Annotated in this window: 48 protein-coding genes and 12 pseudogenes; 20 read left to right on the top strand and 40 right to left on the bottom strand. The window is 42.2% G+C overall.

Features of this window, described 5'->3' with window-relative positions; translation table 11 throughout:
* Positions 1–909: 909 nt before the first annotated feature.
* The 3 pseudogenes from H5300_RS09890 to H5300_RS27900 all read right to left on the bottom strand — a co-directional run.
* Positions 910–1,652: pseudogene (locus H5300_RS09890) on the bottom strand (transposase); the annotation flags it as partial.
* Between the two features lie 19 nt (positions 1,653–1,671).
* Positions 1,672–2,649 (bottom strand): annotated as a pseudogene (locus H5300_RS09885) (ISAs1 family transposase).
* 89 nt (positions 2,650–2,738) lie between these two features.
* A pseudogene (locus tag H5300_RS27900) lies at positions 2,739–3,002 on the bottom strand (IS110 family transposase); the annotation flags it as partial.
* A 135-nt stretch (positions 3,003–3,137) separates the two neighbouring features.
* On the opposite strand from H5300_RS27900, the pseudogene H5300_RS09880 reads away from it, so the two are divergent.
* Positions 3,138–3,323, top strand: a pseudogene (locus H5300_RS09880) (helix-turn-helix domain-containing protein); the annotation flags it as partial.
* A 241-nt stretch (positions 3,324–3,564) separates the two neighbouring features.
* On the opposite strand, the gene H5300_RS09875 reads toward H5300_RS09880, so the two are convergent.
* The 4 genes from H5300_RS09875 to H5300_RS09860 all read right to left on the bottom strand — a co-directional run bounded on the left by H5300_RS09875 (position 3,565) and on the right by H5300_RS09860 (position 5,692).
* Positions 3,565–3,732, bottom strand: a complete 168-nt coding sequence (locus H5300_RS09875) for an AlpA family transcriptional regulator (RefSeq protein ID WP_017081606.1) — start codon at positions 3,730–3,732, stop codon at positions 3,565–3,567.
* A gap of 128 nt (positions 3,733–3,860) precedes the next feature.
* Positions 3,861–4,295 (bottom strand): inovirus-type Gp2 protein, encoded by a 435-nt coding sequence (locus tag H5300_RS27895; RefSeq protein ID WP_310736119.1) that lies wholly within the window; start codon positions 4,293–4,295, stop codon positions 3,861–3,863.
* Between the two features lie 237 nt (positions 4,296–4,532).
* Positions 4,533–4,802, bottom strand: a complete 270-nt coding sequence (locus H5300_RS09865) for an AlpA family transcriptional regulator (RefSeq protein WP_182795881.1) — start codon at positions 4,800–4,802, stop codon at positions 4,533–4,535.
* Between the two features lie 164 nt (positions 4,803–4,966).
* Complete coding sequence (locus H5300_RS09860; protein WP_182795880.1) at positions 4,967–5,692, bottom strand: hypothetical protein; 726 nt, start codon at positions 5,690–5,692, stop codon at positions 4,967–4,969.
* Between the two features lie 153 nt (positions 5,693–5,845).
* Here H5300_RS09860 and radC point away from each other — a divergent pair, with 153 nt between their 5' ends.
* The 5 genes from radC (at position 5,846) to H5300_RS09835 (ending at position 8,821) form a co-directional block, all read left to right on the top strand.
* Positions 5,846–6,322: a DNA repair protein RadC gene (gene radC, locus H5300_RS09855; protein WP_182795879.1), complete on the top strand. Its 477-nt coding sequence runs from the start codon at positions 5,846–5,848 to the stop codon at positions 6,320–6,322.
* On the top strand, positions 6,319–6,753 hold the full coding sequence (locus H5300_RS09850; protein WP_182795878.1) for a DUF2787 family protein: 435 nt from the start codon (positions 6,319–6,321) through the stop codon (positions 6,751–6,753). Before radC ends, H5300_RS09850 begins: the two co-directional genes overlap by 4 nt.
* A gap of 98 nt (positions 6,754–6,851) precedes the next feature.
* Complete coding sequence (locus H5300_RS09845) at positions 6,852–7,298, top strand: DUF2787 domain-containing protein (protein WP_182795877.1); 447 nt, start codon at positions 6,852–6,854, stop codon at positions 7,296–7,298.
* Positions 7,299–7,380: 82 nt separating this feature from the next.
* Complete coding sequence (locus tag H5300_RS09840; RefSeq protein ID WP_259397667.1) at positions 7,381–8,154, top strand: hypothetical protein; 774 nt, start codon at positions 7,381–7,383, stop codon at positions 8,152–8,154.
* Between the two features lie 379 nt (positions 8,155–8,533).
* A complete protein-coding gene (locus H5300_RS09835; RefSeq protein WP_182795875.1) occupies positions 8,534–8,821 on the top strand; it encodes a hypothetical protein in 288 nt (95 codons plus the stop codon).
* Between the two features lie 45 nt (positions 8,822–8,866).
* On the opposite strand, the gene H5300_RS09830 is transcribed toward H5300_RS09835, so the two are convergent.
* Together H5300_RS09830 and H5300_RS09825 are read right to left on the bottom strand one after the other, a co-directional pair.
* Positions 8,867–9,127, bottom strand: coding sequence for an AlpA family transcriptional regulator (locus tag H5300_RS09830; RefSeq protein WP_182795874.1), 261 nt, complete (start codon positions 9,125–9,127; stop codon positions 8,867–8,869).
* Positions 9,128–9,816: 689 nt separating this feature from the next.
* Complete coding sequence (locus H5300_RS09825) at positions 9,817–11,301, bottom strand: hypothetical protein (RefSeq protein ID WP_182795873.1); 1,485 nt, start codon at positions 11,299–11,301, stop codon at positions 9,817–9,819.
* Positions 11,302–11,735: 434 nt separating this feature from the next.
* Here H5300_RS09825 and H5300_RS09820 point away from each other — a divergent pair, with 434 nt between their 5' ends.
* A complete protein-coding gene (locus H5300_RS09820) occupies positions 11,736–12,374 on the top strand; it encodes a hypothetical protein (RefSeq protein WP_182795872.1) in 639 nt (212 codons plus the stop codon).
* Between the two features lie 18 nt (positions 12,375–12,392).
* On the opposite strand, the pseudogene H5300_RS09815 reads toward H5300_RS09820, so the two are convergent.
* Positions 12,393–13,076, bottom strand: a pseudogene (locus tag H5300_RS09815) (site-specific integrase); the annotation flags it as partial.
* A 266-nt stretch (positions 13,077–13,342) separates the two neighbouring features.
* Here H5300_RS09815 and H5300_RS09810 point away from each other — a divergent pair.
* Entirely contained in the window at positions 13,343–13,972 is a 630-nt protein-coding gene (locus H5300_RS09810; protein WP_182795871.1) for a hypothetical protein, read from the top strand.
* A gap of 232 nt (positions 13,973–14,204) precedes the next feature.
* Here H5300_RS09810 and H5300_RS09805 read toward each other — a convergent pair whose 3' ends face one another.
* Positions 14,205–14,876 carry a GntR family transcriptional regulator gene (locus tag H5300_RS09805; protein ID WP_182795870.1) on the bottom strand — a complete coding sequence of 224 codons (672 nt, stop codon included), beginning with the start codon at positions 14,874–14,876 and terminating at the stop codon, positions 14,205–14,207.
* 624 nt (positions 14,877–15,500) lie between these two features.
* Here H5300_RS09805 and H5300_RS09800 point away from each other — a divergent pair.
* Positions 15,501–15,698 carry a hypothetical protein gene (locus H5300_RS09800; protein ID WP_182795869.1) on the top strand — a complete coding sequence of 66 codons (198 nt, stop codon included), beginning with the start codon at positions 15,501–15,503 and terminating at the stop codon, positions 15,696–15,698.
* Between the two features lie 648 nt (positions 15,699–16,346).
* On the opposite strand, the gene H5300_RS09795 is transcribed toward H5300_RS09800, so the two are convergent.
* The 5 genes from H5300_RS09795 to H5300_RS09775 form a co-directional block, all read right to left on the bottom strand.
* Positions 16,347–16,613, bottom strand: a complete 267-nt coding sequence (locus tag H5300_RS09795) for a DUF2850 domain-containing protein (RefSeq protein ID WP_182795868.1) — start codon at positions 16,611–16,613, stop codon at positions 16,347–16,349.
* Between the two features lie 101 nt (positions 16,614–16,714).
* On the bottom strand, positions 16,715–17,665 hold the full coding sequence (locus tag H5300_RS09790; protein ID WP_182795867.1) for a hypothetical protein: 951 nt from the start codon (positions 17,663–17,665) through the stop codon (positions 16,715–16,717).
* Between the two features lie 312 nt (positions 17,666–17,977).
* Positions 17,978–19,180 carry a tyrosine-type recombinase/integrase gene (locus H5300_RS09785; protein WP_182795866.1) on the bottom strand — a complete coding sequence of 401 codons (1,203 nt, stop codon included), beginning with the start codon at positions 19,178–19,180 and terminating at the stop codon, positions 17,978–17,980.
* A 216-nt stretch (positions 19,181–19,396) separates the two neighbouring features.
* Positions 19,397–21,043, bottom strand: coding sequence for a chaperonin GroEL (groL, locus tag H5300_RS09780; RefSeq protein WP_182795865.1), 1,647 nt, complete (start codon positions 21,041–21,043; stop codon positions 19,397–19,399).
* A gap of 51 nt (positions 21,044–21,094) precedes the next feature.
* Complete coding sequence (locus H5300_RS09775) at positions 21,095–21,385, bottom strand: co-chaperone GroES (protein WP_004733324.1); 291 nt, start codon at positions 21,383–21,385, stop codon at positions 21,095–21,097.
* Between the two features lie 433 nt (positions 21,386–21,818).
* Between H5300_RS09775 and H5300_RS09770 the strand changes: the two genes are divergently transcribed.
* Positions 21,819–23,162, top strand: a complete 1,344-nt coding sequence (locus H5300_RS09770; protein ID WP_182795864.1) for an MATE family efflux transporter — start codon at positions 21,819–21,821, stop codon at positions 23,160–23,162.
* A gap of 83 nt (positions 23,163–23,245) precedes the next feature.
* Here H5300_RS09770 and H5300_RS09765 read toward each other — a convergent pair whose 3' ends face one another.
* Positions 23,246–23,542 (bottom strand): HigA family addiction module antitoxin, encoded by a 297-nt coding sequence (locus H5300_RS09765; protein WP_017067998.1) that lies wholly within the window; start codon positions 23,540–23,542, stop codon positions 23,246–23,248.
* Positions 23,542–23,818 (bottom strand): annotated as a pseudogene (locus tag H5300_RS09760) (type II toxin-antitoxin system RelE/ParE family toxin). Before H5300_RS09760 ends, H5300_RS09765 begins: the two are co-directional and overlap by 1 nt.
* Before the next feature lie 70 nt (positions 23,819–23,888).
* Between H5300_RS09760 and H5300_RS09755 the strand changes: the two are divergent.
* The gene (locus tag H5300_RS09755; RefSeq protein ID WP_182795863.1) at positions 23,889–24,389 is read left to right on the top strand and encodes a methylated-DNA--[protein]-cysteine S-methyltransferase; all 501 of its coding nucleotides are present in this window, start codon (positions 23,889–23,891) and stop codon (positions 24,387–24,389) included.
* Between the two features lie 54 nt (positions 24,390–24,443).
* On the opposite strand, the gene H5300_RS09750 is transcribed toward H5300_RS09755, so the two are convergent.
* From H5300_RS09750 to H5300_RS09700, 10 genes and pseudogenes are all read right to left on the bottom strand, one after another.
* On the bottom strand, positions 24,444–24,713 hold the full coding sequence (locus H5300_RS09750; protein ID WP_016768960.1) for a Txe/YoeB family addiction module toxin: 270 nt from the start codon (positions 24,711–24,713) through the stop codon (positions 24,444–24,446).
* A complete protein-coding gene (locus H5300_RS09745; RefSeq protein ID WP_005483180.1) occupies positions 24,706–24,960 on the bottom strand; it encodes a type II toxin-antitoxin system Phd/YefM family antitoxin in 255 nt (84 codons plus the stop codon). The genes H5300_RS09750 and H5300_RS09745 overlap by 8 nt, the downstream gene beginning before the upstream one ends.
* A 130-nt stretch (positions 24,961–25,090) precedes the next feature.
* A complete protein-coding gene (locus H5300_RS09740; protein ID WP_182795862.1) occupies positions 25,091–25,414 on the bottom strand; it encodes a nucleotidyltransferase family protein in 324 nt (107 codons plus the stop codon).
* Positions 25,404–25,844: an HI0074 family nucleotidyltransferase substrate-binding subunit gene (locus tag H5300_RS09735; protein WP_182795861.1), complete on the bottom strand. Its 441-nt coding sequence runs from the start codon at positions 25,842–25,844 to the stop codon at positions 25,404–25,406. Before H5300_RS09735 ends, H5300_RS09740 begins: the two co-directional genes overlap by 11 nt.
* 329 nt (positions 25,845–26,173) lie before the next feature.
* Complete coding sequence (gpmM, locus tag H5300_RS09730; protein WP_182795860.1) at positions 26,174–27,706, bottom strand: 2,3-bisphosphoglycerate-independent phosphoglycerate mutase; 1,533 nt, start codon at positions 27,704–27,706, stop codon at positions 26,174–26,176.
* 653 nt (positions 27,707–28,359) lie between these two features.
* Complete coding sequence (locus H5300_RS09725) at positions 28,360–30,909, bottom strand: S8 family serine peptidase (protein ID WP_182795859.1); 2,550 nt, start codon at positions 30,907–30,909, stop codon at positions 28,360–28,362.
* Positions 30,910–30,972: 63 nt separating this feature from the next.
* Positions 30,973–33,036 carry a hypothetical protein gene (locus tag H5300_RS09720; protein ID WP_182795858.1) on the bottom strand — a complete coding sequence of 688 codons (2,064 nt, stop codon included), beginning with the start codon at positions 33,034–33,036 and terminating at the stop codon, positions 30,973–30,975.
* Positions 33,037–33,054: 18 nt separating this feature from the next.
* Positions 33,055–36,264 carry a hypothetical protein gene (locus H5300_RS09715; protein ID WP_182795857.1) on the bottom strand — a complete coding sequence of 1,070 codons (3,210 nt, stop codon included), beginning with the start codon at positions 36,262–36,264 and terminating at the stop codon, positions 33,055–33,057.
* Positions 36,265–36,756: 492 nt separating this feature from the next.
* Positions 36,757–37,092 (bottom strand): hypothetical protein, encoded by a 336-nt coding sequence (locus H5300_RS09710; RefSeq protein ID WP_259397666.1) that lies wholly within the window; start codon positions 37,090–37,092, stop codon positions 36,757–36,759.
* 512 nt (positions 37,093–37,604) lie between these two features.
* A pseudogene (locus tag H5300_RS09700) lies at positions 37,605–37,694 on the bottom strand (type II toxin-antitoxin system prevent-host-death family antitoxin); the annotation flags it as partial.
* 294 nt (positions 37,695–37,988) lie between these two features.
* Between H5300_RS09700 and abiEi the strand changes: the two are divergent.
* The 8 genes and pseudogenes from abiEi (at position 37,989) to H5300_RS09660 (ending at position 43,590) form a co-directional block, all read left to right on the top strand.
* The gene (gene abiEi, locus H5300_RS09695; protein WP_310736118.1) at positions 37,989–38,513 is read left to right on the top strand and encodes a type IV toxin-antitoxin system AbiEi family antitoxin; all 525 of its coding nucleotides are present in this window, start codon (positions 37,989–37,991) and stop codon (positions 38,511–38,513) included.
* A gap of 14 nt (positions 38,514–38,527) precedes the next feature.
* Positions 38,528–39,418 (top strand): nucleotidyl transferase AbiEii/AbiGii toxin family protein, encoded by an 891-nt coding sequence (locus tag H5300_RS09690; protein WP_182795856.1) that lies wholly within the window; start codon positions 38,528–38,530, stop codon positions 39,416–39,418.
* Between the two features lie 964 nt (positions 39,419–40,382).
* The gene (locus H5300_RS09685; RefSeq protein WP_182795855.1) at positions 40,383–40,835 is read left to right on the top strand and encodes an excisionase family DNA-binding protein; all 453 of its coding nucleotides are present in this window, start codon (positions 40,383–40,385) and stop codon (positions 40,833–40,835) included.
* Positions 40,835–41,182 (top strand): PIN domain-containing protein, encoded by a 348-nt coding sequence (locus tag H5300_RS09680; RefSeq protein WP_259397665.1) that lies wholly within the window; start codon positions 40,835–40,837, stop codon positions 41,180–41,182. The genes H5300_RS09685 and H5300_RS09680 overlap by 1 nt, the downstream gene beginning before the upstream one ends.
* 538 nt (positions 41,183–41,720) lie before the next feature.
* Positions 41,721–41,891: an acetyltransferase gene (locus tag H5300_RS09675; protein WP_113796389.1), complete on the top strand. Its 171-nt coding sequence runs from the start codon at positions 41,721–41,723 to the stop codon at positions 41,889–41,891.
* A pseudogene (locus tag H5300_RS09670) lies at positions 41,891–42,292 on the top strand (type II toxin-antitoxin system death-on-curing family toxin). Before H5300_RS09675 ends, H5300_RS09670 begins: the two are co-directional and overlap by 1 nt.
* Before the next feature lie 520 nt (positions 42,293–42,812).
* Positions 42,813–43,084, top strand: a pseudogene (locus tag H5300_RS09665) (DUF4160 domain-containing protein).
* Positions 43,078–43,590 (top strand): DUF2442 domain-containing protein, encoded by a 513-nt coding sequence (locus tag H5300_RS09660; RefSeq protein WP_108167897.1) that lies wholly within the window; start codon positions 43,078–43,080, stop codon positions 43,588–43,590. Before H5300_RS09665 ends, H5300_RS09660 begins: the two are co-directional and overlap by 7 nt.
* Positions 43,591–43,692: 102 nt before the next feature.
* Here the strand turns inward: H5300_RS09660 and H5300_RS28470 are convergent.
* The 3 genes and pseudogenes from H5300_RS28470 to H5300_RS09645 all read right to left on the bottom strand — a co-directional run.
* A pseudogene (locus H5300_RS28470) lies at positions 43,693–43,857 on the bottom strand (type II toxin-antitoxin system YafO family toxin); the annotation flags it as partial.
* Between the two features lie 125 nt (positions 43,858–43,982).
* Entirely contained in the window at positions 43,983–44,276 is a 294-nt protein-coding gene (locus tag H5300_RS09650; RefSeq protein ID WP_102458569.1) for a hypothetical protein, read from the bottom strand.
* Between the two features lie 108 nt (positions 44,277–44,384).
* Positions 44,385–44,756, bottom strand: a complete 372-nt coding sequence (locus H5300_RS09645; protein ID WP_220503468.1) for a hypothetical protein — start codon at positions 44,754–44,756, stop codon at positions 44,385–44,387.
* Between the two features lie 550 nt (positions 44,757–45,306).
* On the opposite strand from H5300_RS09645, the gene H5300_RS09640 reads away from it, so the two are divergent.
* Positions 45,307–45,609 (top strand): hypothetical protein, encoded by a 303-nt coding sequence (locus H5300_RS09640; protein WP_310736117.1) that lies wholly within the window; start codon positions 45,307–45,309, stop codon positions 45,607–45,609.
* Positions 45,610–45,841: 232 nt separating this feature from the next.
* On the opposite strand, the gene H5300_RS09635 is transcribed toward H5300_RS09640, so the two are convergent.
* From H5300_RS09635 to H5300_RS09605, 9 genes and pseudogenes are all read right to left on the bottom strand, one after another.
* Positions 45,842–47,197, bottom strand: coding sequence for a Fic family protein (locus H5300_RS09635; protein ID WP_182795853.1), 1,356 nt, complete (start codon positions 47,195–47,197; stop codon positions 45,842–45,844).
* Between the two features lie 251 nt (positions 47,198–47,448).
* A pseudogene (locus H5300_RS09630) lies at positions 47,449–47,649 on the bottom strand (transposase); the annotation flags it as partial.
* 173 nt (positions 47,650–47,822) lie between these two features.
* Positions 47,823–48,062: a hypothetical protein gene (locus H5300_RS09625; RefSeq protein ID WP_182795852.1), complete on the bottom strand. Its 240-nt coding sequence runs from the start codon at positions 48,060–48,062 to the stop codon at positions 47,823–47,825.
* 282 nt (positions 48,063–48,344) lie between these two features.
* Complete coding sequence (locus tag H5300_RS27890; RefSeq protein ID WP_259397664.1) at positions 48,345–48,470, bottom strand: hypothetical protein; 126 nt, start codon at positions 48,468–48,470, stop codon at positions 48,345–48,347.
* Between the two features lie 171 nt (positions 48,471–48,641).
* Entirely contained in the window at positions 48,642–49,877 is a 1,236-nt protein-coding gene (locus tag H5300_RS09620; RefSeq protein WP_182795851.1) for a type II toxin-antitoxin system HipA family toxin, read from the bottom strand.
* Positions 49,870–49,974 (bottom strand): annotated as a pseudogene (locus tag H5300_RS28325) (transcriptional regulator); the annotation flags it as partial. The gene H5300_RS09620 and the pseudogene H5300_RS28325, both read right to left, overlap by 8 nt.
* 292 nt (positions 49,975–50,266) lie before the next feature.
* Positions 50,267–50,524, bottom strand: coding sequence for a helix-turn-helix domain-containing protein (locus H5300_RS09615; RefSeq protein WP_259397663.1), 258 nt, complete (start codon positions 50,522–50,524; stop codon positions 50,267–50,269).
* A gap of 275 nt (positions 50,525–50,799) precedes the next feature.
* Positions 50,800–51,258, bottom strand: coding sequence for a hypothetical protein (locus tag H5300_RS09610; protein ID WP_182795849.1), 459 nt, complete (start codon positions 51,256–51,258; stop codon positions 50,800–50,802).
* The coding region (locus H5300_RS09605) for a hypothetical protein (RefSeq protein ID WP_182795848.1) at positions 51,255–52,907 on the bottom strand (1,653 nt) is incomplete at its 5' end. The genes H5300_RS09610 and H5300_RS09605, both read right to left, overlap by 4 nt.

Here is a 52,907-nt window from a genome sequence, read left to right as displayed (position 1 = left end):
ACCTAGTTGGTTATTACAACCAGTATCGTCCACATCAATATAACGGTGGATTAACACCAAATGAGTCAGAACGACAGTTCTGGTTCCCTTATAAAACTGTGGCCAGTTTTACTTGACCACTTCAAACGATGATCTAATATTGCTTTGCAAGCACTCACCTCGTTCAAACCATCAGAACCCAACCGCATCAATACATTCCACTCGTTTTGTGAAACTTCAAATGCACCAACAGCCAATAAAATTTTATTTACATGGGTCCGACTAACCATAAACAATGCTCCTCAAGCCTTCCATATGGCATGAAAACAATAGCCTCCCTCCCCCTCCAAAGCCTCTCAAGCGCTCTGAACGAAGATTTGGGGAAATCTTAAAAGATACGTTATATAAGTATTAGACGCTTTAAGAATGATTTACAAGATAAAAATCAGAGTGTTCATTTGAAGCAAGAGCCGAACAAGACGTTTATCTGCGGTGACATTGTCCATAAGCCATTAATGCCCAATGTTATCGAAACAAGCCTAAATATCACCCTCAAAAACCCATTTCGCAGATCTCTTCAACGCCAAACATTTTAAATATTCATCATGCTGACTACCCAGCACTCGCCCGATTAGTGTGGTTATCAGGACAATTTTCTTCTCACGGTTCGGATCTCGAACGGGATATTCCCGCTCTTCGTTATATTGTCTGAGCCGCTTATGTAGGCTCTCCGCTGTCAACAACAAAATGGGCTATCGATCAATTAATGCGTGCTTATGTACGAGTTCTGACAGGGTAGCGAACCCAGACTCTGTGATATTTACGCGGACCGGTAAACAATTCTACTTTACGAGCTTGATGCTCTTTGCGGCTCACTGTTTTTGCTGGTTGATTTTCATCTTCGATTTAGCATTTTATTGTTTGAATACATTAACAATCTAATATTATTTTTGCCTTGTACTCAGTGCCTTGGGTTAGCATTGCAAAAGCGGTTCTTACCGTTTTATTAGCTAAAGCCACGGCAGCACATTTAATGCCTCGTCTAGCGACTAAGTCCTGTATCCATTTTTCTTTGTAAGTTCTAGCATCTCGTCTGTTAATGTACCTGACACTTGCTGCGGCACCAGTAATTAACTGGCTCCGTATCGTTGTGTTTTTGACGTGTTTACCAATCGAACCTATCTTGTTTTTACCTCCACTAGAATGCTGTAGAGGGGGCAACCCTATACAGGCGGAAGCATCTTTTCCTTTAGCAAAGCTACCTAATTCGGCACAGCCCAGAGCAATATATAGATTGATAGCATTTATTGGCCCGACACTTTCTAGCTTCAGTAGTTTTTTATATTCGGGGTGAACTTCAATTGATGCAAGCATTCATCATAGCTCACAAGTAACTCTGAGACCGTTAAGTACAGCTTCTAGGCCTCATCTAGTGCTTTCCTAAATTCATCTGAGAAGCCGTTGCTGACATCTTCAAGGGTTGATTATATTGCGGCGCGCAAGCCACCATTACGACTACTTGAGTTGATATTAAACTCAGCTAACAAGGCAACAAGTTGATTACCGATCGCTGTTTTTTGCTTACTACAAAGCTCTCTTAGGCGCGTTGTGGACTGAAGCTGTTACTGCTCAATTGATTTTCCTGAAATGAAATTAACATCGGGTAGCAAAGCAGGGCGAGCGCATGAGTGTCTAGTTTTTCACCACCTGACTAAAGCCAGCACTTAATACTGCCTCTAGCATGGACGTATTCATCATACATCGCTTTTGCTTACCAACAATGCTTAGCTTGGTTGACTCTTCTCAGAGCATGTTCAAGCTCATATGACGTAGGCATGATAGGTTCTCTGCACCGTGATCTTTATATATCTGGCATGCATCTTCATCCATCGTCACATCAAGTACTTAGTGCATTGACTCTATGCCCCAATGTTCTCTGACTGCCATAGCAGCTTGCTCTGCACTAAGCTCTTTGGAGCTGATATAATAACGGTACTCTAGGTCGACAGATTTATCTTTCTCAAGGCGAAAGTTTTCAACCATCACAATGCTCTTCAAGCCTTTCCAGCGTGAGAAATTACCTTCAAGTTTTGTACTGTCAAAAACATAGCATTGACGAGGCTCTATACGGCCATGTCCTTGCTCAAGAGAGGTGTCATCGCCACATTGGCTCGCTAGAAGAGAATGCCTTTTCTATTGCTTGTCTGAGTTTTCCTTGGTTGCTCTTTACTTCAAGCAGGTAGTCTCCGCCTTGATCTACAATGGCTTTAGCAATCTTGGTTTGACAGGCCATAGCATCAATGGTTACTAGGGCCCCCTTGATATCGAGCATCTTTATCAGCTCAGGAATCGCTGTAATTTCATTGCTTTTTTGTTCGTTTTTTAGCTATCCCAGTACGAGCTTGTGGGACGACGCATAAGCACTAATCCTATGAATGGTGCTCGCCCTGTCTTCACTTTTGTAAGAGCCGCAAAGTGTTTTGTCATCAATCGCAATCGCTTGACCTTCGGTAAGACTATGTATTCAAGAATATCAAACCAGCCTTTCGCGCCTGCAATTACCGCACATAACGAGCCCCAAAGGACATCAAACTGGCAATATGTGACCTTTGCACTTTGGCGTTGGTCGATAATCGTTTGAAAATGTTCTTTGAAGTGGTCAATGTGCATGATGCTCTCCCTAAAAAGGGAGTATATGATCACAGCTAAATGTGATCGTCAAACCGATCGTGCTTTTGATTAAAAAACGTTCACGACCTCACCCTGGGTAGCAAATTCGCCTGAACGATTGCTAAAGCCTCATTTTTGTCAGTTTTCTGGGATTGCCTAACTGAAGCTACAAGTTTGGCAGAAACAAGCTTTGCATCGTGACCGTTACGTAAGGCTTGTTGTTTCCAGTAACTTGATGTTGAACACGCTTCAAATACCACTGTCATCGGTTTTGAGTTAACAAAAAATAAGGTAAATTCGTGAGGTGTCATTTCGTCATTAGAACGCACGGTACGGTTTGTAGTTTTACCGATTAACGCGTAAAGCCTCGCCCGATCCGAGGGCGGGGATACAAGCGCATACCGCGAAGCGGTATCTTCACAGACGTTGATTATTTCTGTAAAGTCTATCACATGAAAAGAGCGTATAAAGAATGATTCTACCCAAATGAGCAGCAAACCGAACTACTAGCAAAGTCGTTCGGTTGTTGTCGTTTCGTTTGGAATAACTCGCTCAAATACCGCACCGATGCGTTCTATGAGCGTGGTGAATCTATTGCTCACTCAGTGTTAGAGAAACGCTTAGTGCCTTTGAAAGCGGAATTCGAATGGCTGAAAGAGGTCTCCAGCGTGTGATGAGTACAAGTTTACGGTACATCAAAGGTTAGGTGCGGGGAGTCTAATTATCTACTTTATTCAGCTTCTTCTGGTAGTACAGGAGGTTCATTCATGAAGTGATGAACAACGCTTCATACGATTTCAGGTCACACGGGCATAAACGTATTGGTGCTGTTCACACCGCCACTCGCTTTTTTGTTTATCGTTTCCTCTCTAAAAAGCATAAAGCCAGCAGCTTTCGCTACTGGCTCGGTCATTGTTATGCTCGATTCTCAATCCACTCATCCAATTCATGCTCAACCCATGCGGAGGCTCGCTCACCGAGCGATACATTGTGAGGAAACTCCCCGTTAGCCATCATCTTGTAGATGGTCGACTTACTTAACTGCACTCTTTCTATCACTTCTTTTAAACGAACTAATCTCATGAAATTTTGCCTCTATGGTTATCACTCATGAGATAGAGTTGAAGTGTAAAAATTTCCCTAACCTGATATCGGTTGGCAGACTTGTAGGCCTTCCCGTAATTGGCCTCCGCTCCTGTTAGTAACATCAATCATGCTTGCGCTGGTGGACTCGCGGATGATGGTTGTCTTTTCTTTGACCTTTTTTCTCTCGGTACTCTCGGCTTCCTTCCTTTCTTTTTTGATTTACTGACAAATAAACCTATCGTGCTTTCTGCGTCAACGTCATGATTTATGGTGATTTTGGCTTGCCTGCTTAGTGCGTAAAACAAGTTATGGTGTTGGTAGTCAAAATCCTCATTCTCTTTATTGAGTTCAAGCAGAGGTTGAGTGAGAAATGAGCAAAAGTCACTAATATCGTCTTGAGTCGTTTGTGTGGTCTTTGCCCACGTTCGCGTAATGTCTTTCGTCAGTTTTTTTCTGATTTGGTATTCATTTGCCATCGGTTGATAGGGAGTTGCATCTAAAAACATCGTAAAGCGGTAACAGGTAGCACCAGAGTCCAACTCTTCCTTTTTCCAAATCACACTTATCTTGTCATGCTGTCTATAATGACAGAATCGATAAAACCACTGATTGAATAACGCCTTGGCTTGATAGTTGTGCTTTCTGGGTATACCCAATCGAAACCGAAATACATAACTGTGACTAAAACGACTTAAGACGCTTCGATAAGCAAAGTAGAATTTTTCTATCAGTGGCAACGAAAGCCCCCATCCACCGTATCGATTTGGTACTCACGGAAACATTCACTCTCAATCACATTATCTTCCATAACGTTTCTCCTGTTTTGCTTTCAACTCTGCCTGCTTGATTAACTTCTCATCTCGCTCTTGAATCTTTTCCAGTATCCAATTTTGAATATCTTGATATCGCCAACCAATGGCTCTTACGCCTAGCGACACGGATTGAGGGAAAGTACCTTCCTCCATAAAGCTGTAAATAGACGCTCTGGAAAGACCGCTGATATGGATCGCTTCTTTAAGTCTTATCAAGCGATTCGAGTGTTCAGTGTTTGAATGGTTTGGGTTCATGATTATCGCCTTTGTTGGTATCACTCAAACAAAGACGCAGGTCTGTATTTTTTATCTCAACAAGTCTCAGTCGATCTCATACTGAATTTATTCCCATCGACTCATAAACCGATGGAAACTGTCACAGAGAGCAGCCCTTCCTTAACCTTGGGGTAAGCACAGACCTATTTAGTTACGTCAACTGAACGACCAATGGGCTGTCTCTTGTTGTGCTTACGAGGGTAGAACCCTTCGAGGTGATGGAAGCGGTGTGAGGCAGGGGGCGTGACACCAGGTCCAATACCAGCAAAAGCGCTCTCAAGTGTTTCTATGGCCTCGCGGTATTGTGGACTTCCCGGTCTTAAACAGATAAAGGGTTGGCCCGGTGAAAACTGCACTAGATGCGTCACCATATGGCTACCTACCATTAAGGCACTCGCCCACGCCATACTGACCCAACGTTTAACCTGCTTCTTAATGTCTTCAGGCTGATTTCTACCAAATGCTTTTAGGTTGAAGGTCACAGCAACAAGAAATTGCACTGAGCTATCTTCTACTTTCAACCGCTTATAACTCACCAGTATCGGACAACCAAAACCACCATTGCCTTGCTTCTTCAATTGATGAGCTTGATTTTGTAATCGATACAAAAAGTCATGCATTAGGCGGTCACCTTCTCGTTGCTTCTGTACCGACGCTCTGAGTTTCAGCTTTACCACCAGCCCATTCGGGTAGAGATTCAGAAAAGTAGATAACTGTGACTTAGGTGAATCGCTCTCTATCATCCAACGCTTCATCCCCCCACCTCTCTTACTCTCAAAGACTTGAGTGTCCATGTTTTTATGGATGGCGGCACATGCCAACCGTCTGTCATGCATTCCAGCTTTAAGCCGGGTGAGTCGACTGCTCATTGTGATGTCCTCATCTCTTAATTCACAAATGAAGTTCGGTCAGTAAAAAAGCCCTAAGAGGTAACTGCTCTGTAGAAAGGCAGATAGGTCGATTCAAACAAATCTTAGATACATATCATCGAAGTGCGTATGACCATTAGAAGGAATTCATTTATGCACAAATCAAACAGTAAACATTATTCATTTCAAGGGGCTGTCTCAGAGCACCAGATATTAGAGAAAGCCGTCGAGATCTTAGAGAGTCGATTGGTCAGCGGGGATGCCTTTACACGTCCGAATGACACAAAAGCCTTTTTACGCTGCAAGCTAGGAGAATATGAGAGAGAAGTCTTTGGGGTGATGTTGCTTAATAACCAACATCAGTTGATTGAGTTCAATGAGTTGTTCTTTGGCACGATTGACAGCGCTTCAGTGTATCCACGAGAAGTAGTGAAGCTGGTACTTGAGAAAAATGCCTCAGCAGTGATTTTTGCTCATAACCATCCATCGGGTGACTCCAACCCATCACAAGCTGATAGACGCATTACAGAGCGTTTAAAGGATGCTTTAGCACTGGTTGATGTGCGAGTACTCGATCACATTGTGGTGGGCAGTGATTGTGTCTCTTTTGCTGAGAGAGGTTGGCTATGAATCGTGTTATCAAACGTAATTTCAAACTCGACTTGTTCCACCAGCTTGTCGAGCTATTGATTGAGCAATATGACATTCCCACCGAAACAAAACGAGTGGCGCTTAATCTCAAGGTCGCAAGCTTCTATCGCAACCGAAGCGGGATACAGCCCATAGAGGTGCAACTTGAACGGGCTAACCCTAACGAACCTTGGGAAGTGCGGTTTATCGCTTCTTTTGATTACCCCACACCAGAAGCTGAGAGTGTTGATGTAGCTTTGTACTTCAACTTCAAGCATCAATGGTTCTACCAACCTGACATCCAACGATGCGAGCTCAATCGGCCTGAGGTGCAGTCGCTCTTCATTAGCTGGCTTAAGGCGTTCACCAATCACCTAAAGGCATCACAGTTCGATACACAGACGTTAACGGTTGTCAGTCAATTCCAATAGCCACTGTCTCTCAGCTTCAAACATCCCCTCCACATTCGATTCAAACCAAACTCAGATACATATCATTGACCTGAACAAAACGATTGAAAGGAAAAACTATGAAACCTCAAACACTCACCATCACAGCGCCATACTCGCCAGTCTCTCAGAAGCTTAAGAGCCTGTTGAAAAGCAAGATGGAGACATTCTGGAAACAGAACCCAACCAAGAAGGACTGTGAAAGCCTCACCATTAACTTTCGAGATACCACTTACAGTGCTGAAGCGGGAGGCTATCACCCAGTAGAAATCATGTTGTTGAAAGAAAATGAGAGCCAGTATCAAATCCAATACCTCACGGACTTTGCTTACATGGGTAGCATCTACCCAGAACTTGAGCGAAATGTGGATTTTGATATTGCTAACGGGCAAGCGTTCATTGCCCCTATGGGATGGCAAAGCTGTCACAACCAATCCATTGTGGAGTTCTACTCTCTCTGGGAAGGTAACTTTCTTGCTTACGTACAAATGGAGGCTTATGACGAGATTAAAATATCGATGAGCTAAAGACGCCATCGGCCAGATAGTGACGCACCCATCGCTAGGATGATTGCCATTCTATCAATCAGCCACCAGCAGTGACCTAACAATGACAACAAGGGATAAAGCCAGTACCACAGAGCAATTATCATTGGTGTTTGAGTTGTATCGACGTATACCACAAGGTCGAAAGGTGACGGCTAAGCAGCTTCAGGCTGAGTTAGCCGATGCGGGGATGTATCGAGGCATCAGAAGCGTACAGCGTAATCTTGATGTCATTGTCGATTATTTTGATGTCGACAAAGACACTCGAAGTAAACCTTTCGGTTACAGTCGCGGAATGTACAGCCAACCAACCTTAAGCGCTAGGGAGCTTGTCTTACTACAGCTTGCTAAAGCAACCCTCAGTCAGCAGCTTCCACCATCCTTGGAGTACGCCATTGATTTTGCATTCAGCCTGTTACGAGCCCAGCCACGCTCTCATACGGGAATGCATCCACCACAAGGAGATACAAGAAAGGCACATGCACTCATTGATGAACTTAACGCACCCGACCTGCTAGGGGAGTTTTTCGAACCCATTTCAGTGGCACTGGTTCATCAAAAGCAAATCACGCTTACCCTTACATCCGGTGAGCAGATAGAGCAAGTTTCACCTGTTGGTATTACGACTACCGCAAGTGAACTTTATCTCGTCTACCAAAACACACTCAACGATTACGACGACCTTCCTTTAACCTGTATTGCTAAACTGAAAGTACTGACCTTCTACTTTGATTACCCGTCAGACTTTCAATTACATCAATACCAACTCAAGTCAGAGCCTCAGCGCTCAACACTGCAAACAAACAATATCACTCCGTTGATTGCATCGGACAGATAGTGACGCACGCAGTGATACCTTACTTCTGTTTCACAAATTCAATGGAACCTACAGGGCACTTACTCCCTTTCATGTTCCATTGAACCATAGCGCAATCAAAGTAAAGTATGGAGCACTAATCTTACATCAACTCCATTAGGTTAGTGTGCAAGGCAGAACTGTGCTTTGCGAATGGCTGCGCCATCAACCGTCTTTAGCTAAGACGAACAGTGTTAAGGGGGACGGCCGCCCCCTTAGTATGGCCTAGTCGAAACAAGCTTAACTGAGACGCATATTATTAAAGAAAACCCTATTTTCCGACCATTTGCGTTTACCCCACCTGTCGTCACTTCGTTGAGTTTTACCTAATTAATACACACATCTCAATTGGAGAATCATCATGAAATCAATCATTACTAAAGTCATTACACTGACTGCTTTAACCCTTTCAATGAACGTAAGTGCTGCCAGTGCTATTGATGCACTCAGTGTCGAATCGATTAAAGCCACCCTTACACCTGAGCAGATCCAACAATCTCTCAACCAATGGAAAGAGCGTGAACTGAAGCAGCTTGAAACACGCGCACAAGCTATCTCAGATAGAGCGCCTATTGAAGCAAGGCGAGAGCTAGTGAAATCTCAAATCGAACAAGAATACAAACAGACAGCGAAAGCCTTAGGCTTGTAGTCTGTTGATTATCAGAAAGGAGCATTGCGCTCCTTTTTTTTTGCCCTAGTATCGCAAGTAGGGGCTGACTCTTCTCTCTGGGGGAACATAGTGAGGGCTTTTCTTCATTTCAGCTTGCTCTCGTTTGAAGTTGCTCTGGCTAATCATATTCAGTAAATAGTCGTCGACTTGAGATTCCTCCCAAGCTACCGCGCGATAGGCAATTTGAATACTTGCAGGAAATTTACCAGCAGCAATTAAGCGATAGAGTGTCGCTTTGCTAAGGCCTGTTTTATCAAGTACTTCACGCATTCGAATTAATCTCATCATGACCTCTGTATCTTGTTGTTGTAAAAGTAATGACTTCCTTGGATGCCAAGATATCTAGCCCCATAGGGAATCAAGTAGTCTCATACAATAAGGACAACCACTGAGTTTATTTCAGATTAGAAGCTATACCACCACCGCCTACATTGGGTGTTACCTGCCTATTGAGCCCAACACATCGCTTCTACTTGAATCATTGTAATCAGCTTACTGTAACGAACCTATCCACAGAGTAAGAGTGTATCTATTGGGTAGGTATGATTAATTGAAGCTAGGTTACATCGTCCTGTCTAATGAACTGTTCTTAGGGTAGAAAGGATCACATGCTTGTATCCCTGCTTAAGGCAGTAGAAGGGTTATGATCCATAGGTTCAATATCACTGCACTCTCTGGTGATGTAATGTCTAAACAGAATGGTATTGAATTGATTGTTACTGACATTGGTTAGTATCAGAGTCTTGAGGACTCTTCTTGGTTGAGTAGTTCTTTAGAAAAAGAAGAAAAGAAAAAGATTTATAATGTTGTCGCATAGTCATGCTCCTCTAAGCATTATAAATCCTACCCAGTCTTCTCTACTCACTTAATCCAGCAGACACAACTGAATCTCTTCAGTCATGCCTGCTAGGTAAGAGCATCATGCTGATGCAGACACTCTCTATACAATAGGGGTGAGATGAGTATTTTTTTATTTAACTCTGTTGAGGTGCAGACTTAGGGACAAAGATTTGCTCTATATCTTGGATTGCTAGCTTCGGTTCAACGTCTTGGGCTCTATCTGCAATGAGCAAAGTGACTTCTTCATCTTTATCTACCAGTAGTTTGGTGTTCTTCTGGTTTCCACCTTCAAGTATGAACTGGAGTATGTACTGAAAACAGAACTCTTCAAAAACTGCGACAGGAATAACAACACATTTATTGATGCGCTGCTCTCCCAGACCACTTAGCTTAAGTAGTTTTTTGTAGCGTTCAGCCATGTTGAACCCAAGCGTTAAAATTAATCGGGTTAAAACGATGTGTTGCCAGTATAAAAGGGAACTACCTTGCACTTTATCATCAATGCTCAGTACATCGTTTAAGAAGAGTGAGTCATCCAAAAGTCGTTTTGTTCGTTGAAGTGGTGGCAGTGCATCTATTACTTGCTGCTGTTTGGTAAGAGGAACTGATTTCGAGAGGGAGAGCAACTGAGTAAGCCTTTCGCTACATTGATTAACTTGGAGGTCACCAATACTATTGAAAGAGTGTAGCATGAGCTCAGAAGCCACCTGACAAACCCACTGGTGCAAATGGTCATGAAATATTGGGTTGCGGAAAAAATGAATCACAGACTGGATAGGGAAACCAACTATGCCCCCAACTCCGCTCTCTCCCATAACCCTAGACCACTGATAATATTTAAGCTTGCCTCGGTGAGTTGTCTTTCTGTCAATATCCCGTGTATATCTATATGCCTCAATTAAACACGTTACCTCAGTGCTTTCGTTATAGTCATAGGTAACATCGTTGAAATCCAAAAGAAGCGAGCTTACGTTCTCAAAGCTGTCTTTAAGAAAAGGATGGTCAATGTTTAAGTAATAACTCCCTTTCGTACGTCCAAACAACTCCTTCCCGGTCATGCCTGCAATATGACACTTCACCAAACCTAGTTTTTTGAGAGTGTTCAATTGAGATTTAAAACGCTCCGCACTGATGTTGCCCATCATCTTACGGATCTGCGTGGAGCTTATCTCTTCGATGACTCCTAGATCATTGCTATGCAGCAGTAACAAAGTCAGAAATAAACGATTAGATGCCCGGAACGGTTGGCGTTTTTTGATGCCGTCACTGCCGTTTATTGGTGACCGAGTTCCCTTAATTAGCTTTGAGAGGTCGTTTTCTAACAGCCGTATTATCGCTGGATTCTGGGTAGCCATAACCTCTGGAAGTATCCCGATATCATCATGAATGAGAAGTACTTTATCGGTCAACTCGTAGCAGTTTTTGCCACGTCCTTTTAGTGCGTACAGCTCTCTAATCTTGATGCACTGGCTAGCTTTCAAGGCTGAAAATAGAGATGAAACCGTGTTGGTACTCACACCAAATTCTTCTGATATCTCAATTGTTTTCTTACTAAATTCACTGTCAAGTCCATACTTTTTAATAAGACATAATAGTAAATAAATTTCTTCTGCTTTCACTTTCTTTAACCACTATCAACACAGGTGATTGAGGATATAATATAGGGTATATATAACAAATTGTAATGTGTTTTATTTCATGTTTATTGATAAGTTTTAACTCGTGTAATCAAATGTGTTCGAATGTTTGTTTATGAATCCGTTTGAAATTAGTCCTTAACAGGATTACTTTGTTCTAAATACAGAATAAACGTCGGTACATAGTGTTAGAGTCGAAGTTAAATCTTGAGATGGAAAGCCGGTTAAACTGGCTCACAGTGAGGGATGGATTACTAGGGTTATGGCTGGTGGACTATATCTAAGAATGACCGTCGATGTTTCTGTTTGAAGAACCAGAGCTTGAACACATTAGGCCACTTTTGAAAGACCAATTACGTGAAAATTTGACTTATGACTGAACAGTATTTCATTCAATAACTAAACTAGGTATTCACATGACCAAGAGCAAAATGATCAAAAGACTGGATTGGATAGACCCAAAAAATCCAGAGCAGGCAAGTTGGATCTGTACTTACCTAAAAGCAAAGAATTGGGGGAGTGATAAGGCAGACATCGAAGGGTACATAGATCCAATAGGGGAGTTTCTAAAAGCAGCCTATGAGCTTCCAGAGAATGCGGATACACGCGAAGCAATGCGGAACATGAAGGCTGCATGGAAGCAGTGGGAGAAAAGAGAAAAAAACCGTACGTCCAAAAAAATTTCTGAAGGAGCGTATACCATCTCTCTCGCTGCGCGAAAAGAGCTGGAGAAATTGGCGAAACAAAAGAAAACTAGTTTTAGTAAAGTAATAGAATCTTTACTGATGAGTGCTAAAGATATTGAAAAACTCCAGAGAGAGCTCAAAAAAGAGTTAGATAAAGATAAACGTCTCGGCCGCTATAACATTGATTTCTTTTCGACCATATTTTCTAACGATGCGGTAACAGAGCAAGCCAAACTACTCACGCAAGAGCTTGAAACTAAGGTAGAAGACCTGAAAGTTCAACTGTCAGAATTAACTGACAAAAACAAACAACTAGAAAATGCAGCGAAGGAAGCGCAAGACGAACTCCATGACTACCTAAACTCGTAAAAATTGACAGGTGACGCTCTAAGCTAACTTTGGCTGAGACAACGGTACTACATTTTCGATGGTAAGTGTTTGTAATTTTTCACCCCAAGCCTGCAATACAGATAACTGCTCATCAATATAGTCATGGTGATTATAAACTCTTAACATTCCGGGTAACTGGTGACCTACCGTCTTTTCGATGGCAACAATATCCAACCCCATCTCACTACAGCGGCTAATGAAGGTACGGCGCAAATCATGTGGTGAGAAGTGCTCTAAGTCTGTCGGGATATTACGTTTGATCAACGCACGCACTGCTGCTGGCTCTTGGACTTTATCGGCCGTCAGTTGAGGCCAAACCAACTTCCATTTACTCGGCACGCTTGTACGCTGCTCTTTGAGAAGAGCGAGTAGATAGTCACTTAAAGGGACCTTGCGGTTTTCTTGGCTTTTGGTGTGACGCAGCTCCTCTGAACTGGCTGGAAGTAACCACACCTTTTCTTCCAAATCTAATTCACTCCAGCGCATTTCGAGCACCGCACTAATATGTTGCCCACAACCAAGTAAGAACAGCATCAAACGGATGTTAGATGGGTCTGTACGCCAAGAAGGCATACTCGTTAACAAAATCTTTAGCTCGACGAAACTGAGGTGTCGTTTAGTGACCTTGGAGCCACCGCCAACATCTCTTGCTTTCAACTGTGGTGCGGGGTGGAAGCCTGGCAGATTCAATAATTCTTGCTTATCATGGTTCACCTCATTAGTGATTGTACTCACTTAACTCAGTGTCCAATGATCTGCTGGTTCAAATCATTAATTTGTGAACCTGTATGAGCTTCTGATAAACATTCAGATTAAACATAAAAACAGAACGTTGCACGATAACGATAAATATAAGAGAATTGTTATTTTATGGCACAACATTTGAAATAGATGTAAATAGCTGGTGTGGATCAGATACATCACTTAAAAATTCTTAAGGAAACTCAATGACACCCCAACCGATTAAAAAACTAACACAACTGAGTGCGCTAATTTTGATGATTTTTGCCGAAGAAACACGCAAAAACCCAGATTTTGTTGCCTCTGGTTATGACATTACTCAAATGATCAAAGAACTCCGCCTAAAGTTTAACCATCAGCAAGTCTATCGTGAAATAAATAACATCAGCCTATTAAGCATCAAGCGCATAAAGCAGACAAACAAGCCAGACAAGAACAACTTCTATCTTACCGATCCCTCAATAGAAGCCATTGATAACCTTCATAACCACATCAACTTTGATCCCAAGAAAACATCTCTGAAGATTTTCTTAGGATTTCAGCACCTTGGAGCAGTAACAGAAGCATATAAGTCCATGGCAAAGTTCACTGAAAATTTCATTGAGCATGAGATTCAATTTAAAGCCAAACTTGAAAGATTTGGCTCGCGAGGCGAGTTCGATGATGCAATTTATAAACTAGAACTAAAAGAGCACTACGATCTTATAAGAGCCTTAGAGCAACATTTGATCAATATATCTGTAAACACATTAGGCGAAGATAAGGCGAAAAAATACTTAATCGAGTCAGCTAACCTTGAACTCCGTCCTTTTCTTGGGTTGCTTTTATCCAAGTGATCTCCTTCCTCTGCTACGGAGGAGGGGATTACTACAAATCAGCATGCAAGTAATACCAATCACAGTAAGTCAGTGCTCAGAAATAGCGCAGGAAAAGACTTGAGAACATTAGATGAAGTTTTTTGATAAGTTATTCTACAATCAAAAATTCCAACGCCGTTATCAAGTATTTTCACCAGCTAGGATGAATCGTTATTTACTACGATTGGTATAACTAGAGGTGCAGGACTACCTACACCTTCTCAAGAGTCCTTTCCGCTTGTATCATTAAGTTCAGTAGGTACTGATCTAACAACTTAGTCGCTTGTTCTATATTTTTAGATAGTGCGTACTTCATTATCATTTCAAGCTCACCTATATTAAATATCTCATCGGCCGTGCTTTCAGATGATACCGCCAAAAATCGATAGCGTTTCACCTGATTGTTTAGACTATTAAAAAATTCAAACATACTCTCGGAGTCGGCACCGTCAAGCAATGCAAGATGGAACTGTTGATAGCGCTCTTCCCATTCTAGAAAATCAAACTCTTCCTCTGCACTATTCAACCGTGACAGTTTATGGTAGGAAGTAAGGAGCCCCAACTCCCAGCCTTCATCACTCGCTACAATCGCCTTCCGGAGCAATACTGGGGATATCGTCCGAAGGCTCCCGTACAAGTCATAGAGTTCTCGTTTTGAGAGTTGAGGAACCCAGCAACCTTTTTGTGGCACCATCTCAACATACTTATTCCACGACAAATATACCAAGGCCTCGCGTATAGGCGACGCCCCAACTTTATATTTATTTTTTAGATCGGCAACAACCAGTTTTTTACCAGGGGGGAATTCACCACTTAAGATATCTTGGCGAATCATTTTCGATACTTTCTCAGACAAAGTAGGGGCAGACATTCCAAACCTCATAATACTTACTTCCTTAATATGCCAGTAAATTTTCTATCAAAAAAACTAACAACACAAAATTCCATTTAAAAGCAAATGGTATATCTCACCAAAAGGTTAATCAAGATTTATCTTCTTATTGTCAATTTCTAAACTTGCTAATTATAATAAGCAAATCCCCCCAAAAAACGCCAGCCCACAAATCACCCGAGATATTATAAAACACAATTAAAAATCAAAAAAACATCAATGCCTATTCATATTTTGATATATTTATTCAGCCATTGAAAACTCAGTATAACGCCACTGCCGAATAAGAGGGTTTAATGTCGGTCAATAGAAATATTAGATTAAAAAACCAAATAAAACTTAATTAACGGCCAGTTAAGCTAGATTGTATGTAAAATTAAGATTTGTGTTGGTATTTTATCAAGTGATTCACATTCAGGTTGCTTATATCTGATTACAAGCTATTGTTAAGATAGCTTGAATAGTTAATGAGCCCTCAATCAAAGACATGTCTGATCGAGAAATCGTCCCAATCATTCTTAGATTTTTACTTTTAATAAAAAACAAAAACACCTAATTCAAAAAACCAACCATCAAAATTTAGATCAGGTCATTAAAATTTATAAGGAAAAAGTTATGGATCAATTAAAAATAGAATACCTCAGACATAATATTGATCACCTCACTATCAATGAGTTATCTGAAGATTTGAATGTCCAAGCTCAAGACATCATAGAAGCTATCAGCCAAACTGATATTATTGAACATTTAATATCCGAAAAAGACGGTCGTGACTCCGACCTTTTGATTAGTAGTAAGGCTTTCGCTCAATAAAGAAGGGGTCGACAGCTTTAACGCGTATCTCTGACGACTTCAGAAAGGCAATTTTTTTCGAAAGAGCCATTTGATGCGAGGTATCAAGTATGTTCTGGCAGAGAACACCATATAATCTTCAGAATAACAAAACGGAATTATGAACTTTCGTTTGACTGAAATCTCAGTATATCATTAAATAATTTCATGATTATTTTCCGAAAGCAGTAATCATTCTTTTATATCAAGATTCCCATAGATAGCAGAGCCAACGCTGGCTTTTCTTATAACCGACGAATAACCATGGCGCACCCACTTCACATATCAGTTCGACATTGGCGAGGTCAAAAGAAGTAGTTGTGGCTTATTGAGCTACGAGATTTTTTAACACATACGCTTCACAGTTAAATATTTAACCATTATGAGATGCGTCTGTTTCTCTAATATCAACGCTATTCAGGACCATATCCACCATTTTTCTTTAACTCCCGATTTATAAGCTTCATAACCATAGTCGAGTATGAACGCTTGTAATCTAGACTACGAAAATGCTGAAAACCAGCATAACCAACCCCATATTTGCGAGCGAATTCAGTTTAGTCCCGAATTCAACTACGAAGTGCGACACTCTCCAATATCAAACTAACCTTATATTAAACTTACTGTTATTCACTGTTTTAAAAACATTTTCTGCTCGTTAGGTGGAAACTTCTTTGTTAGAGTTAATTTTTCCTCATTACGATTGAAAATATAGACATTCTTCCCTGAGCCAGTATGAAAAGTCAACACATTACCGTCAAATTCAAATGAGGTACTGATTAACCGATGATTTACCTTCACCCCTCCTTCAAATAAGTATAATTCTTCTTTCTGGTAACTAGGTACATCAAGCTCCAACCACAACCCATATAGACTATTTGGGTTAGAATAAATCATATAAGTGCTCCTCCCCCACCAGACTAAGCTAAAAATCAGCAACACTGATATAAGGATAGAAATAAAAAGTTTATTATAATCTAAACTCATAAATTTTAAACTTAATATCCCTTATTTTCATTGACATTTACTTCAGACAAGTCGACATTCAAGCCAACTTTACGCAATAGTTGATTCAAAACTTTAATGTCGCCTTTTAGATTTATCACTCTTCTCATAGATAACAAATCACCTTCAATGAAATATTGTATTTTTTTGTTGGAAAGTAATATGAAAATCGCTATTTTAGCTAAGCTAATATCACAATCATTACCTTTAATTCTATAGGAACTGTATAACGTTGGGCTAGTAATATTAGTATCAAATTTTTTAGGTAAAATTTTGTTACTTATTTTTAACAAGGAATTTTCAGTGCTCAATGCTTTTTCCACTTTACTCGCTGCTAGTTTTTCTTTTTGGGCAATGTATCGATTAACCTCTGATTCTTTTAAATGAGAAATAATTGATATACAAAAAAGTATAACCGAGGTAACAATAAAGGCCACCATAATAAACAGCAGCTCTTCACTTGCTTTAGTATAGGTTTGTTTTATTATGATATTAGCGGCTTGAATATCATAAACAATCTCAATAGTCTTAATATCATCAAAGGCAATATAAGAATCTAATGTCAATGTATCGAGATCTACATTGTTCTTAATAATATCTAAAGCTTTATCATAATGATCAATCATGGACATTAAGTCTGCATGGTTTTGTAGAATGGTGGGGTTACTCACTCCAACTATCACTGTATTTAATTGCTTAAGGTTAGCAACATTGTCTTTGCCTTGCTTATAGTATTCAGGATCCCTTCTCAAAAGATAATTCTTTACGTTATGGATTAAGCCACCATACCCTAAATCTTGAAGCATAACTAACGAATAGTTCTCCGCCCTCTCTCTTATGGTGCTAATTTCATTTAAGGCATTTTTTTTTGAGACAAAGAAAAATACACCGCCCAGTAATATAAGAAGAGAAGTTATAGATAGTATAGATGTTCCATTTTTCAAATCAGACCTCCATCAAAATCTATCAGCTAATGCTAGCAGTCAACAAGCCTCGATAAAGCGACGATCCGAATCTCACCCGCATCTCAATAAAGTGCCGTTACAATTAACTAAATTCATCTGTTATCGAACATCACACCATATCATCACCCCACAAAGAAAGGCAAACAAAACATTAACAAACTCGTAACGTTAATATTTTTCAACAGAATACATACACCATCTAGAAACATACCGAAGCAGAACGACGGACCTCTTGTCTAGCTAAATATAGCTCGCATCGAGTATGTCGCACAGAAAACATAGAGCATACCGCTAACAACCATCTGATAAGTCCCCTAAATAATCAGACCAATCTTGCATAAGTTTGACTCTCTCAGCTAAATAAAGTGAGCGATTATAAGCCCTTGAAGTAGCGGTTCCCGTCAAGTGAGCCAATTGTGTTTCAATTACCTCTGAATTCCAGCCTTTCTCATGCAAAATCGTTGAGGCTGTGCTTCGAAACCCATGCGCAGACATCACGTCTGCGGGATACCCTAAATCTCGCAACCGATTCGTTAGGATATTTTTACTCATGGGCTTACTGCTATCTCTTTGGTTCGGGAATACAAGCGAAGAGTAACCGGTTACCAACTTAACATCCCTTAACTGCTCTGCGACTTGTTTTGACATGGGCACTAAATGTTCTCGATTACGTTTCATCTCTTCTGCAGGAATCCTGATTAAACACGCGTCAAAATCAATATAGTCCCATTTTAGATTTCTTATTTCTCTTGGCCTTAAAAAGACCCGAGGAAGTAATTTAAGCGCTTCCACAGTGCAATAGTTACCCGTAGGCGTTGTATCGATATCCTTGATCAGTTGAGCCAGTTCAACTGGATTCACAATTGCGGCTCGATGTTGAACTTTAGGTAGGGGCTTTAATATGTCTCTGAGTGGTAATCCTTGAGCGGGGTTGCTTCGTGTTAGTCGATGAGCTAATGCATAGCCAAACACTCGATTGATAACAGCAAGTATGTTAGGAGCTTTCTTAGGCGCACCAGCTGCCTCAATAGCTAGCATGAGATCCGTGATGTGCCCGGCATCAACCTCATCAATATGAAGGTTACAGATACTTTTAGAGTCAACCATTAGCCAACGTCTAACCCGCGCGGCATGATCCGTTGACCAAGAATCTTTTTGTTGCTCCCACCACTTTATAGCCACGGCTGAGAAAATATTACTTTGGTCAACACTTTTACTACGCTTCCTTTCCCTTCTCTCATCCATAGGATTAATCCCATGAACCAAAGATGCCCGAGCTTCATCAGCTAAATCACGAGCCTTAGAGAGCGTTACTGTGGGGTACTTCCCTAGAGCCATCTCTTGGTACTTCGATGAGTACCTAAAACGAAAACGCCAGAGCTTTGAACCATTACTTTTTACAAATAAAAACAATCCATTACCAGCAGATCTCTTGATTTGAGACTTACCTTCAGGACACGATAAACTATCTATTTCCTTTACTGTTAGTGACATTTACAGCTCCCATGCGGGGTATCAAATGTGGGGTATAACCAAAATATACCACTAAACTTGAGAGTTAGGAAATACATGATACCCCTCATTACCCTCACGATTTTCATAGAACCAGCTATACGCCCTTGGACTTCACTAGACGATAAACATTAAAAAAGCCCGTAAACACTGGGCTTACGAGCTTTTAATGGACTTTACTGGATTAAGCCAGGTCGTTTACATCATGCCGCCCATACCACCCATACCGCCCATGCCACCCATATCAGGCATTGCAGGGGCTGAATCTTGAGGCTTGTCTGTCACCATCGCTTCTGTTGTGATCATAAGACCAGCAACGGATGCTGCGAACTGAAGTGCAGAACGAGTTACCTTAGTTGGATCTAGGATACCCATAGCAATCATGTCGCCGTATTCGCCAGTCGCCGCGTTGTAACCGTAGTTACCTTCGCCAGCACGAACGTTGTTAGCAACAACAGACTCTTCATCACCTGCGTTCTTAGTGATTTGACGAATCGGTGCTTCCATTGCGCGTAGTGCAACGCGGATACCTACGTTTTGCTCTTCGTTGTCGCCTTCAATGTTAGCCACTTTAGATGCAGCGCGGATAAGTGCAACACCACCACCAGCAACCACACCTTCTTCAACTGCAGCGCGAGTCGCGTGAAGTGCGTCTTCTACGCGGTCTTTCTTCTCTTTCATCTCAACTTCAGTCGCAGCGCCAACTTTGATTACTGCAACACCGCCAGCTAGCTTAGCAACACGCTCTTGTAGTTTCTCTTTGTCGTAGTCAGACGTCGCATCTTCGATTTGTTGACGGATTTGAGAAACGCGACCTTGGATCATCGCTTCTTCACCCGCGCCATCGATGATGGTTGAGTTTTCTTTAGTGATCGTTACACGCTTAGCTTGACCTAAGTCTTCTAGCGTTACTTTCTCTAGGTCTAGACCGATCTCTTCAGAGATAACCGTACCGCCAGTTAGGATAGCGATGTCTTGTAGCATTGCTTTACGACGGTCACCGAAACCAGGTGCTTTAACAGCCGCAACTTTCACGATGCCGCGCATGTTGTTTACAACTAGAGTTGCAAGCGCTTCGCCTTCTACATCTTCAGCGATGATTAGAAGTGGACGAGATGCCTTAGCTACTGCTTCTAGAGTCGGAAGAAGTTCACGGATGTTTGAAACTTTCTTGTCGATAAGAAGGATGAATGGGCTTTCTAGATCAACAGAACCTGCTTCTTGGTTGTTGATGAAGTAAGGAGACAGATAACCGCGATCGAACTGCATACCTTCAACCACGTCTAGCTCGTCTTGTAGAGCCTGACCTTCTTCAACCGTAATTACGCCATCACGGCCTACTTTTTCCATCGCTTCTGCAATGATGTTACCTACTGTCGCGTCAGAGTTTGCAGAGATAGTACCTACTTGCGCGATAGCTTTAGTATCAGCACATGGAACAGAAAGACCTTTTAGCTCTTCAACAGCAGCAAGTACCGCTTTGTCGATACCGCGCTTAAGGTCCATTGGGTTCATGCCAGCTGCAACCGCTTTTAGGCCTTCAGTGATGATAGCTTGAGCTAGAACTGTAGCTGTAGTTGTACCGTCGCCCGCAGCGTCGTTCGCTTGCGAAGCCACTTCTTTAACCATTTGTGCGCCCATGTTTTGGAACTTGTCTTCAAGCTCGATTTCACGTGCAACAGAAACACCATCTTTAGTAATAGTTGGTGCGCCAAATGATTTGTCTAGAACAACGTTACGGCCTTTAGGGCCTAGCGTTACTTTTACTGCGTCAGCCAGAACGTTTACACCTTCTAGCATTTTAATACGTGCGTCGTTACCAAATTTAACGTCTTTAGCAGCCATCTTTATTTCCTTTAAAATTCTTTATTAAATCAGTTCAATGTGTGGCGCGGATTACTCAACGATCGCCATGATGTCGTTTTCAGACATGATCAGAACTTCTTTGCCGTCGATCTTTTCAGTTTTAGTGCCGTAGCCTTCAGAAAAGATAACTGTATCGCCAACTTTAACGTCCAATGGTTGTACTGAACCATTTTCTAAAATGCGGCCTTTGCCAACAGCTAGAATAGTACCGCGCGTTGATTTTTCAGCGGCAGAACCAGTTAGAACGATGCCACCAGCAGATTTAGATTCAACTTCTTGGCGCTCAACGATAACTCGGTCGTGTAGAGGACGGATATTCATCGGTCGGATCTCCTGATAATTTCCATTTAATTTGATAGTTGCCACGATTGGCATGGGGTTACCCAATATGTTGGGGCGATGTGGAAGAACCCAAGGGGGAAAAGATAAAAATTGTGATCTGAGGGGCAGATACGGGATGCGAGTAAACGAGATGCGAAGAGCTTAAAGATAAGAGCAGATGCGAGATACGGGTAAACGAGTAGCGAAGAGCTTAAAGGCAGATGCGGGATGCGGGTAAACGAGTAGCGAAGAGCAGAAGACAAGAGAATCGCCTTCTTTGTTTTTGCTTTTCGTATCTCGCATCCCGTTACCCTCATCTAGCTATTTGTATCTGCTCTTCAAGCTCTTCGCATCCCGAATCTCGTTTACTCGCATCTTTCTTTCCAAGCCGCATCTGTTTATCCTACGCTTTTGGTTTCTATCGGCGTTTTGCATGCAAGATAAGCACGGGCTATTAACCGCCCCAATTGAGAGTACATTGCGTACCATGACCATACCGACCATATTCGGTATGGTGGCGATCTTGATGTTTAACCTCGTCGATACTTTCTTTATCTCATTGCTCGGTACGCAAGCCCTTGCTGCGGTGAGCTTTACCTTCCCAATCACCTTTGCGATTAACTGCATCACCATGGGGATAGGTATCGGCCTTTCGACGTGTATTGGGCGGTTGCTTGGCCAAGGCTGCGCGCAAAATGCGGCGAGATTTACCTGCCATGGATTATTGCTCGCGCTACTTCTCGTCTGTTGCGCTTCCGCCGTTGGCATTATCTCACTCGAACCCTTATTTACTTTATTAGGTGCCGAAGCAAAGTTACTGCCTCTGATATCCGAGTACATGCTGATCTGGTATGTCACCATTCCCCTATTAGTGATCCCAATGGCAGGCAACAGTGCCATTCGTGCCAGTGGCGATACCAAGACGCCCGCTAAAATCATGATGCTGGCAGGGTTAATCAACGGCGTTCTCGACCCTTTGCTCATTTTTGGATACGGCCCCTTCCCTGAATTAGGCATTCAAGGCGCTGCAATTGCCAGTGGTTTCAGCTGGTTTGGTGCTTTGTGTGGCTCACTGTACGTGTTGACCGTGCGAGAAAAACTGCTTGCTCCTCCTAAGCTGAAAAACATCGTCAGTGACTGGCGACAAATCCTAAAAATAGGCACACCAGCCGCTCTGTCTAACGCTCTGAATCCATTAGCCGGTGCCATCATAATGATGATGTTGGCCAAACAAGGAACCGAAGCCGTTGCTGCTTATGGTGCTGCCCAGCGTATTGAGTCAATTCTTATCATTGTATTGATGTCTCTGACTTCAGCACTTACACCTTTCATGGCGCAGAACTTTGGCGCAAACAACCCTCAACGCAGCTTTAAAGCACTGTTTCTCAGTATGCGTTTTGCCGTGATGTTCCAAGGTTTGATTTTCTTAATGATGGTGCCGCTAAGCATTCCTTTAGCCGCCCTGTTCTCTCAAGAAGAATCCGTACGAGGCATTTTGTGGCATTACCTGTTGGTCGTCCCCTTTAGCTATGGATTCCAAGGTATTGTGATGATGCTGATCAGCGGCATGAATGCCATGCATCAACCACTCAAAGCCTTTCAATGGAGCTTCATGCGTTTGTTTGTCTTTACCTTGCCCTTTGCGTGGATCGGCAGCCAAATTGATGGCGTCGAAGGACTGTTTATAGGCTTAGCCTTGGGGAACATTGTCGGTGGTGCTTCAGGGTATTGTTTTGCACTTCGTGTTAGAGCTAAAGCAGATACGGGGTGCGAGTAACCGGGATGCGAAGAGGGATAGTACAAACCAAAAACTGGAAGACAAACGCTGACTGCGCAGCGCTTAGTCCATCTTCGTTATATTTATGTCGCTAAAGCAAAGTTGATCGTATTTACCTTCGCTAGATTAACGTTCTGTTTTGCTTGCCACAGATCATAGTGATCCTGCATTGTTAACCAACTCTCCGGAGTTCTACCCAATGACTTGGAAAGACGTAAAGCCATTTCAGGAGAAACTGCACTTTGGCCTTTAAGAACACGATTCAGCGTAGAAGGTGATACATCAAGTTGCTTTGCAACAAAACGACAGCTATAACCAAACGGTTCCATATATAGGTCATAAATAAACTCACCTGGGTGAGGAGGGTTGTGCATACTCATTAGTGATAATCCTCATAATTTAAAATATAGGCATTACCATCAATAAATTCGAAAGTAATACGCCAATTACCATTTACTGTGATTGACCAAATACCATCTCTATCCCCTTTTAATGGGTGAAGCTTAAACCAGGTAGATCAACATCATCAATAATGGTTGCAGTATCTATAGCTGCCAACTGCATCCTAAGCTTACGCTCATGCTTAGCTTGAATACCGGCTTTGCTGCCAGTCTCAAAAAATTTTTGAGGCCTTTATGCTTGAATGTTTTAATCATACAGAGAGTGTAGCGCGTTGCGCATTACGAACCAAACTTCAAGAAAATGCGAGAAAGAGGGAAACAATCCATGGAAGACACCACTTACAAAATGCTTTATGACGCACCAATTGGCAAGATGATCATTGTGAGCAATGGTGTGTCGATTATTGAAATTGACCATGTAAATCATGAAGAGTTATTGACTAGCAATCCAGATAGCCTTTGCCAACTGGCAGCGAAACAGTTAGATGAGTACTTTGCAGGTCAACGAACAGAATTCGATTTGCCATTAAGAGCGATAAAAGGCACTGACTTTCAAAAAGCCGCTTGGCAGGCTTTAACGACCATTCCTTATGGCAAAACCATCAGTTACGGTGAGCAAGCAAAGAGAATGGACAACCCAAAAGCCGTAAGGGCTGTGGGTGGTGCGAACGGCAAGAATCCGTTCAGTATTGTTGTACCCTGCCATCGAGTGATTGGTGCAAACGGTACATTAACCGGCTACACCGGCGGCATGAACCGCAAGGAGTGGTTGTTGGATTTTGAGCGTTCGGTCTTAAATAAAAAGAAGCAAACCTTATCTCGCTAGATCAATAATATAAAATTTCACCATCAAGAAGCGCCATTATCATCAGACAACATATTAGTAGTGGTAACGACACGAAATTATCGTTATCGCTTGATCATCGACTGCATAGACAAGCCTATTGGTATCGTCAATGCGACGAGACCAAAACCCAGACAAGTTCTCTTTTAACGGTTCTGGCTTACCAATGCCATCAAATGAAGAACGCTTCACATCATTAATAAGTTTGTTGACACGCTTTAACGTCTTCTTGTCTTGAGTCTGCCAATACAGGTAGTCGTCCCAAGCGTCATCTGTCCACGATAGTAAACGTTGACGACTACTCATCAATCAGCTCTCGGGCTGTTGTTTTTCCAGCACGATACTGTGCTATGGAGCGATTTAAATGCTCAACGTTTTGAGGTGAACGAAGTAAGTGAACGGTCTCCATAAGGCTGTTGTAGTAGTCTAAAGACATAACCACAGCATCTTCAGAATCACGACGTGTAATGACTGTTGTATCAGCATCATTAACAACACCGTCCAAAACAGCTTTGAGACCATTTCTAGCTTCAGTAAAAGATACGATTCTCATAAGAAACCCCATATGTACAGTTTATGGAACAAGTATAGTCCCCTTGCGCCCACTTGTACAATTAAACGAACATGTAGTACTAACTAGGGCAACGAAAAAATACATAGTTGACTTGTATTTTTCTCCTCGGTTACTTTAGTTTAATCCCATAAGTGTCAATATGGGCAAGTAACTCACTTGATGTAATTCTATGCTTCACGAGCAAGTCAACCTTGAATGGAAGCGACGACTGTTCTAAACGATCTTGTAAGCCTGCGACGACACTTAACGAAATACCGTGCCCCTCGATAACAATATCGATGTCGGAGTTATCTTTATAAGTTCCAAGGGCTCTAGAACCAAACACCCAGGCATGAATGACTGAGACATGGTTCAAAACAATATCCTCAATCAGCTGATACTGATGAGGCTTAAGGCCGACAGAGTCTGGTTGAACCAAATAACTATCGATCACATTTAACCTCTTGTTCGCATTGACCCTCTTGATCACATTTAAGCTTTAAATAGAGTGTGACTTGCCCTATCACTGGTGAAAATGACTCTAAGATCAGTGACTGAGCTTCAAGGACATTTTCCTCATCATAAGTGTGGGACAATAAATTTCGTTTTATGAGTGCTTCAAGCATAATCTCACACTGCTCCGAAGATAGGTGCTTAGCTTCTAAGGCCGTACGAAAAACGCTCCTCGGCGAAGCCACATCAAACCCTTCAAACTCAAGTAAATCTTTAAGGGTCTTCCATGTCAGCTCAAAGGAAAACTTAAAAGTGTGTACTAACCCAGCGAGCTCTAACTCATTGTAGCTATCTTGTGAGCACGCTCTCTCAAGCCTTTGCTGCGCTTTCATTAAGTTTTGCAGTCGTTGCTTCCAACGGTTTGAGTTCATATAAACAACCTAGAGGTAAGGTAAAAGACAAGTATAGTATGGGCCTTAAGCTACCTAATCATCCAAGCAATGTCACTCTTTCGATATTTATCAAGGCCGTTCTTTTCGTCTTTTGTTTAAGGTCGTGTCCTTCTGTTCTCCCCTGCATATTTTTCTCACCCAATTCCTGCCCTTAAGCTCTTCGCATCTCGATTACCCGCATCCCGAATCTGCTCTTAAAGCTCTTCGTATCCCGTTTACTCGCATCCCGTATCTATACTCAAATTCCAGATACAAAAAAACGGCCACACTCGCGTGCAGCCGTTCTAGTATTCGATGAAAGTTAAAAGCTACTTAACGATCACATCACCTGACATTTCTGCTGGGATATCAATACCAGACAGAGAAAGCATCGTTGGTGCTAAGTCAGACAGCTTACCGCCTTCTTTGAACTCAACGTTTTTGCTGCCTACGTAGATAAGTGGAACAGGTAGGTTAGTGTGCGCTGTGTGGATGCCGCCCGTTTCTGGGTTTACCATCATTTCCGCGTTACCGTGGTCCGCTGTGATAAGCAGTTGGCCGTCAGCTTCTTTGATTGCTTCAACCACTTTGCCAAGACATTCGTCTAGCGACTCTACCGCTTTAACCGCTGCATCGTAAACGCCAGTGTGGCCAACCATGTCACAGTTAGGGAAGTTACAAACGATAGCGTCGTATTTGCCGCCTTTGATTGCTGCAACCAGCTTTTCAGTTAGCTCTGGCGCGCTCATTTCTGGCTGCAGGTCGTACGTTGCGACTTTTGGAGAAGCAACAAGCTGACGCTCTTCGCCTTCAAACTCGTCTTCTTTACCGCCGTTGAAGAAGAACGTCACGTGCGCGTATTTCTCTGTTTCAGAGATACGTAGCTGCGTTTTACCTTGCTTCGATAGCCATTCACCGTAAGTGTTCTCTAGAGAAGCCGGTGGGAATGCACATAGAAGCGGGATGTCTGCCGCATATTGAGTCAGCATCACGAAATCGATCGCTGGGAATACGTTACGAGCAAAACCATCGAAATCAGGCACGAATGCACGTGTAATTTCACGAGCACGGTCAGCACGGTAGTTCATGAAGATAACTGCATCGCCATCCACGATAGCGGCAGACTCTTCGCCTTCCGCTTTGATTTCAGTCGCTTTAACGAACTCATCGTTTTCATCACGAGCATAAGCCGCTTCTAGACCAGCCACTGCAGTGTCGAATGTGAACTCTGCTTTTGCTTGAGTCAGCAGGTCGTAAGATTCTTGAACGCGATCCCAGTTGTTATCACGGTCCATTGCGTAGTAACGACCAATAAGAGAAGCCACACGGCCTTTACCTAGCTTAGCGAACAACGCTTGGAAGCGTGCAAGTGTGTTTTCAGCGCTACGTGGCGGCGTATCACGGCCGTCTAGGAATGCGTGTAGGTAAATTTTCTCTGCGCCACGCTCTGCTGCCATTTCAACTGCTGCGTAGATGTGGTCTTCATGCGAGTGAACGCCACCTGGAGACATCAGACCCATGATGTGAACCGCTTTCTCAGCTTTCACCGCTTTATCGATAGCGTTAACTAGCGTTTCAGTTTGGCCGAACTCGCCGTCTGAAATTGACTTAGTAATACGAGTAAGATCTTGGTATACCACGCGACCCGCACCGATGTTGGTGTGACCCACTTCAGAGTTACCCATTTGGCCATCAGGTAAGCCTACATCTAAGCCAGAAGCCGAGATTAGCGTGTTAGGTTGGTTAGCAATAAGACCGTCTAATACAGGTGTATTAGCGTTCGCGATAGCGTTGTCTTGGTTGTCTTGACGGTAACCGTAACCGTCAAGGATCACTAGAGCCATTGGCTTCTTAGCTGACATAGGACTGACCTCGTTCAATTCAAAATAAATCGGTATAAAAACAAATTAGCGTAATTTTACTACAGTTTACAGTCAAAACTGTAGTGGAAGATCAAGAAAGGGCGCAGGTAGCCGGATCGGATGTGAAAAAAAATGTCATTTGATGAACATTGACATGCTCCATGCCCTAAAGGAAATGGTTATCCGCTCGTTGATAACCTTATGCGTTCGCTTTGAGCGGATTAATTTAGGTATTTCTTAAGTCATTCATATTGATTAAGTGAGTTATATTCGAATGATGTAATCAGATCATATATTTAGGCACAATGGTAAACAGCCCGCAGCTCAGTTTTGTTTAGAGCACAACCTTCCCCCAAAAATGTTTGACAACAACCGTCGTAAACTACACCACTTAGTCAACATACCTAAAAACGAGAAGATTCACCTTCTGAATTCGTTGTCATTGAAAAACAGCAAAGCCAAACACCAAAACCAAGCAACAGCCAAGTTCGACTCTATTTACTGAGTTACGCCTTTGAAGCTAAGAAGCATCGCCCTAATCGGCGGTGAGTAGTCACAGTCGGTCATTTAAAAACTAGAAGAGCTCACTTTGGCGTGGAAGATGATCATCTTATCCACGCCGCCGTATTGATAGAAAAGAGCACCATAAGCTGTCAGGCTGTGGATGAAGTGTTTGCAGATTGGCGGCGATAAATGTTCACTGCAGATAATAAGAGCATAAGAAACAGTAAAAATGGATTTTGCGCAGCCCACCAAATGACATCTAAGAGATGACGTAATAACGATTTAAACTGAGGTTTTGTATTAAACCATTCAACCCACGTTGGTGAGTTTTCGTAATACCAGTCTACAAACTCGTGTCCATAAGGAAGGTTTAATAATAGATGGTCTCTAAAATCTCGGTAGAAAGTCAGCTTAGGGAGGTCATCTTGATAAAGAGAGGTCGCGATAAAACACCGACTATCGCTACTAGAGCTCGGTTGAGCCAGTGAATTAAGCTCGAAATCAATGGTGATATTAAAAGGTGTTATGGATGATATTTCAGACGGTGGTACGATCATGATTGAGTGTAATGTTGTATCTAGGCTTACTGGAGTGCCATTGTTGACGTCGACCGCCGTTGCACTGCCAAATTGCCAATTGGGGCTGTCTAATACCAATTGAAGTGAAGAATCACTTTGTAACCATTGACCCGAGATATTCAGCGTGCTGTTGGCAAGTTTCTGCATTGAAAAAACATCACTATCTACATGGAATAATGTCAATGGTTGACCTTGATAATCAATTTGCCACTGAGGATTATCAGAAACAGTGATAGGCCAACTCATCACATCCCCAGACGTCATTTCGAGGATTTGAACGGTGCCACTTCGTACTGTGTCCGTATCAATGACAAGCTCGTTGCCACGCAAATCCAATACCAAATTAGAGTCATCATTCAATAACGTAAATTGCGGCTTTGTATACTCACTTAGGATTGGCAATATCGCATTAGAGCCAATCGGAATATCGGCATACTCAACGCTGTTCCAAGCCAATGTTGAACTATCCGACACCTCACTGAGCGGTGAGCTCAACGTAATTGCTCTTTCCCCAACATTAATATCGTATCGGCTGCGAACCTTGTAGATATCATTATCTTCACCAGAGTGATCTAAGTACTGATTATTTGGTCCTAAGACAGCTTCTAATTCATAGAATCTACCATTTCTTTTTTTGTAGATAATGTATCGATCGACATAGTGATTACCACTCCAAGTCAGAGTGTTACCCCTATCTGAATGCCGGCTAGTTAGGTACTTGGGGGACGGTGTTTCAGGGGTATAGCCAAGTTGTGTGGAACTCTCAGAGTTGCTTATAAATTCAAACCATCCCGCAGGAAGGTCCCAATTACGTATGGTTAACGTAGTGGCAGTCTGCGCTAAAAGTTCAATATCTAGCGGTTCACTATCAGGTTTAGCTGAGTGAAATAGGATTTGTGCAATTTCATTTAACGCATAACCATCAAAAACAATCGTATCGTCTTGTCGTTGAATACTTAGAGCTTGTGATAAGGGCAAGTTAACGTCGTCTAATTGGGCTACATTAAGAAGTTTACCATCCCTTACATACCCAAGCAGAGCCGATTGGTACTGAGACTGTTGTAAAATGCCAGCGATTAGCTCTGCGTCATTTATCGTATTATTAGCTTGAGCTTTCATTGCCAATGCTGCAGATACCCATGGTGCTGCCATTGAAGTTCCGCTGTCAACACGGGTTTGATTATTTGGCGCCAAACTGGCAATCATCGTTCCTGGCGCTGCTAAATCAACGCTTGACCAGCCATAATTGCTTGTTACAGCCCTACTTGATTGTGCATCGTCCCAGTTAGCAATAGAAAGCAATAGAGGCATTTTTTTTGAAAAAGAAGCGGGATAACTATCATTGATTGCGGTGTCATAATTTGAGTTACCCGCAGCAGCCACTTGGATAATGCCACGATTATCAGCATCACGTAGAACATCATATAAAGGTTGTGAGTAACTAAGAATACTCCAAGAGTGATTAATCATGTCAGCAGAATGGTCTATCGCCCAATGAATCCCTTTAATCGCATCAGCGACAGAGCCGCCACCCGATGAATTAAGAAAACGAACTGGCATAATTGTTGCGCTTGAACAAGCCCCTTGAATCATCCCATTGCTTTCTGCAGCAATAATGCCTGTTACGTGAGTTCCATGCCCGTAATCATCGGTCACCTGTTCGCTATTATTGGTTGCGTCAAAAGAATCGACAAAATTAACCTCAGATAAAGCATTATGGTTGATGTCTATACCAGAATCTAAAACGGCGATTCGAAAACGATCACATTGCCTTTCGGAGTCTGTTAGATGGTTAAATCCTGCGATATTAAAACCATGTTGAGTCCTCTCTTCCGATGCCGTTTGAATTGCTTTTTTTTGATTATGGGGTTGGGTTATAGGTGCTAACTGTTGATTTGGTAACAAATAGTGAATATTGACTGAGGAAAATAAAGGCGGCAATTCAAAATGAGCGTCATCTCCCAACCACAACCTGTTGCCATTTTCAAAACGATATATTTCTTCTAGATGAAACTGACCGCCGTCAAACTGGTCATTAGATTCAATTAACCATTCTGTCGCCTGAGCAGATAGGCTTAATGTCGCGAGACCGAAGGAAATGAGCATTCGGTATTTCTGCATATATACTCCTTAAAAATGCAGAATAAGGGGGCAAAGCCCCCTTATTGTTTAGCGTTTAGCGCATTAATCAATAATTACGTCACCACCACTAGAGTAAGTTATCGCTAACTCATTAGCTTTCAAAGTAAATGGTTGTATACACATTTCAACGGTTACTTCCTCACTCCAGGCTAAGACGGTCTCAGAAGCGTCTACATTCTGGCAATCTAGTGTGTATGTTCTTTCAGAATACCAAAGGTCTTCATTATCATAGTTATGTTCGACAATAAGGTCACAAGATGCTGACCAAGGAGCCTCAAGGTAAACACCAGGCTCAAAAGGCTCAACAGTCCCATCGCCATTCAAATCCGACGTTGTTTCAAACGATGCATTAACCACACCCAATGCTTGTATATTACCATCAATAAGAGCCAGTTGTGCTTCTAGTCTTGCAGCCTCGTCATATAACCCTTGCAAATCCTCTTGTGGAATACCAGCATTAATATTAGAGTCAATGTCTGCATTGTTCGAATCAATAGCCTGATTTGTATTGGAAGCTTCATTTTCAAGCTCATCAAGCTGATTAGAATACATCCAACCGTAGTTTCCATTTCCTTGACCTAGAGCCAGTTGGTTAAGGGTTCCGGCAATCCATTGTGACGCCTCCTCATCCCATAAGTATTGGTTGCTATAATCAAGGTAAGAGTTCTCTGCAGTATTACAAGTTGATGCTGAACCAGCAACCAGACCTTGCTGCATTGCAATTTCATTAAGAGAAGCATCTAAAAACGCGGCAGGGAGAGCTGACTCACTAGCGTTTGTACCAGACTCCATCACTTCGATTAAATAACCAGTAATGGTACTGCCATCAACTACCGTGTTTTCTCGGCCGTTTAAGATATTAAAATACAATTGACCCCATTTATCTGTCTCTATATCTGTACCAATCTCAGCGATTTTTAGTTCAATAGTGACACTCTGTTGTAACTCATGGTCCCAATATGTGTAATCATCTTGAGTGTAATAAATATTGCGTTCGGTTTCTGTGTCATCCTCTGATGAAAAATCACTCGGCACACCAAATTTAACATAAGCGTTATTATAGATAGATAAGCCACTAGCCTCCTGATACAGTTCCACGCCTCGCGTCCCTAACTCAGGGTAAGCGGTATTGGTTCCTTCACCGTATTCTTGCCAAAGTGCGGCATAGCTTGACCATTTCCCATCCCCTGAACTTTCATAGCCATTGTCAGTTTCATCCCATTCATAATTCCATTCATTTACAGGGTGAAGATCCTTCTCATTATTAGCGCCGTCAGAGACGCGCCAAACAGGAACGTAAATACTGGATTCGCCATCATCTACATTAGCTGTTTGAACGTACGGATGAAACCATTCAAGCAGGCCATCAGATGCATTATAATCTTGGGGCATGCCATCAGGATAGGACAGAAGGCTCGGTAAGTGTAAACCGATCAGGCTGCCAGTGATCCCTAAAGCTTCAGCTGGAGTTTGAGTTCCATCGGAATCAGGATCCCAGTCAAGAGGTGAGTTTTGGTTAAGAAGTTGCAACTCGATAGGTGTTTCAGCCGTCCATGTCGCTGACATACCACGTAGGGCTATTTGATGTGAGCCCTCGCCAATCTCAATATAGCTAACACTGGTCTCTCTCGTTTCATAACTTTCATCGAAAAATTCAGCTTCGACACGATATTTACCAGGAATTAAATCAATAGATGCAGTCGCAGAATCAGGAGTAAGTACCGCTTGTTTCGCTAAACGTTGACGTAAGCCATTTTCAGGCAACTCCCAACACTCTAATTCCACATCACCAATAGAAGATAAACCTTCACCGTTGTTACTTTTATCTGAGTCATAACAGTCAGACATCGCATCAACATAGTCTTCAGCCTCATCAAGTGACCCGACTAAATCATTGCGAAAAAAGCTAACTTCGATTTCAGAGGCTGCACCAACCCATGAAGCGCCAACTTCTGGTGTCGGAAACTTTACGCCAAGTTGAATGGAGGCACTTTTTGCCGGTGCAGCTCCGCTATCGCTAGAGGCGGTTTCACTCTGACACCCAGCTAGAGCGAAGGTAGCAGCAATCATGACTGCCAGCGGTTTCATCACAAATTGATAGTTCATAACATTTCCTTTGCAAAATTATTCAATAATGATTCCCACGTTTCCACTGAAATCCAGTACTGAAAACGAGATAGATTGTGTTGAGCTTTGATTTAACTTATCGATAACAGATATCGTTGCTTGATAACTGCCAATACCAATGCTTCCAGCGCTGATTGTTGCTTTGTCAGTGTCAAGTTGAGCAGGGATCTGAGGCTCAAATGACCATTGGTATGTCAGAGATGAATCATAATCATCAATGGCGTTCACTATGAGTTCAATGTTCTCACTGTTGACACCATCTTCCGTCGCATTTTGGCTGGAAGGTGTCGCCGTAAATGCGGAAATAGTAGGAGCTTGATCCTCATTAATCGTTATTGATACTTGAGAGGTTGCCTCTAGTCCATATTCATCCATAGCGGTGACTGAGACTACAAAGACCCCTTCAGCAAGAGTACCAGCGGGGATCGTAGCTTTGAGTTGGTCATCAGTTAAATTTAAACTACTTGATAAATCGCTATCACCTTGCTTCATTGTCCAAGTAATGGTGACATTTTCGATACCGTCATCATCGGATACCGTAGAAGTAAGGTTGATCTCATTTCCAAAAAAAGTTTCAGAAGGGATGACTTCCTCCGTTACATCAGAAACCAGTATCACCGTTGGTTGAGTATTATCTTGCACGGTAAAGCTTACGCTTTCGGTCACAGTCTGAGGTTCTAAAGCGTTATCGGTCACTGACAATAGGGCGGTGTACTCACCAATCGCAAGCGATCCTTTGGGAAGCACAATACTGACTTTTGGATCATCACCAAGGAGATCAGAGAAGTCTTGACCATCTTGGTCAGTAAGAAGCCAAGTATAGATAAGTTCTGAATATGGCGTGAAGTCATCAGAGAACTCAGCAAAGAGGGTAATGGGTATAATATTACTACTACCGTCGCTGCCTACTAATGTTGGCGTTGCACTTAGGATTGAAATAACAGGGGCGCTATCATCAACGACATTAACAGTCATTCCCGCGGTAGTCGTTAATGGGTTCGAGTGATCATCGGTGACATTTAAAGTCAGGGTTTTAGATTCTATTGTCTCAGTATTAACAGAACAAAGGAAAGACGATGAATCTTCACATCCAACCCAAACAGAAGTTAAAGTATCACCATTACGGTCTCGTACTGTTGCAGTAACATTCACCTCACTATTTTGTTGAACGGTGACCTTTTCACTTACGGAGTATAAAGTACCGTTAACCTCAAAACCTATGATTTCAGGAGCGAAATTGTCGGTATCTCTGACGTTAATAGGGAAGCTCTGCTTAGTCGTCGCTTTACCGTCAGAGGCAGAAATTGTCACCAATTTTGAACCGATAGTATTAAATTCGACAACAGCATTGTTACCATCTTCAGTTACTAGACAATCGTCATTGGCTTCACAGGTAACATCAACGTTAGTTGCATCACCATCAGGGTCTGAAACAGACCAAGAAAATAAAACGCTTTGATCAATTTTGATGTCTTCACTACCTCGACGAAGAGCCGCTAAGATTGGAGGCTGATTTTCTTTAGAGAAGTCGACGACTGCAGGAGAGGCACTTGAAGAAACGGTCTGCTTATCTTGTCCTAAAGCCGTAATGGTTAAAGGTGCATCACAAAGCACAGCTTGCGAATAAGCGCCTAGCTCATTCGTGGTGGCGAATTCTCTGCTTCGTTCACTCGTGATCTCTACGAATATATTTTGTATTGGAGTTGCGCCATCGGACTGATACACATACCCCGTCACTTCACATGAATATGGGTTGATTAACTGTTTTGGTGGGATCTCATTACATGCACCAGCAACAAGATTATCCGGTAACACAATCTCTTCTCGAGCACCTGTTTTTGTATTGGTAAGGCTGACTGACCAATTAGTTGCATTGATTATATCGGCTTCTTCACCTAACACATTGGCACGGTATTGGAAGGTACCATTTTCAGCATAAGCCCAGTCTGAACCTCCGTCAGGCAGAGTAAACCAGACATAGCCATAAAACGCTTCTCCGTTACCATAAGTTGCCGTTCCGTCGAAACACATTTCAATGTTTTCGCCCGTTTTGATTGGCCAATCTAAGTTTATCCACTGAATCCATTCATTCGCCTCGGTGATTTCAACCTTTACATAGAGCTGAATGTCTTCAGTGCCATCAAGATTAATATTTCCATCTTCATCCATGTTAACGTCTTCTGGGAGAGCGGGACTCTGACCGGCAGAGTCAGTCGTCAGCACTCCATTACCGACGTATTGCCAACCTTTAGAGCTGTAGTAAACATAAATAGGGATTTGGATATTGTCAGTATTAAGGTCGAAGTCACGTTGAATGGTTGAATATGAACCTTTTGGTACCATCATCATCATCGATGGTGACGAGTCTGAGCTTGCTAATATATCCTGCAAAGGTAAAGGTTCTTGATTCTCATCGGTTAATTTTATTTGACTAAATGTACTAGAGACTAAGCGATAAGATTCATCCTCATCAGCCGGGTTAAAGCTCACACCTTGACCTTGGTCTTCCGTCTCGCCTTGGCCGACAAAATCACCGGGGAAGCTTTGTAGATCATCAATATTGCTGGAGTCAAAATAAGCAATTTCACTGTTAATAGCTTCTACATCTTCAGGAATATTCGCCACCGGCAAATCGATTGAGAGTTCAATATCTTCGTCTGCCGCCGCCATTACGTTACCAACAAGAATACGCTTCTCACCTTGGCTATTCTTAACCAAAGAAAAGCGTAAACTAGGGGTGCCATTAGATGAGACAACGATGTCCTCTAAGTCAGATCTTTTGATTGTGCTTACAGTAACAGGGGCAAGGGTTGCATCGACTGAAACTCTCATGGAGTCTAAATCAACATCCACCACTTTCTCGTTTGACGCAAATCCTAGTTTGTTAAATGCCACAACTAATTTAGCGGCTTGGTGAGTCGAAGCCATCAGCTCAGGGATAACCGCTTTATAGAAGCCTCCATCATCTGACAAGGTTGTAAATTCGGTGATCGCCGAGCCTTCTGAGTCTTGAAAAATAAGGGTCACTTCACCCTTTGATATAGGCTCATTGGTTGATGATGTGATTTTACCTGATACCAGTTCAGTTCCGATTGATCTGACTTGAGTTTGTGGTTGAGATGAGGAGTTGGAAGAACTATCATCATTACAACCAACTAAGGCTGCTGCAACCAAGCCACATATTACCCGCTTGTTGAATCTATCCATGTTCATTTCCCTGATGAATTTATGAGCAAATATTGCCACACAATAACCAACTAAAACACTATCCGCACGCCAAACCTTAACAATTCCTCTCAATATGAGATACACTTTGCACATATTTGTGCCGCTATTAACAATTTGGTTAACATGACATTTAGATCACAGGAGAAACCCTATTCATTTATGTGCCATTGCACGGCCATGCTTTCTCTATTTTTAGCCACGACAGTCGAATCACCGATAAGCACGCATCCGAAAATCTGTCCCGAATTCGTCAAATGTGCATGAACTTTATTAATATTTTAGAGAGGGAAGGTCACCTTTTTCTGTCAATAGAGTTTGATGAACACTTGCGTGTCAAAAGCTTAGAAGTTGTTAATGGAGTTCAATACAACTTTGGGGTTGTTAGGTGAAAGAGTGAAAAACTTAGAAGAAATGACCTTGCTGAGTCGCGAAGAGGCACTAAGCTATTGTGATGGTAAAAAACAAAGGATCCTAAAAATCAAAAGCCAAGGCTCCTTCGTGAATTCGTCTTATCTCTTCTAATGCAAGGGCGCTGATGTTTTGCCTATCCGTTTCTTGCTCGTGGCTTATCAGTGATTCTATGATATCAAGGGGCGGTGACTCTGGTGTCAGTATGACTTGTTTAACTATCTCCTTTATCTTCGCTCGATATTGCAGGCGCTGTTGATCAGGTTTTACTAACTCTGGTTTCACACCTAGGTATTCTTTTGTTGAACGCTCGTACGCCCATAAATACAGATCACGAAGAAGGTCGAGCTGACATTTTGCAAGCGGCCACCCGCTATTATGTCGAGCAATTGGGTTCAATTAGGCCATGCTGTTATTGAATTAGCTAAAGATAAAGAGCTTACTTATTTGCAGGCCTTTTTACTTTATCCGTCGAACTCCATCCTTTAATTACCCATTTCAAACACAATCAGGAAAACAACTCAGACGGATCTATTTGAAAAAAACGGATTGTTAAAGCGAGACGTCTCAATACGCTGCTTTAAGCGCAACTGTAATTGCTTAACCGTTTTGATCTCTTGGCATTCAGCCAGGAGATCTTGTGCTTCTTTGTGCAAATTATCACTGTACTCTCGTAACCCTTTCTGACGTGACGCTTTGTTCCCCCCCCCCCCACCAAACCGTTGCCAAATGATACTTTTGATATCACCACCATGCTGAAGCTCTTGATGATCCATATTCAATTGCTCAATTTTTTCAGTCAGCGTCACTTTTAAGCGTTCAAGCATCCCTTCATCCATCACCATCTCATGCTCAAGGCGAATTCCAAACCGCTGACCATGGAGGAAGTGCGTACTTTCGAACCTTGTATGAGTAATGACTGTTGTATCTGCGTCATTAACGACACCGTCTAAAACAGCTTTAAGAGCATTTCTCGCTTCAGTAAAAGATACGATTCTCATAAGAACCTCCACATGTACGTTTAACGGAACAAAAATAGTCTTCACTACTCTACTTGTACAGTCAGCTGAACATGCGATATTGATCATCCGCTTGCGCAACCCCGCTCCTCAGGGGCAGGCCGAGCAAGTTGTAACAAGCATGGATAATTTGTATTGAAAAATGGCAGCCGCCTCCAATAACCAAGTTTCCTTGTCAAATATATGTCCTGTATTTTTTCTGATGGATACCACCATTTCTTTTATCCACAACATGGTCTACACTAAATTACAGATTAAGTAACTTAGTGTAGACCAGTGACTAAGGTAGAAAAACTAATTTCAGCGATGGCTGAATCAAGTAAATTTGGCAAAGGCGTATTCAGTAAGGCTGAACTTGCCTACCTTCTCAATGTCGAACAAACACCCCGTTTTAACAAATTTCTGTACGACTGTGTTAAAAAAGGCACCATTAATCGAATCGCTAATGGTCTCTTTGAAAGCACAATCACCCCTCCAAATCCCCGAACTGCAATATATGAAGTCGCCCGTAAATTAAGGCCTGGCTACCTAAGTTATATAAGTTTAGAGAGTGAATTATCACGTACTGGAAAGATATCTCAAATCATTATGGATCGCCTGACTCTAATGACTCGGGGGCGAAGTGGGACATTTAAAACTCGCTACGGAGTGGTTGAGTTTACACATACTAAGCACAAAGTATCACAGCTTGAAAATGACCTATTCTTCGACGAAGAGGTGAAAATGTATCGAGCTATGCCTCATCGAGCATTAGCCGATTTAAAAAGCTGTAAACGAAACCTACAAATGATAAATCACTAACTAGGCTCTCTACTATGCTAAAACAAAAAATAGACGAAATTCTAAAACGTAACCCTGAGTTAGCACCCGTTGTTGAAGTGATCGAAAAAGAGATACTTCATCATGATATTTTGCATGTCATGACAGAACACGGGGCACTACAAAGACTCACCTTCATTGGCGGTACCTCACTACGCCTTTGCTACAACAGCTCTCGGTTATCTGAAGACTTAGACTTTAATGGTGGTCATGATTTTAAGCCATCGATGTTTGATGGGCTTGAGGATGAAATACAGAGCTTTTTGCAAAAGAAACATGAGACACCTGTATACGTCAATAAACCTAGCCCAGACAAGCAAGGGAATACATCATCGTGGAAAATCAGCATCGAGAAAGAACCAAACCGTGCTGATCTGCCCAGACAGAAAATGCACATTGATGTTTGTGCTTTACCCTCTTTCGATTTGACAAATCGAGTGCCTATAAATCACTACGGAATCGACACACAAACAGAAGGTATGCTGATCCGTTGTCAAACAATGGACGAAATTTTAGCGGATAAATTCATTGCTCTAGCATACAGGGCAAGGCGAATTAAGCCCCGCGATGTATGGGATATTGTGTGGCTAAATCAAAGAGGCATTGAGGTCAATAACCAGTTAATCAACAACAAACTAGAGGCCCGCGACAAAGAGCGCGATGATTTTTTGATTGCGCTGGGCAGGCAAATAAAAAACCTAACTGAAAATGATGCAGTCAAGGCAGACTTCAACAGCGAGATGAGTCGATTTGTCCCTCAAACATTGCAAGCAAAAACGCTTGATGTACCTGGGTATTGGGACTATGTGAGAGAAACGATTAGTCGCATGGGTAAGAGAGTTTCACAACCAAGCTCACCAACAAATAAATTTGATATGAGCCTTTAGCTTTATCTGAGGTTGCTGTCTCATTTCGCAATGAGCATACCCCGTAAAGTCTTAAATATTATAGATGGCACTGTTAATTTCAAGATTTGGCACCGTTGCTGTGATTACTATGTTAACGCTTAAAGCTAAATAATCTTACGTATGCTGGTAAACGCTCTCATGAAAAACAACTCATAGAGAGACCACCGTCGGCAGTATTCTCACCGTTTGAAGTTTTAATCCAAGGCTTGTAGCGCCTTAGGGCTATTTTCACTCAGCCCGAAAATCCAAATAAAATTAGAGACTTACCATGATGGTGTCACCCTGAGACACCATCATGGTAATTGAGGCCCCTTTGAGACAGTTTGCATTACCGTGCACATCGCAACCGACTTGTGCCGATGTCTTGAAAAAGACGTGCCCCCCCTCCAAATTCCCCCGAGCTTCGCCTCTGCCCCCAAGCCTAGGATGCGCCTTCGATCGAATTCGCCAAGTACCGCCAAGCTTGAAAGCTTCTTCTGCTCCGTTAGGTGACCTTTCTACGTCCACCTCATTGACCGCCTCTAGACGTTAGTCGTTAGTCGTTAGTCGTTAGGACGTTAGATATCGCCTTATGAGTTTGAGTCAGAATTTGATAGCGGCAGATTTGACCTAAGCAATAAAGGGGGGGATTTCAGAGGGAGAACGTGCAAGGGGAGGACTTCAGTCTGTGAAGTGGAAGTTATTGTTGAGTAGACGACGTTTACGCACTCGTGGTTAGTTTTACTCATCCACGACATATCGAAGTACTATGATTAAAGATAGTTAAGCATGCATTGATAGACATTAAACTAAGCCGACTACGAGCACTAAGTCCAACGATAATGTGACATTCTCTTATTTTCGAATATTTCGAATGTTGACTTATTCGAATATTTCGAATAACCTCATGGTATGCAGATTTGTATACCATGACATCAGAAACTAAAAACTAGAGAGAAACACAATGAATACTGCTACAAAATTGCCAAGCGCTGAAGAAATGGCACTGGCCAAGCTTGGTAGCCAAGAGTTGTCAGCCGTTATAGAAATTAATGGTGAGGCTCAAAGGATTAATGTTGTCGATAAGTCTGGTAAGACTCACGAAGTCACTATTCCAGCAAGCGCATTAAATATGATGATCGAGGTGCTAACTCAATTAGGTCAAGGCAACTCTGTTAGCATCACACCTATTCATGCGGAACTCACAACGCAAGAAGGTGCTGATATGCTAAGCATGTCTCGTCCTACTTTCATTAAGCTTCTGGATTCTGGTGATATTTCGTTTAGTCGTACTGGCAACCGTAGAAAGGTAGCTTATGCTGATCTTATGGAGTACAAGCACCGCCTAGAAGAGAACAGACTAGCTAATCTTGCTGAACTATCGGCATTAGACCAAGAGATGGATATGGGATATTAATGGCGTCATATACGGTAATTCTAGACGCATGTGTCATGTATCCAGCTCCGCTTCGAAGCTACCTAATGTACTTGGCCAACACTGGCCTGTTTAGAGCGCGATGGACAGAACAAATACATGATGAATGGACTCGAAATCTACTGAAAAATAGGCCAGAGCTAAATACAGAACAACTGCAAAGAACTCGACAGTTAATGAACGCGAATGTTCCCGACTGTTTGATTGAAGGGTATGAGCCTTTAATTGATGGCCTTACTTTACCCGATGTTAATGATAGACATGTTGTAGCTGCCGCAGATTCTTGCAGACATGGGCGTTTCACCCTGAGACACCATCGTGGTAATTGAGGCCCTTTGAGACAGTGTGCATCGCAGTGACCATGGCAACCGACTTGTACCGACGCCATGAAAAAGGGGCTCAATGAGAGCGCCAAGTACACCCCTTGCATCGTTCCTTTTTCGTTTGATATTCGATATGAAGTGACACCCAATATGGGCTAAAACAGGGGGGCATTTTGATATCTCGCCCAGAACAATGCACGTGCGCATACTGCCAAAGCGTCGAATACCTCATCAGTGCTCTTAATCGTGACAAGATGATGTGAAGATCACTATCATAAAGTGAACTGATCACCGTTTTTTCTGCTGGCGCTGTACCAGACAGAGGGGGATGTTGTTGGTGTTAAGGGCAATAGCGATGATAACAAGATTATGGCTTGTACTCGCTTTACACGGGTAGCATGTTCAGTTTAGAAGGCGTTTTTGTTGACAGTGCAGTCATTTCGTTGAGTCATAGCGTTGCTTCGCCACCTCACACGACGTTATGTTTTTTGGGTGGGTTGATAGTATAATGTCTTTTAAATGGTTACTTTAGAGGTGAAGGTCGATGAATAAGAAAATTGAATCTTATGGTGTGGGCGCGGTTGAAAGACCTAGAGTTAAAGCCACAAAAAAACTCGATTTATCAGGAGTTTACGGACAGCAAATTGTTAAATCAGAGTCCAAATTAGCATTGAGAACCCACAGAAAAGCGTTTGAAAAACTGGCTCATATGTAATGGACATTATTTGTTTTCCATTCGAGCGAGTCATAGAAATCAATACATTCATACTCGATACTGAGCCTGGTATGAATGGGGCCGTCGATATTCCTAAATTGCAAGGCGCTTTAGGTAGGATTGATAATGCTATTGTCTATGATGGTTTAGACGATATTTTTGAGATTGCTGCAAAATATACGGCTAGTATTGCGGTAGCCCATGCGCTTCCGGATGCAACTTAACGAACTGGATTAATGGTGGCTCTTGAGTACTTATCTCTAAACGATTATGAGTTGACCAGCGATAACGAGTTGTTGGCTGATGCCGTTCGAGACCTAGTGCTCGCTGATATCTCGGAAACCGATTTCGCAGATATTTTGTATGCTCAATATGCGCAAGAAAACAACCTCGTTGATTAAACAGAATGGAAGTGTTGCGCAACCTGATCTGCATCATCAATACTGAATGACAAGTAAAGTGATTTCTGTACTTGGATAAGTATCAGAATTGGTTAGCAGTCAACAATATAATAAGAACCATCTACAACAATGATAAAAACTTGGAATCAGCATGCTGTACATCCATTTATTGAAGCTCGGTTGATGACCACTGGTACAATACCCAAACAAGTATATCCCCTTTAATGACCTAGTACTCACCGCTCTGACATCGCTACAAAACCAGGAGTGAAAATCAAAATGCTTTTTCCGGTAATTGAGGCCCCTTTGAGACAGTTTGAATCGCAGTGACCATGGCGACCTGCTTGTAAAAAGGCGCTCAATGAGAGCCCTAAGTACGCCCTTACGCCGTCCCTGCCCCAATCTATCTTCAAGATGCCCACCGAAGCATATTCACCGCTTAGACGATGCCGCATGCAAACACTGTCTCTTTTAGGATACAATGTTATAGTTTAAACAGATTGGATACTTAGAGATTGCTATGCCGGAGATAGATGCATTGCTTGGCCTTTCATTTTGTTTGTACTTTTTTGATAACAAGCAACATAAAACACCTCACATTCATATCAAATATGGTAGTTATGAGCCAATCGTAGCAATTGAAACAGGTGAAAACTTAGAAGGTTATTTACCAAACAAGCAACGAAAACGAGCAGAATCACACATTGAAAACAATCGAGAAAAACTGATGACCATGTGGAAAAAAGCAGCTGCTGGTATTAACCCAGGTAAATTATAGGTGACGTATGTTAAAAGTAATTGATGTTGATTTGATCGCTGACTTTACGCTTGAGCTTACTTTTAGTGACGGCTATATCGGTGAAGCAAACTTAACTGAGTATTTTCAAAAAGAAGCATTTAGCCATGTACCTGATTTTAAAAAGTTTGCATTAAAGGCTGACGGCTCCCTTGATTGGAGTGGTGTTGAACTATCAGCGGCAACGTTAAAGGAAATCACGGTTGGCCGTTATACTGAATCGGGTTTAACGCCTTTTGACGTTAAAGAAATGGAAAGAGTAATCAAGCAGGCATCATGGGATTCAATGCAAGAAGGTCGAGCTGACATTTTGCAAGCGGCCATCCGCTCTTATGTCGAGCAATTTGGTCACAATGCTGTCATTGAGCGCGCTGGTATTAGAAGTAGAACGAGTGCTTATCGTTCATTAAAACCGGAAACAACACCCAGTTTTGGCACTTTGGTTCAATTAGGCCATGCCGTTATTGAATTAGCTAAAGATAGAGTGCCTACTTATTTGTAGGCCTTTTTACTTTGTCCGTCTAAATATTGATAAGTGTTGCGGTCCCAAAATGCAACAAAACTCAAGCTCGTCTATATCTCCTTATCCCCATCAATTGGGCACCTAAGAATACTCTTGGACAACACCGGAACTGGATAGATTGCTTTGGTAAAACTGGATAGAATTTAAGAATGGAGCATCAGTAGCAGCTAAGTGAATGTGCTTCACTTCTTCTGACTTCAGGATTGGTAATGTATTGGGATGATCATAAGCTTCATCACGACCAAAGAATTCTGGTTTTGACCAGCCTCCTTACTACTACCTAAAATCTTAAGTCAAAGAATGAAGCTCACTTTCAGTAAGTGCATCAATTCAGATCTTATGCTTAAAAACTCGAATATTTAATGACCTACTCACTCTTGAAACTCACCCAAAGTATTCTCATCAAGTTCTGTTAATGCTTGAGCATTCAGGTGACCAATGACTGCTAAGCGAGCACTCATTGGTCTAAACAATGAAGCAGAGTCAACATTCTTGCCTTCTAAAGCTTTCATTAGTCCTTCAAAAAAAGTGGCGCTCATCATATAACCAGCAGGCTCATTGTTCGATAAAACGACGACAGGCTCCCCTGATAAGCAATCTTTAAAGTGCTTTCTAGCTTCGCTTGATGACACTGCTTTTTCTGCATAAATGGTACTTGTTTTCATAGCACCCTCGCGTACTTAATATTGTTTATTTGTACATGATTGAGTTGCTTTGAACATCGAGTGTTTACAACGAAACACATGGCTCTTGTAGTGTAGCCGTGATAAATCTTAAAGAAAGCTTCGCTTAAACTTCTCATGGTTTTCGACATTCGACCTCAAATCTTCTTTATCCCAAATTTGAAGTTCCCACGGAAAGTAAAAGTTACTTCTATTTTTAAAATAGATGTGAAGTCCTTTATCGCCTTCCTTATCACGCAAATACCAGTTTTTCAAACCAAGTTCATCTTGCCAGTTATCCAGCTCTTCCATCACTTCTGCAATCTCGGACTTGGTTAATATAATCCTTGCCCCAAAAATATCATTGAGCCAATTGTTCACCGGATACTGATTGTCGCGCTCACTATAACGCGTAATTTTATCGTCGATACTTTCTCTTGTTTTTACTCGATAAAAGTATTTCAATTCAATATGGGATGTCATTAAATAGTCATTGATGCTTTCATGAAGCACCAATCGGTATTTATAGATATAAGAGAGTGGAACGTTCGAAATTGTCCTAGAGAGCTTCACTCGCTAAAACATCCCCTTATCGAAGCAAGATTCAGAAAACTCTTTGTGAATTCTATTAATCTCTTCAATGAGCTTTTTAACTTGTCCTTTCAGCCCACCTCCACTGGTTATAAATAATCTGATATCACGGCCTATGAATGGGAGTATAGCCATTTTGACAATGCTAGCTAAGGTGAAAAGATAAAGCTCAAAGACGACTTATCGAAAAGATCCCACTTGCCCTCTTGCGCCTTACGTATTTGTCAACGCTGTGTCCACTGAGTCTCGCCAAGGTCAAAATAGAATGCGTAATAACCAGCAGTGTCAAAGATAAGACAAACCCTGAGCGTGTTGATGATCCCCCCATCAATGGGCGATATTCTGATGGCCTTTTGGTTCGATAACGCTTGGTAAAATATTAGGAATCACACTTGGATTGCTATCGCTCTCGGTGAACGCCAGTACTGGCGTGGGGCTTTTTGTGGGGGATCCGTATTGGGGATTAAACTTCAAACACAATGACCTAAGGTTCAATGTCAGTTTGGACGATAATATGGGGGTTGGGATCGATAAAACCTTTGCCGTTAACGATACCCCTCTGTACCTCTTTATCGGCGGACAATATGTCGACAGGCACTCACACAGCATCGCCATCACCCCAGGTCTAGGGGCCGAGTTTAATGTTCGCCCGGTCAGCTTTTATGTAGACATCACCCCTGCGGTGTACCTCGATGAGTTGGACATAGAACTCGAAGCGAGAGCGGGATTTAGAGTTAACTTTTAGTCTTACCGACGGCTTTGTTTCCTAATTCGAGTTCAGGTAGAAACCGCCTAATATGGATAATTGTTAGGCGATTACTATCGTTTTGGGCATACCTAGCCCAGTGAGCTTGTTTAACGCTTTGATCATGGCGTAAGTTTCGCTAGATTCGCCGCTTTCCGTCAGTGTCATGTTTTTTACTTTCCACTCGCCTTAGCCGTAGATCTTCATCTGAACGGGCGGTGGATACTTTTTTCTACTCGTGTAATTGGCGCCACTTTTCTAGCTGAGACGGTCTTAGGCCATATCGTACCAATACCCCTTCGTGAATTCGTCTTATCTCTTCTAATGCAAGGGCGCTGATGTTTTGCCTATCCGTTTCTTGCTCGTGGCTTATCAGTGATTCTATGATATCAAGGGGCTGTGACTCAGGTGTCAGTATGACTTGTTTCACGATCGCCTTTATCTTCTCTCGATATTGCAGGCGTTGTTGATCCGGTTTTACTAACTCTTGTTTCACGGCTAGGTATTCTTTTGTTGAACGCTCGTACGCCCATAAATACAAATCACGAAGAAGCTCGATTCTATTCATTTCATACACACCAAGCACCGCTTTACTGTAAGCCTCTTCGGGGACATCTAAGAACGTAAGAGGACATAAGTTGGCTTTAAGCAACGGGATATTCGCAGCCAAACGTGAGGTGCGTTTATTAATATCAGCAAAGGGTTGCAAGTAAGGTAAATGCACCATGATAAAAAATGATTGCTCAAATGGATCGAGGATTTGATGGGCTTTATTCAGTATTGATTCCAGTTGAATCGAAAGCACCTCTTCGGATGACATTGGCTTATAAACGCTGCCCCCTATCTCCACGACATGACTGCGCACTCGCCCTTCATCAAACGGGTTGGCTAATAAGTTTTCGGAAAGCGCACTGTGTAAATTCAATATTGTAAAGCGATTGAACTCAACGGACTCGACATTATCAATCAGCAATTCAATCGCTGATTTATGATTTAAAATCATTTGTGTTTCGATGATGTCTTTTCCTTGTGCAAACTGACCATGCTCAATGAGCTCTACCGTGTCCAGACGACTGTAGGTATTCCCTTCAAGATGGCTTGATGCCCAAGATAAATCGATCAATAAACGGTTGTAGATATCTCTTCCATATGTTCCCGCAGGCTGTGTCGCATAAATGGTTTTTCCCATGCGGTGTAACTGACGACGAATAGGTTCGGAAAGGTAGTAAGTTTTATTTGGGGTGTAGTCATCTAAAAAATCACGTGAATAACCAATAGGATCACGCTCAAAAATAGGCTTACTTAGATAATTAAGAATGTCATAACTGTCCGGTGACAGTGGGATCGATTTGGGGAAGCCACCGCGCTCGCTATGGCTGGAATTGGGTATATCTTCTCTGACGAGACACGCAATGTATCGACGAGAGCGACCGTCACCAATGGCTTCTATCTGTTTTTCTTCAATAAGTTTGTTAAGCCAGCGCTGAAGCGTACGACGAATTAATTCTGGGTGAGCAATAATAATGTCTGAAATGGACACAGGGCGACACTGTTGCTCGATATAACGTTGGATTTCAAACCTATTCATGACAAACACCCTTTTAATTGTGACACTTTCACTGACTTGAGTGTCACAATTATGGCGTGGTTATCGTTTAGTGACAACCGTAGTGTCATAGTAAACAGAATAGTGTCATAGCAAGTAGAATAGTGTCACAGTCAATATAGGCTTTTTAGATTCATGCCGATTAACCTTACACTGAAACTATTCTTAGGACGAAGCTAACGTATGAAAGCCGTCAAACAAACAACTGAGGGTGCGAACACACTTTGATTAACTTATAACCCAAAGAAGACCCGAGCCCGATAATCGTCGTTCCAACCAGCTTTCTTCAACTTCACTTTTTGGCTTGGCGCACCACAATCGCATTGCTTCAGCATGTTCATCACAAAGCGCCTAAACAACGCAATATTTTCTACTGCCCCATCTAGCGTGATCCGTGATCTATCTTCTTTAAAAACAACATCTAAAGCGTAATGGTGACATGGGGAAAGCGAAAAAGAAGATAGCTTAGTGGACTGAGTACAATAGGGCTTTGTGCAATCGTGGTTAGGTTACGCTCTGGGTGGTTCGATTACGTTCTGGATAGAAGATTCAGGGTATCTTCTTCTGGCATTGCGTGCTCTTTGAGATGCAGGTTGTCGCGGCGGACTCAGTGAGAGGTGAGCTTGGCAATCATTGTGTCTCGTCGAATATCCAAAATCTCATCAATCAGCTTTTGCTTTGTATTTAAACCAAAGTGGCGCGAGTAGTTGTTTATCTGCTTTATTTCAGAAGGTTCCAGCTTATAAACGTGCATTTTTAACTGAGATTTAGCTTCACTTTTGATCATTCCACTGTTTTGGAGTAGCGCCACGATCTTGTCATCCAGAGGGTGCTTCACCTTTGACATATAACTTCTATTTATGGTGTTAATTGACTAAATATGGGAGGGGTAATTTAAGCCAGGGAGATGACACTAATATGAAACTGAGGCGAGAGCGTGCCTTTAACTAGCCAGTATGAAGCCCATAAGCAAGATAGGGACACACTAATTCCTCTAGTCCCGCTACCTGTAGGGCTTAAAGCCCATACAATAAAGCCACTTCGAACACGGTATATCAGTGTATGGAAGTGGCTTGATTTTAGATCATCAATTTTTAGTGCGTCCTGTTTTAGAACGCGGGTCTAAAACTTAATCTTCAATGATTGGCAGGTTGCCTTCTAGTACATCCAACATTGGCTGTTTCTCATAAGAGAATAAACCATACTGCGGGGCTCGAACTATAGAACGGTTCTTCGCTCCATGTAATCGCGACATAGAAGTCACCAAAATCACGCTGAACGTGTGACAATAAAGTGTGTGACAATAAAGTTCGAAACTCACTTTTGGACAACCTTGTTACGAACTTTATATTTCAGAGTTAACTCGAATAACCTCAACTACTGTAAAATCGTCTACGAAGTCATGGCGAATTAATTCATCCTATACTCACAGCGCCTTAAATTTTTCTAGCATACCCTTATCAATCTCCTTGATTAGATTAGGTGACAAGCCCAGGTGTTTGGCCTCATGACTAAACGAGCGTGTTGTTTCAAATATTTCCTCAGCCATAACCATAATCGCTTTCTTTGAAGACAACCCCGACTGAGCTGATAACTGGTCTAGTGCGTTCTTTGGCGTTCGGCCATTACCACCAAATGCCGTCATATGCTCTTTGTAAGGGTTAGGACTGTAAACAATGTCGTAGAAAGGCGATAGCGTCCAGTTATCGGCGTCACTGGCAAGGAAACTGAAGTTCTTACTGTGATCATCTTGGTTAACCGTTAGGTAATTAAACATGCAGCGTTTAATGAGCTTCTGAGACTCAGTGACACTGCACATGATGCGCGTAGCTTTAACTAAATCCACATAGTCCAAAGAAGGCTCTCGAAACGGTGCATCTAACAACCCACACGCAGAAATCATATGGATTCGACCGCCTTGCTCAGTGCAATCAAATCGTTCCTGCTCTAGCCAAAATCGTCCATTACCCGCATCAATTAAATCAAAGTCAGGAACCTCAATGCCGACATTACGGGCCATCTGCATGTAGCAATATTCGACTAATGATTCAGAGTGCTTCAAGTCAAACTTTTCAGATGTCAGCTTTACGATAAGCTTTGTTCCTAGTGCGTCATCTAATGTTGAATATTGCCCATTAGATAAACGTGTAACGTTCATTTTTGGCCTAGCACCCCCCGAACCACCCGTCTTCATCAAGTGCTCAAGCAAAGCAGACTCGGTGCCTTCAAACTCTTCAATCGCAGCTCGGCCAAGGGTAATGATATCAATCGACTCCTTGGACTCATCAAGTAAATCTAATTCAGGCTCATAGCTCAACGCACCCATGCACCTGTCACCCAAATAAGCCAATCGCTCTAGGGCGGTAACTTCCTTTGGGTTATGATCGTTCTGTCTAAATACACGATCCATGAGATAAAGGCCCCAACCATCAGGGAGACTATCTCCAAATACCCCATGAACGCCGTAATGCGGCCCTCTAGGCGCAACTTGTAGGCTTGTATCAGCCTTTAAATTGAACGGAGCTAGAGAGGTTGAGTGAGCGCCTAAATAAGCCTCATCAAATTGAAAGAAGCTTTGCTTACTATTTTCAACGAGCTTACCGACAAGTACCTTTTCACCTGTGCTAAGCGTTCGTTTTACGGTTAGGGCAGATTTAAGCATGACGAAGCACATCCTCAATTGATTTAAATTCAGGCTCAGACGACTTTGTCAGCTCTTTCACTTTTTTCAAGTCACCGACTGTCCCATAAAGCATGAGCAAGAATTAATTTTAATTGTTATGAATAATGAGAGAAGCCAACGATAGCAACGGATTCACTACTTTCTCAACAAATTCCCTATTTCTAAGCAAAACCTGAGAAAGTCTTCCAAAAATTCTCAACTATCTCATCAACTCGATCAAATCAATTGTCTACATTTTATTGCTAAGCAGCGCTCCACTATACAAGCAAACACACACCTTATAGCTACAACGCAATGTTCGATCATGTTAGCTTTGGATAGCTTCTCAATATCCTGCGAGCTTACCGGCAAGTACCTTTTCACCTGTGCTAATCATTCGCTTTACGATTAGACCTAAGGACATCATCTATGGTTTTAAATTCTGACTCAGACGATTTTGTCAGCCCTTTCAATTTCTTCAAGTCACCTAAAACTTCGAAAATTTGGAGAAACTGTCGTAAAGAGATGTTGCCTGTAGATTCAAATTTTCGGATCGTTGCGTAAGGCACGCCAGAGAGGGTGGCTAATTTTTGAACGCTGAGTTTATCTTTTTTGCGAGCAGATTTAACAAACGCCTTGAATTCCATTTGCAAATCATGAGAGGTATAGAGAGTTAACATACATGCCTTAATTTTTGCTATTAATATAGCAACTATAGCACTAAAATAAATTTATTTGCCACTATTGTGGCAAAACTGTAGTTGAAAATATCTCCTTTCTTTACATTCAAGATATGATGTCATTAGATTAGGTGTGAGGAAAGGCAGGCTATCAATGATCGTACAGATTCTAATCTAACGCCGTCTGAGCAGAAATGTGTTACGCCTCTATGCCTCTATTACACTTTGAGCTTGTGAGCGCGCTACTTGATTGGTATTACAACTGAGTTTTCATCTAATAATTCTTGCTGTAGGTCAAAAACCCTAAATCGGAGCCTCGCATTTTCAGCCTCTAACTGCTTTCTGGCTTCAACGGCATTATCTCGTTGTACCCTGTATTTATTCTTAAGCTCCTCGGTTTTTTTTAGTTCATATTTTAGCCTATCAATCTCAGATAAAGGGACATCGAGCTCAATATCGAAGCCTGTTGTCATCGCCTTATCGCGGTTAAGGTTGTATTCTTTGATAACAGGTTTGGCGTAGGCCACAAACTCCTTGAATTTATGGACATAGCTATTGCCAAGTTGAGCTTCATTATTGATTCGGTTCAACGTAAGTTTTCCCGTCGCTTTAACATGAAGCGGCTTACCATCTAATAGTCGCTGAAATGCATTGACCAGTAAGCCCTCAACCTTGCAAGTTGCTTTATACTCGACTTTCATGGCCACACCGCCTTAATATCATCATTGAAGTTCTCAAAAGGGATACTGTGTTTGACTAGAGTTGGCTCAATAGACTGAATCTTCTTTTTTCTGGCATCCAGAATCAACTCATTGGCATAATCACCCATGTCATTAATTGCCCTGAATGAAGCAATGAGGTTGTCCCGCTCCCTTGAAAGCCTTTTGGCCGCTTTATCAGTGATAATCTTATGCTTACAGGGGGCTTCAACAATATCCATCAGTGAGCAGAGGCGCTCACAATTGCGGTTGGTGCAGTAACCACCTGTAGGCAGCAATACAATGGATTTATCCCCCGTCCTTACCAAAGCAAGTAATTCACTGCGGGACATAACTATTTCTTCACCCTGAGCTAACCGCTCTGCTTTATTTTGAGCTATACGTTCACCTTCAGCACCACTTAAAGTATCGGATAAATTGTAAATTTCATCCCAAGCGTCCACCGCAGAACTTTCAATAGCCTCCTCAACTTCACTCATTAACTGAGCATCCATCAGTAACTGGTTGGTGCGTGCCAGTTCGCAGTAGTTCGCATACCAGTTGGACATATTTATATTGCGGTGTTTAAGCTGGTATTTGACTGTGAGTGCATTGCCCAGTCGATTTTTCACCATAAAGACAACAAAACTCCGTCGTAAATCATGTGGACTAAGCCTTGGTAAACCGCCGCCAACTTTTAAGCTCCCGATGCGGTCTGGATTTAACAAGTTGAATTCGCCAACGTCTTCAGCAGTTGCAGTAATGTTGAGCACCTTCATATTCAATGATTCACGGTTGTGGACACCGACAATCTTGTACTTTAGCGATGTTTTATTTATTAATGCTTCACTGTCATAAGGAATATCAGAAGAAATAAAGGCGCTCTCAAGGTCTTGTCGCTTAGCGTTATATTGGTCTTGGGTTAACTGACCTTTTTGATAGCCGTCACTCAGTCGCTCCAGCGAATATTTTCTTGAAGCCTGCGTAGCATCAAAAGCTAGCTCTAGTGCCAGTTTTGCGATAGGAGCTGTATTCCACGTAGTGTAAACCTTTTCGCCCTTATTTCCTTTTGTCGAAAACCCTGAGACCTTGGGTACAGCTGCAAATTTATCGTCATAGCTCTCTTTGTTCATGGAGAGCAACTCTTCCTTTCGGGCTGCGGAGAATAAACCGACACAGATAAAGCACATCCTTAGCAACGTGCCTAACCAATCACCTCGCCTGTGAAATGAGAAATTAGGGATAGCTTTTAGTTCAGGCCATTTCCTTGTTCTGTTACTCATTCTCGTTCTGAATGTTGCCATTTGCTTTTCGCTTAGGGTGCTCACATTTAGCGCTTTAAGCTCAGCGTTGAACATTTCATCCTGATAGGTGTACAGCTTATCCATTGCCGCTGAAATTTGGTGGCGATAGGGATGATAGGCTTCCACAAACTTAACAACTGTTTTTAAAATGCTGACATGAATCGCTTCAGGTAATGCGATAGCTTGCCCCTCTCCAGTATCAGGGGTGACCCACTTGGTATATTCTCGTTTATGGACATGGCGCGTAACAAGACTCGCTTTATACAGCGCATTAACCGTAGAGGCAAGTTGTCGGCAAGTACCTTCACAGCCAGTACGAAGTAATGCTTTGCAGCACACCTTCCATTC

The organism is Vibrio sp. SG41-7 (genome assembly GCF_014164465.1).
GTDB lineage: Bacteria > Pseudomonadota > Gammaproteobacteria > Enterobacterales > Vibrionaceae > Vibrio > Vibrio splendidus.
This window is presented reverse-complemented; position numbering and strand designations above follow the sequence as displayed.

Coding starts and splice junctions, on each gene's coding strand:
- H5300_RS09875 (WP_017081606.1), bottom strand. CDS start 3,732: ATGAGATTAGTTCGTTTAAAAGAAGTGATAGAAAGAGTGCAGTTAAGT.
- H5300_RS09865 (WP_182795881.1), bottom strand. CDS start 4,802: ATGAACCCAAACCATTCAAACACTGAACACTCGAATCGCTTGATAAGA.
- H5300_RS09860 (WP_182795880.1), bottom strand. CDS start 5,692: ATGAGCAGTCGACTCACCCGGCTTAAAGCTGGAATGCATGACAGACGG.
- radC (WP_182795879.1), top strand. CDS start 5,846: ATGCACAAATCAAACAGTAAACATTATTCATTTCAAGGGGCTGTCTCA.
- H5300_RS09850 (WP_182795878.1), top strand. CDS start 6,319: ATGAATCGTGTTATCAAACGTAATTTCAAACTCGACTTGTTCCACCAG.
- H5300_RS09845 (WP_182795877.1), top strand. CDS start 6,852: ATGAAACCTCAAACACTCACCATCACAGCGCCATACTCGCCAGTCTCT.
- H5300_RS09840 (WP_259397667.1), top strand. CDS start 7,381: ATGACAACAAGGGATAAAGCCAGTACCACAGAGCAATTATCATTGGTG.
- H5300_RS09835 (WP_182795875.1), top strand. CDS start 8,534: ATGAAATCAATCATTACTAAAGTCATTACACTGACTGCTTTAACCCTT.
- H5300_RS09830 (WP_182795874.1), bottom strand. CDS start 9,127: ATGAGATTAATTCGAATGCGTGAAGTACTTGATAAAACAGGCCTTAGC.
- H5300_RS09820 (WP_182795872.1), top strand. CDS start 11,736: ATGACCAAGAGCAAAATGATCAAAAGACTGGATTGGATAGACCCAAAA.
- H5300_RS09810 (WP_182795871.1), top strand. CDS start 13,343: ATGACACCCCAACCGATTAAAAAACTAACACAACTGAGTGCGCTAATT.
- H5300_RS09805 (WP_182795870.1), bottom strand. CDS start 14,876: ATGAGGTTTGGAATGTCTGCCCCTACTTTGTCTGAGAAAGTATCGAAA.
- H5300_RS09800 (WP_182795869.1), top strand. CDS start 15,501: ATGGATCAATTAAAAATAGAATACCTCAGACATAATATTGATCACCTC.
- H5300_RS09795 (WP_182795868.1), bottom strand. CDS start 16,613: ATGATTTATTCTAACCCAAATAGTCTATATGGGTTGTGGTTGGAGCTT.
- H5300_RS09785 (WP_182795866.1), bottom strand. CDS start 19,180: ATGTCACTAACAGTAAAGGAAATAGATAGTTTATCGTGTCCTGAAGGT.
- groL (WP_182795865.1), bottom strand. CDS start 21,043: ATGGCTGCTAAAGACGTTAAATTTGGTAACGACGCACGTATTAAAATG.
- H5300_RS09775 (WP_004733324.1), bottom strand. CDS start 21,385: ATGAATATCCGTCCTCTACACGACCGAGTTATCGTTGAGCGCCAAGAA.
- H5300_RS09770 (WP_182795864.1), top strand. CDS start 21,819: ATGCAAGATAAGCACGGGCTATTAACCGCCCCAATTGAGAGTACATTG.
- H5300_RS09765 (WP_017067998.1), bottom strand. CDS start 23,542: ATGAGTATGCACAACCCTCCTCACCCAGGTGAGTTTATTTATGACCTA.
- H5300_RS09755 (WP_182795863.1), top strand. CDS start 23,889: ATGGAAGACACCACTTACAAAATGCTTTATGACGCACCAATTGGCAAG.
- H5300_RS09750 (WP_016768960.1), bottom strand. CDS start 24,713: ATGAGTAGTCGTCAACGTTTACTATCGTGGACAGATGACGCTTGGGAC.
- H5300_RS09745 (WP_005483180.1), bottom strand. CDS start 24,960: ATGAGAATCGTATCTTTTACTGAAGCTAGAAATGGTCTCAAAGCTGTT.
- H5300_RS09735 (WP_182795861.1), bottom strand. CDS start 25,844: ATGAACTCAAACCGTTGGAAGCAACGACTGCAAAACTTAATGAAAGCG.
- gpmM (WP_182795860.1), bottom strand. CDS start 27,706: ATGTCAGCTAAGAAGCCAATGGCTCTAGTGATCCTTGACGGTTACGGT.
- H5300_RS09725 (WP_182795859.1), bottom strand. CDS start 30,909: ATGCAGAAATACCGAATGCTCATTTCCTTCGGTCTCGCGACATTAAGC.
- H5300_RS09720 (WP_182795858.1), bottom strand. CDS start 33,036: ATGAACTATCAATTTGTGATGAAACCGCTGGCAGTCATGATTGCTGCT.
- H5300_RS09715 (WP_182795857.1), bottom strand. CDS start 36,264: ATGGATAGATTCAACAAGCGGGTAATATGTGGCTTGGTTGCAGCAGCC.
- H5300_RS09690 (WP_182795856.1), top strand. CDS start 38,528: ATGCTAAAACAAAAAATAGACGAAATTCTAAAACGTAACCCTGAGTTA.
- H5300_RS09685 (WP_182795855.1), top strand. CDS start 40,383: ATGAATACTGCTACAAAATTGCCAAGCGCTGAAGAAATGGCACTGGCC.
- H5300_RS09680 (WP_259397665.1), top strand. CDS start 40,835: ATGGCGTCATATACGGTAATTCTAGACGCATGTGTCATGTATCCAGCT.
- H5300_RS09675 (WP_113796389.1), top strand. CDS start 41,721: ATGAATAAGAAAATTGAATCTTATGGTGTGGGCGCGGTTGAAAGACCT.
- H5300_RS09660 (WP_108167897.1), top strand. CDS start 43,078: ATGTTAAAAGTAATTGATGTTGATTTGATCGCTGACTTTACGCTTGAG.
- H5300_RS09650 (WP_102458569.1), bottom strand. CDS start 44,276: ATGAAAACAAGTACCATTTATGCAGAAAAAGCAGTGTCATCAAGCGAA.
- H5300_RS09645 (WP_220503468.1), bottom strand. CDS start 44,756: ATGACATCCCATATTGAATTGAAATACTTTTATCGAGTAAAAACAAGA.
- H5300_RS09635 (WP_182795853.1), bottom strand. CDS start 47,197: ATGAATAGGTTTGAAATCCAACGTTATATCGAGCAACAGTGTCGCCCT.
- H5300_RS09625 (WP_182795852.1), bottom strand. CDS start 48,062: ATGTCAAAGGTGAAGCACCCTCTGGATGACAAGATCGTGGCGCTACTC.
- H5300_RS27890 (WP_259397664.1), bottom strand. CDS start 48,470: ATGTCGCGATTACATGGAGCGAAGAACCGTTCTATAGTTCGAGCCCCG.
- H5300_RS09620 (WP_182795851.1), bottom strand. CDS start 49,877: ATGCTTAAATCTGCCCTAACCGTAAAACGAACGCTTAGCACAGGTGAA.
- H5300_RS09615 (WP_259397663.1), bottom strand. CDS start 50,524: ATGGAATTCAAGGCGTTTGTTAAATCTGCTCGCAAAAAAGATAAACTC.
- H5300_RS09610 (WP_182795849.1), bottom strand. CDS start 51,258: ATGAAAGTCGAGTATAAAGCAACTTGCAAGGTTGAGGGCTTACTGGTC.